The 55,854-nt window shown below is 45.4% G+C and carries 64 protein-coding genes and 3 pseudogenes (1 of these 67 cut by a window edge); 30 read left to right on the top strand and 37 right to left on the bottom strand.

Annotated elements, in window-relative coordinates; genetic code table 11:
• The first annotated feature begins 81 nt into the window (after nt 1-81).
• Entirely contained in the window at nt 82-552 is a 471-nt protein-coding gene (locus VSQ62_RS08365; RefSeq protein WP_334634268.1) for a helix-turn-helix domain-containing protein, read from the top strand.
• 529 nt (nt 553-1,081) lie between these two features.
• Here VSQ62_RS08365 and VSQ62_RS08360 read toward each other — a convergent pair.
• Nucleotides 1,082-2,362 carry a recombinase family protein gene (locus VSQ62_RS08360; RefSeq protein WP_334634266.1) on the bottom strand — a complete coding sequence of 427 codons (1,281 nt, stop codon included), beginning with the start codon at nt 2,360-2,362 and terminating at the stop codon, nt 1,082-1,084.
• A gap of 188 nt (nt 2,363-2,550) precedes the next feature.
• On the opposite strand from VSQ62_RS08360, the gene VSQ62_RS08355 reads away from it, so the two are divergent.
• The 7 genes and pseudogenes from VSQ62_RS08355 (at nt 2,551) to VSQ62_RS08325 (ending at nt 6,446) form a co-directional block, all read left to right on the top strand.
• The gene (locus VSQ62_RS08355) at nt 2,551-3,372 is read left to right on the top strand and encodes a ParA family protein (protein WP_016220475.1); all 822 of its coding nucleotides are present in this window, start codon (nt 2,551-2,553) and stop codon (nt 3,370-3,372) included.
• Nucleotides 3,329-4,264, top strand: coding sequence for a ParB/RepB/Spo0J family partition protein (locus VSQ62_RS08350; RefSeq protein WP_334634265.1), 936 nt, complete (start codon nt 3,329-3,331; stop codon nt 4,262-4,264). Before VSQ62_RS08355 ends, VSQ62_RS08350 begins: the two co-directional genes overlap by 44 nt.
• Nucleotides 4,265-4,275: 11 nt before the next feature.
• On the top strand, nt 4,276-4,551 hold the full coding sequence (locus VSQ62_RS08345; RefSeq protein WP_004054662.1) for a DUF5720 family protein: 276 nt from the start codon (nt 4,276-4,278) through the stop codon (nt 4,549-4,551).
• A 25-nt stretch (nt 4,552-4,576) separates the two neighbouring features.
• Entirely contained in the window at nt 4,577-4,762 is a 186-nt protein-coding gene (locus VSQ62_RS08340) for a hypothetical protein (protein WP_334634264.1), read from the top strand.
• Between the two features lie 67 nt (nt 4,763-4,829).
• Nucleotides 4,830-5,729 (top strand): DUF6017 domain-containing protein, encoded by a 900-nt coding sequence (locus VSQ62_RS08335; RefSeq protein ID WP_334634262.1) that lies wholly within the window; start codon nt 4,830-4,832, stop codon nt 5,727-5,729.
• Nucleotides 5,730-5,919: 190 nt separating this feature from the next.
• A pseudogene (locus tag VSQ62_RS08330) lies at nt 5,920-6,054 on the top strand (DUF3848 domain-containing protein); the annotation flags it as partial.
• A gap of 47 nt (nt 6,055-6,101) precedes the next feature.
• A complete protein-coding gene (locus tag VSQ62_RS08325; protein ID WP_004070769.1) occupies nt 6,102-6,446 on the top strand; it encodes a plasmid mobilization protein in 345 nt (114 codons plus the stop codon).
• 112 nt (nt 6,447-6,558) lie between these two features.
• Here VSQ62_RS08325 and VSQ62_RS08320 read toward each other — a convergent pair whose 3' ends face one another.
• A complete protein-coding gene (locus VSQ62_RS08320) occupies nt 6,559-7,971 on the bottom strand; it encodes an ATP-binding protein (protein ID WP_016297419.1) in 1,413 nt (470 codons plus the stop codon).
• 102 nt (nt 7,972-8,073) lie between these two features.
• Here VSQ62_RS08320 and VSQ62_RS08315 point away from each other — a divergent pair, with 102 nt between their 5' ends.
• On the top strand, nt 8,074-9,492 hold the full coding sequence (locus VSQ62_RS08315) for a relaxase/mobilization nuclease domain-containing protein (protein WP_334634260.1): 1,419 nt from the start codon (nt 8,074-8,076) through the stop codon (nt 9,490-9,492).
• 561 nt (nt 9,493-10,053) lie between these two features.
• Complete coding sequence (locus VSQ62_RS08310; protein WP_304429581.1) at nt 10,054-11,658, top strand: IS110 family RNA-guided transposase; 1,605 nt, start codon at nt 10,054-10,056, stop codon at nt 11,656-11,658.
• A gap of 72 nt (nt 11,659-11,730) precedes the next feature.
• Here VSQ62_RS08310 and VSQ62_RS08305 read toward each other — a convergent pair whose 3' ends face one another.
• Nucleotides 11,731-12,114: a helix-turn-helix domain-containing protein gene (locus VSQ62_RS08305; RefSeq protein WP_334634259.1), complete on the bottom strand. Its 384-nt coding sequence runs from the start codon at nt 12,112-12,114 to the stop codon at nt 11,731-11,733.
• Nucleotides 12,115-12,467: 353 nt separating this feature from the next.
• Between VSQ62_RS08305 and VSQ62_RS08300 the strand changes: the two genes are divergently transcribed.
• From VSQ62_RS08300 to VSQ62_RS08255, 10 genes are all read left to right on the top strand, one after another.
• Nucleotides 12,468-13,133, top strand: a complete 666-nt coding sequence (locus VSQ62_RS08300) for a response regulator transcription factor (RefSeq protein ID WP_334634258.1) — start codon at nt 12,468-12,470, stop codon at nt 13,131-13,133.
• Nucleotides 13,130-14,227, top strand: coding sequence for a sensor histidine kinase (locus VSQ62_RS08295; protein WP_334634256.1), 1,098 nt, complete (start codon nt 13,130-13,132; stop codon nt 14,225-14,227). The genes VSQ62_RS08300 and VSQ62_RS08295 overlap by 4 nt, the downstream gene beginning before the upstream one ends.
• Nucleotides 14,228-14,362: 135 nt before the next feature.
• Nucleotides 14,363-15,799, top strand: a complete 1,437-nt coding sequence (locus tag VSQ62_RS08290; protein WP_334634255.1) for an ABC transporter permease — start codon at nt 14,363-14,365, stop codon at nt 15,797-15,799.
• A gap of 13 nt (nt 15,800-15,812) precedes the next feature.
• The gene (locus VSQ62_RS08285) at nt 15,813-16,448 is read left to right on the top strand and encodes an ABC transporter ATP-binding protein (protein ID WP_334634252.1); all 636 of its coding nucleotides are present in this window, start codon (nt 15,813-15,815) and stop codon (nt 16,446-16,448) included.
• On the top strand, nt 16,448-16,711 hold the full coding sequence (locus VSQ62_RS08280; protein WP_334634251.1) for a hypothetical protein: 264 nt from the start codon (nt 16,448-16,450) through the stop codon (nt 16,709-16,711). The genes VSQ62_RS08285 and VSQ62_RS08280 overlap by 1 nt, the downstream gene beginning before the upstream one ends.
• A 398-nt stretch (nt 16,712-17,109) precedes the next feature.
• The gene (locus VSQ62_RS08275) at nt 17,110-17,580 is read left to right on the top strand and encodes a sigma factor-like helix-turn-helix DNA-binding protein (RefSeq protein WP_016284683.1); all 471 of its coding nucleotides are present in this window, start codon (nt 17,110-17,112) and stop codon (nt 17,578-17,580) included.
• Between the two features lie 150 nt (nt 17,581-17,730).
• The gene (locus VSQ62_RS08270; protein ID WP_083909971.1) at nt 17,731-17,952 is read left to right on the top strand and encodes a hypothetical protein; all 222 of its coding nucleotides are present in this window, start codon (nt 17,731-17,733) and stop codon (nt 17,950-17,952) included.
• A 129-nt stretch (nt 17,953-18,081) separates the two neighbouring features.
• The gene (locus tag VSQ62_RS08265) at nt 18,082-18,255 is read left to right on the top strand and encodes a hypothetical protein (protein ID WP_002578908.1); all 174 of its coding nucleotides are present in this window, start codon (nt 18,082-18,084) and stop codon (nt 18,253-18,255) included.
• A 135-nt stretch (nt 18,256-18,390) separates the two neighbouring features.
• Nucleotides 18,391-20,055 carry a recombinase family protein gene (locus VSQ62_RS08260; protein ID WP_334634250.1) on the top strand — a complete coding sequence of 555 codons (1,665 nt, stop codon included), beginning with the start codon at nt 18,391-18,393 and terminating at the stop codon, nt 20,053-20,055.
• Entirely contained in the window at nt 20,039-21,676 is a 1,638-nt protein-coding gene (locus VSQ62_RS08255; protein ID WP_334634248.1) for a recombinase family protein, read from the top strand. The genes VSQ62_RS08260 and VSQ62_RS08255 overlap by 17 nt, the downstream gene beginning before the upstream one ends.
• 104 nt (nt 21,677-21,780) lie before the next feature.
• On the opposite strand, the gene VSQ62_RS08250 is transcribed toward VSQ62_RS08255, so the two are convergent.
• The 15 genes from VSQ62_RS08250 to VSQ62_RS08180 form a co-directional block, all read right to left on the bottom strand.
• On the bottom strand, nt 21,781-22,242 hold the full coding sequence (locus VSQ62_RS08250; protein WP_334634246.1) for a recombinase family protein: 462 nt from the start codon (nt 22,240-22,242) through the stop codon (nt 21,781-21,783).
• Nucleotides 22,243-22,327: 85 nt separating this feature from the next.
• Entirely contained in the window at nt 22,328-22,612 is a 285-nt protein-coding gene (locus tag VSQ62_RS08245) for a hypothetical protein (RefSeq protein WP_334634245.1), read from the bottom strand.
• A 9-nt stretch (nt 22,613-22,621) separates the two neighbouring features.
• Nucleotides 22,622-23,518 carry a ParB/RepB/Spo0J family partition protein gene (locus VSQ62_RS08240; RefSeq protein ID WP_334634244.1) on the bottom strand — a complete coding sequence of 299 codons (897 nt, stop codon included), beginning with the start codon at nt 23,516-23,518 and terminating at the stop codon, nt 22,622-22,624.
• On the bottom strand, nt 23,515-24,867 hold the full coding sequence (locus VSQ62_RS08235) for a relaxase/mobilization nuclease domain-containing protein (protein ID WP_334634243.1): 1,353 nt from the start codon (nt 24,865-24,867) through the stop codon (nt 23,515-23,517). The genes VSQ62_RS08240 and VSQ62_RS08235 overlap by 4 nt, the downstream gene beginning before the upstream one ends.
• The gene (locus VSQ62_RS08230; protein ID WP_334634241.1) at nt 24,868-25,389 is read right to left on the bottom strand and encodes a plasmid mobilization protein; all 522 of its coding nucleotides are present in this window, start codon (nt 25,387-25,389) and stop codon (nt 24,868-24,870) included. It lies immediately after the preceding gene.
• A gap of 565 nt (nt 25,390-25,954) precedes the next feature.
• Entirely contained in the window at nt 25,955-26,626 is a 672-nt protein-coding gene (locus VSQ62_RS08225) for a hypothetical protein (RefSeq protein ID WP_334634240.1), read from the bottom strand.
• Between the two features lie 72 nt (nt 26,627-26,698).
• Nucleotides 26,699-27,169, bottom strand: a complete 471-nt coding sequence (locus tag VSQ62_RS08220) for a hypothetical protein (protein ID WP_160255078.1) — start codon at nt 27,167-27,169, stop codon at nt 26,699-26,701.
• Nucleotides 27,170-27,231: 62 nt separating this feature from the next.
• The gene (locus VSQ62_RS08215) at nt 27,232-28,716 is read right to left on the bottom strand and encodes a nitrilase-related carbon-nitrogen hydrolase (protein ID WP_334634238.1); all 1,485 of its coding nucleotides are present in this window, start codon (nt 28,714-28,716) and stop codon (nt 27,232-27,234) included.
• Between the two features lie 90 nt (nt 28,717-28,806).
• Nucleotides 28,807-29,592, bottom strand: coding sequence for a CPBP family intramembrane glutamic endopeptidase (locus tag VSQ62_RS08210; RefSeq protein WP_334634236.1), 786 nt, complete (start codon nt 29,590-29,592; stop codon nt 28,807-28,809).
• A gap of 106 nt (nt 29,593-29,698) precedes the next feature.
• The gene (locus VSQ62_RS08205; RefSeq protein WP_135989593.1) at nt 29,699-30,427 is read right to left on the bottom strand and encodes a DUF3239 domain-containing protein; all 729 of its coding nucleotides are present in this window, start codon (nt 30,425-30,427) and stop codon (nt 29,699-29,701) included.
• Nucleotides 30,405-30,899 (bottom strand): helix-turn-helix domain-containing protein, encoded by a 495-nt coding sequence (locus VSQ62_RS08200; protein ID WP_334634235.1) that lies wholly within the window; start codon nt 30,897-30,899, stop codon nt 30,405-30,407. The genes VSQ62_RS08205 and VSQ62_RS08200 overlap by 23 nt, the downstream gene beginning before the upstream one ends.
• Nucleotides 30,900-31,326: 427 nt before the next feature.
• Nucleotides 31,327-31,605, bottom strand: coding sequence for a hypothetical protein (locus tag VSQ62_RS08195; protein WP_135989594.1), 279 nt, complete (start codon nt 31,603-31,605; stop codon nt 31,327-31,329).
• Between the two features lie 68 nt (nt 31,606-31,673).
• On the bottom strand, nt 31,674-32,216 hold the full coding sequence (locus tag VSQ62_RS08190) for a DUF6609 family protein (protein ID WP_334634233.1): 543 nt from the start codon (nt 32,214-32,216) through the stop codon (nt 31,674-31,676).
• Nucleotides 32,217-32,375: 159 nt separating this feature from the next.
• Nucleotides 32,376-32,471, bottom strand: a complete 96-nt coding sequence (locus VSQ62_RS08185; RefSeq protein ID WP_334637603.1) for a TnpV protein — start codon at nt 32,469-32,471, stop codon at nt 32,376-32,378.
• Nucleotides 32,428-32,742, bottom strand: a complete 315-nt coding sequence (locus tag VSQ62_RS08180) for a hypothetical protein (RefSeq protein WP_334637786.1) — start codon at nt 32,740-32,742, stop codon at nt 32,428-32,430. Before VSQ62_RS08180 ends, VSQ62_RS08185 begins: the two co-directional genes overlap by 44 nt.
• A gap of 116 nt (nt 32,743-32,858) precedes the next feature.
• Between VSQ62_RS08180 and VSQ62_RS08175 the strand changes: the two genes are divergently transcribed.
• The 6 genes from VSQ62_RS08175 (at nt 32,859) to VSQ62_RS08150 (ending at nt 38,284) form a co-directional block, all read left to right on the top strand.
• Nucleotides 32,859-33,086: a hypothetical protein gene (locus VSQ62_RS08175; RefSeq protein ID WP_120397181.1), complete on the top strand. Its 228-nt coding sequence runs from the start codon at nt 32,859-32,861 to the stop codon at nt 33,084-33,086.
• 20 nt (nt 33,087-33,106) lie between these two features.
• The gene (locus VSQ62_RS08170; protein ID WP_334634231.1) at nt 33,107-34,825 is read left to right on the top strand and encodes an IS66 family transposase; all 1,719 of its coding nucleotides are present in this window, start codon (nt 33,107-33,109) and stop codon (nt 34,823-34,825) included.
• Nucleotides 34,826-35,804: 979 nt separating this feature from the next.
• Nucleotides 35,805-37,016 carry an IS110 family RNA-guided transposase gene (locus VSQ62_RS08165; RefSeq protein ID WP_334637601.1) on the top strand — a complete coding sequence of 404 codons (1,212 nt, stop codon included), beginning with the start codon at nt 35,805-35,807 and terminating at the stop codon, nt 37,014-37,016.
• Nucleotides 37,017-37,318: 302 nt separating this feature from the next.
• Nucleotides 37,319-37,546 (top strand): hypothetical protein, encoded by a 228-nt coding sequence (locus VSQ62_RS08160; protein WP_120397181.1) that lies wholly within the window; start codon nt 37,319-37,321, stop codon nt 37,544-37,546.
• Nucleotides 37,547-37,566: 20 nt separating this feature from the next.
• Nucleotides 37,567-37,719: a hypothetical protein gene (locus VSQ62_RS08155; protein WP_334634228.1), complete on the top strand. Its 153-nt coding sequence runs from the start codon at nt 37,567-37,569 to the stop codon at nt 37,717-37,719.
• A gap of 103 nt (nt 37,720-37,822) precedes the next feature.
• The gene (locus tag VSQ62_RS08150; protein WP_502957731.1) at nt 37,823-38,284 is read left to right on the top strand and encodes a hypothetical protein; all 462 of its coding nucleotides are present in this window, start codon (nt 37,823-37,825) and stop codon (nt 38,282-38,284) included.
• 515 nt (nt 38,285-38,799) lie between these two features.
• Here VSQ62_RS08150 and VSQ62_RS08145 read toward each other — a convergent pair.
• The 8 genes from VSQ62_RS08145 to VSQ62_RS08115 all read right to left on the bottom strand — a co-directional run bounded on the left by VSQ62_RS08145 (nt 38,800) and on the right by VSQ62_RS08115 (nt 43,229).
• A complete protein-coding gene (locus VSQ62_RS08145; protein WP_334634227.1) occupies nt 38,800-39,414 on the bottom strand; it encodes a GNAT family acetyltransferase in 615 nt (204 codons plus the stop codon).
• The gene (locus VSQ62_RS08140; protein ID WP_334634225.1) at nt 39,401-39,607 is read right to left on the bottom strand and encodes a hypothetical protein; all 207 of its coding nucleotides are present in this window, start codon (nt 39,605-39,607) and stop codon (nt 39,401-39,403) included. Before VSQ62_RS08140 ends, VSQ62_RS08145 begins: the two co-directional genes overlap by 14 nt.
• Before the next feature lie 355 nt (nt 39,608-39,962).
• Nucleotides 39,963-40,379 carry a hypothetical protein gene (locus VSQ62_RS08135; RefSeq protein ID WP_286154058.1) on the bottom strand — a complete coding sequence of 139 codons (417 nt, stop codon included), beginning with the start codon at nt 40,377-40,379 and terminating at the stop codon, nt 39,963-39,965.
• Nucleotides 40,380-40,459: 80 nt separating this feature from the next.
• On the bottom strand, nt 40,460-40,825 hold the full coding sequence (locus VSQ62_RS08130; RefSeq protein ID WP_334634224.1) for an aromatic acid exporter family protein: 366 nt from the start codon (nt 40,823-40,825) through the stop codon (nt 40,460-40,462).
• 48 nt (nt 40,826-40,873) lie between these two features.
• Nucleotides 40,874-41,200 carry an NAD-binding protein gene (locus VSQ62_RS32625; RefSeq protein ID WP_502957729.1) on the bottom strand — a complete coding sequence of 109 codons (327 nt, stop codon included), beginning with the start codon at nt 41,198-41,200 and terminating at the stop codon, nt 40,874-40,876.
• Between the two features lie 56 nt (nt 41,201-41,256).
• Nucleotides 41,257-41,595 (bottom strand): NAD(P)-binding domain-containing protein, encoded by a 339-nt coding sequence (locus tag VSQ62_RS32620; protein ID WP_502957728.1) that lies wholly within the window; start codon nt 41,593-41,595, stop codon nt 41,257-41,259.
• A gap of 125 nt (nt 41,596-41,720) precedes the next feature.
• Complete coding sequence (locus tag VSQ62_RS08120; protein ID WP_334634222.1) at nt 41,721-42,707, bottom strand: CPBP family intramembrane glutamic endopeptidase; 987 nt, start codon at nt 42,705-42,707, stop codon at nt 41,721-41,723.
• A 105-nt stretch (nt 42,708-42,812) separates the two neighbouring features.
• Nucleotides 42,813-43,229, bottom strand: a complete 417-nt coding sequence (locus tag VSQ62_RS08115; RefSeq protein WP_334634221.1) for a cytidine deaminase — start codon at nt 43,227-43,229, stop codon at nt 42,813-42,815.
• Between the two features lie 267 nt (nt 43,230-43,496).
• On the opposite strand from VSQ62_RS08115, the gene VSQ62_RS08110 reads away from it, so the two are divergent.
• Nucleotides 43,497-44,969: a transposase gene (locus VSQ62_RS08110; RefSeq protein WP_334634220.1), complete on the top strand. Its 1,473-nt coding sequence runs from the start codon at nt 43,497-43,499 to the stop codon at nt 44,967-44,969.
• Nucleotides 44,970-45,153: 184 nt separating this feature from the next.
• Here VSQ62_RS08110 and deoC read toward each other — a convergent pair whose 3' ends face one another.
• From deoC to VSQ62_RS08085, 5 genes are all read right to left on the bottom strand, one after another.
• A complete protein-coding gene (deoC, locus tag VSQ62_RS08105) occupies nt 45,154-45,822 on the bottom strand; it encodes a deoxyribose-phosphate aldolase (RefSeq protein WP_334634219.1) in 669 nt (222 codons plus the stop codon).
• Between the two features lie 20 nt (nt 45,823-45,842).
• The gene (locus VSQ62_RS08100) at nt 45,843-47,039 is read right to left on the bottom strand and encodes a phosphopentomutase (protein ID WP_334634218.1); all 1,197 of its coding nucleotides are present in this window, start codon (nt 47,037-47,039) and stop codon (nt 45,843-45,845) included.
• Between the two features lie 15 nt (nt 47,040-47,054).
• Nucleotides 47,055-48,251 carry a NupC/NupG family nucleoside CNT transporter gene (locus VSQ62_RS08095; protein WP_172499579.1) on the bottom strand — a complete coding sequence of 399 codons (1,197 nt, stop codon included), beginning with the start codon at nt 48,249-48,251 and terminating at the stop codon, nt 47,055-47,057.
• 21 nt (nt 48,252-48,272) lie between these two features.
• Nucleotides 48,273-49,052, bottom strand: a complete 780-nt coding sequence (gene udp, locus VSQ62_RS08090; RefSeq protein ID WP_172499578.1) for a uridine phosphorylase — start codon at nt 49,050-49,052, stop codon at nt 48,273-48,275.
• Between the two features lie 62 nt (nt 49,053-49,114).
• Entirely contained in the window at nt 49,115-49,846 is a 732-nt protein-coding gene (locus tag VSQ62_RS08085) for a Crp/Fnr family transcriptional regulator (protein WP_334634217.1), read from the bottom strand.
• Between the two features lie 327 nt (nt 49,847-50,173).
• On the opposite strand from VSQ62_RS08085, the gene pnuC reads away from it, so the two are divergent.
• Entirely contained in the window at nt 50,174-50,869 is a 696-nt protein-coding gene (gene pnuC, locus VSQ62_RS08080; protein WP_334634216.1) for a nicotinamide riboside transporter PnuC, read from the top strand.
• A 3-nt stretch (nt 50,870-50,872) separates the two neighbouring features.
• Here the strand turns inward: pnuC and VSQ62_RS08075 are convergent, their stop codons facing one another.
• The 5 genes and pseudogenes from VSQ62_RS08075 to VSQ62_RS08055 all read right to left on the bottom strand — a co-directional run.
• Nucleotides 50,873-51,085, bottom strand: coding sequence for a hypothetical protein (locus VSQ62_RS08075; protein WP_334634215.1), 213 nt, complete (start codon nt 51,083-51,085; stop codon nt 50,873-50,875).
• Nucleotides 51,075-51,808 (bottom strand): annotated as a pseudogene (locus tag VSQ62_RS08070) (putative PEP-binding protein); the annotation flags it as partial. The pseudogene VSQ62_RS08070 and the gene VSQ62_RS08075, both read right to left, overlap by 11 nt.
• A 132-nt stretch (nt 51,809-51,940) precedes the next feature.
• Nucleotides 51,941-52,777: an HAD family hydrolase gene (locus VSQ62_RS08065; RefSeq protein WP_334634213.1), complete on the bottom strand. Its 837-nt coding sequence runs from the start codon at nt 52,775-52,777 to the stop codon at nt 51,941-51,943.
• Nucleotides 52,777-54,399, bottom strand: a complete 1,623-nt coding sequence (locus VSQ62_RS08060) for a PTS sucrose transporter subunit IIABC (protein ID WP_334634212.1) — start codon at nt 54,397-54,399, stop codon at nt 52,777-52,779. Before VSQ62_RS08060 ends, VSQ62_RS08065 begins: the two co-directional genes overlap by 1 nt.
• 92 nt (nt 54,400-54,491) lie before the next feature.
• Nucleotides 54,492-54,854, bottom strand: a pseudogene (locus tag VSQ62_RS08055) (alpha-amylase family glycosyl hydrolase); the annotation flags it as partial.
• Between the two features lie 159 nt (nt 54,855-55,013).
• Between VSQ62_RS08055 and VSQ62_RS08050 the strand changes: the two are divergent.
• A complete protein-coding gene (locus VSQ62_RS08050) occupies nt 55,014-55,202 on the top strand; it encodes a hypothetical protein (RefSeq protein WP_334637784.1) in 189 nt (62 codons plus the stop codon).
• Nucleotides 55,144-55,608, top strand: a complete 465-nt coding sequence (locus VSQ62_RS08045) for a helix-turn-helix domain-containing protein (protein WP_334634210.1) — start codon at nt 55,144-55,146, stop codon at nt 55,606-55,608. The genes VSQ62_RS08050 and VSQ62_RS08045 overlap by 59 nt, the downstream gene beginning before the upstream one ends.
• A 236-nt stretch (nt 55,609-55,844) precedes the next feature.
• On the opposite strand, the gene VSQ62_RS08035 is transcribed toward VSQ62_RS08045, so the two are convergent.
• Nucleotides 55,845-55,854, bottom strand: partial view of a flavodoxin family protein gene (locus VSQ62_RS08035; protein ID WP_334634209.1) — the end only. It continues 542 nt past the right edge of the window; the window shows 10 of its 552 coding nt (coding positions 543-552); the start codon falls outside the window, past its right edge — the gene reads right to left on this strand; the stop codon is at nt 55,845-55,847.

Below are 55,854 nucleotides of genomic sequence, written 5' to 3'. Positions count from 1 at the left end.
TGGTTGAATTGGGTGCAATCAACTGTTAGTTCGTTTCACAATCTGTTTTTAGCTTGTAAAATAACTGCCAGGAGGTGGAACATGGAACAAGAAATGATAGGAAAATTTATATCAGCCTGTCGAAAAGAAAAAGGGCTTACGCAAATGCAGTTGGCTGAAAAATTAAATATTACCAATAGAGCAGTCTCTAAATGGGAAACAGGAAAAAGTATGCCAGATGTTTCTCTAATGCTTGATTTGTGCAGCATACTGGGCATAACTGTAAATGAACTGCTTAGCGGGGAAAGGATTATTATGGAGGATTATCAGAAAAGAGCGGAAGAAAACCTTATGGAATTACAGGCGAAAAAAGAAAAAGCACAAGGAGAATATAATTCTATATTGAAAATTTTGATTGTAACTTTCAGTTCATTTTTTGTGCTTAATATGGTTTTGAATTATTTCTTTCCAGAAATAAACTTTAACAATCTGTTGGGTTTGCCATCAATAGCTATTGCCGCTATTCTTTTGGTCAAGTGGTTTTTTAAAAATTATGAGATAAAACCAAGATAAGAACGAATGATTTTATCCTATTGATATGCAAACCCTATTTGTCGGGTAGAACGATATATCATTACAGAGCCAGACGCTTAAGACGCAGAGCCAATGAACAAGTGAGCACTCACAGTTTATCGGCTCTGTTTTGTTTCATAAGGTTTTAAGGCAAACGCCCACCATATAAAAAACGGTGTTATGGTGGGCGGTATTGCTATGCCCGAAAAGACTTAACAGACACTCTCCAGACCTGTTTTAGAGTTTGGAGGTTTTTTATGTCCTTTTTTCGGGCAGTTGTCCATCTGCTTATACAACGTAGGGTTTATCCATACATAGCATATCGGGGAATGGCAGGAAGCCAGTTAAAAAAATCTCTGCCCATGCAACGCTACTTCTCACCATGAAACCAGAAGTAGAATCTCCATATAACAGAATATATATCTCCTATAACCGTAAATGTCACAGAGCCTTTGCTGTCGCCAGATAAGGATGTTTTTATGTGGGATACAGTGTAACTCTATAAAAGGGATTACACTGTATTCGTTTGTTACGCCACAAATTTGAAGTCCTGCGGGTTGTTCCGTATTTCTTCCATTGTGGCAAGGATTTCTTTTTCGGTGGGAATATCAATCATACCCACCGCTGTAAAATAAATATCCACCTTCACATGGCTGTGACCGCTGGACTTGTCGCTGTTGTGGACTTCGATACGCTTAATCAGCGAATTGACAAGCGTAGGGGTAAGCTCTTTAATGTCGGTTATCTCCCGCAAAGTGCGTAAGATAAGCCTTAAATCCATTACCCGCTGTTCGGCGTTCTGCAAGGTCTGGCGGTTTTCTTCCACTTCTTGCGTCAGTGATTTCTGCTCCTTTTCATAGCTTTGAAGCATTTTAGCAAACCGCTCATCAGAGAGTATGCCGCCTGCGTTCTGCTCAAATACCTTTTCAATCAGCCTGTCGATTTCTGCTATCCGCTTTGTACCATTCTCCATCGCTTTCTGAAGCTGTTGGTATTCCTTCTGCCGCATGGCGTTGTTTTTCTTTGCCAGCAGATACAGGAATACCGGCTCATAACAGCGTACAAAATCGGATAAGTCGCTGACAGCTTCCAGCACAAGCCTTTCAAGGACAATATCACGAATATAGTGCATAGCACAATTTCCTCTGCCGGATTTATATTGGGAACAGCGGAAATGTTCTTGTTTCCGTTTCATGCTCTTGGCGGCGACAAAGTGCATTTTCGATTTGCAGTCGTAGCAGTAGAGCAGTCCTGAGAAAAGGCTTGTCCTGCCTGTTTTTGTCGGCCTGCGCTTGTGTTTCCGAAGCTCCTGCACTCTCAGCCATTGCTCCTCGGAGATGATGGCTTCCTGCATGTCGGGTATGATTTGGTAGTCTTCCTCGCTGTGCTGGATTCTCTTATGGACTTTGTAACTGACGGTAGTGCTTTTGAAATTGACGGCGCAGCCGGTGTACTGCCTGTTTTCAAGGATATAGCCAACGGTCGCCTGTTCCCACCCATAAGGGTTTTTGGGGACTTTCTGCGCATGTTTCCTGCCGATGGATTCAAAATAGACGGCGGGGGAGAGTATCTTTTCCCCCTCAAGCTGCCTTGCAATCTGCATCGGGCCTTTCCCTGCAAGGCAAAGGGCAAAAATCTTCCTTACGGTTTGTGCCGCCGGTTCGTCGATTACCCATTGTTTTGGGTTATCTTCCGATTTTCTGTACCCATAGGGCACGATAGAAGCGATACGTTCGCCGTGTTCCGCTTTGGACTGCCACACTGCACGGATTTTCTTAGAGGTCTGCGCCGCATACCATTCGTTGAACACAGGTTATTGGGGAAAGGGAAAGCAAACAGGCAAAAATCCAGTATTCATGCGGGTTTGCGGCGAGATGGCTCTCAAAAGCTAACCTCACAAAAGACAGATTATTGCACAATCACATATCGTTTCTAAGGGAGAATGTTGATTCCGGTCACATTCTCCCTTTTTTCATACCAAGAAACGAGGTGATTATCTTGAACACGCAAATCATCGCCATCGCCAACCAAAAGGGAGGTGTGGGCAAGACCACAACCTGTGCCAACTTAGGGATAGGACTGGCGCAGGCCGGAAAGAAAGTGCTTCTCATTGACGGGGACCCGCAAGGGAGCCTGACTATCAGCCTGGGTAATCCCCAGCCGGATAAGCTGCCCTTTACCCTCTCTGACGCAATGGGCCGTATCCTGACCGATCAGCCGGTTCGCCCCGGCGAGGGGATTCTGCGCCACCCGGAGGGCGTGGACCTGATGCCAGCGGATATTCAGCTGTCCGGTATGGAGGTGTCGCTGGTAAACGCTATGAGCCGGGAAACGATTCTGCGGCAATACCTGGACACCGTAAAGGGGCAGTATTCCCATATCCTCATAGACTGCCAGCCCTCCCTGGGTATGCTCACCGTCAACGCGCTGGCCGCCGCCAACCGGATCATAATCCCCGTCCAGGCGGAGTATCTGCCCGCCAAAGGGCTGGAACAGCTGCTCTCTACGGTAGCCAAAGTCAAGCGGCAGATCAACCCGAAACTGCAAATAGACGGTATCCTGCTGACGATGGTGGACAACCGCACCAACTTTGCCAAAGAGATTGCCGCCCTGCTGCGGGAAACCTACGGCAGCAAAATCAAGGTATTCGGCACAGAGATTCCCCATTCTGTCCGGGCAAAGGAAACCAGCGCGGAGGGCAGGAGCATTTTCGCCCATGACCCAGGCGGCAAAGTAGCGGAGGGCTACGCAAATCTGACCAAGGAGGTGTTGAAACTTGAAAAGCAGCGCGAAAAAAGTAGAGCTGGCATCGGTCGATGATCTGTTTTCCACCGAGGAAAGCCGCGCCGATGCGGGGCGGGAAAAGGTGGTAGAAATCCCTTTAAGCGAGCTGCACTCGTTCAAGGGCCACCCTTTCAAGGTCAAAGATGATGATGCCATGATGGAAACAGCGGACAGCATCCGGCAGTACGGTGTTCTGGTTCCTGCTATCGCCCGTCCTGACCCGGAGGGCGGCTATGAGCTGGTAGCCGGACACAGGCGGCATCGGGCCAGCGAACTGGCAGAGAAAGAAACCATGCCGGTGATTGTCCGGGATTTGGACGATGACGCCGCCACGATTATTATGGTTGACAGCAACTTGCAGCGGGAAAGCCTGCTCCCCAGCGATAGGGCCTTTGCCTACAAGATGAAATTAGAAGCCATGAAACGGCAGGCGGGTCGGCCCTCTAAAAATTCCGCCCAACTTGGGCGGAATTTTGAAGGCAAGGAATCCAGAGAAATTTTAGCAGAACAGGTTGGGCAAAGCCGCAATCAGATTTCACGCTACATTCGCCTGACCGAGTTAATTCCTGAACTGCTGAACATGGTGGACGAAAAGAAAATTGCCCTAAACCCAGCCTATGAACTGTCCTTTCTCAAAAAAGAAGAACAGGTGCAGCTTCTGGACGCGATGGACAGCGAACAGGCTACCCCCTCTCTTTCCCAGGCCCAGCGGCTCAAAAAATTCAGTCAGGAGGGGCATTTATCCATAGATGTAATGCGGGCGATTATGGGCGAGGAAAAGAAAAGCGATCTGGACAAGGTGACGTTTACCTCCGACACCCTGCGGAAGTATTTTCCCAAAAGCTACACCCCGGCCCGGATGCAGGAAACCATCATCAAACTGCTGGAACAGTGGCAGAAAAAGCGTCAGAGAGATCAGGAACGCTGAAAGGAGCGCCTATGAGAGATCACGTTGCCAGGGAGTTAAAGGGCCACAACATACTGGCTGTGGAACGGTTTCAGGATAAAACCCGCTGGATGGTGGAGTTTTCCGTCCTGCGGCCCCGCACCGCCTATGGCGCACCCGGCGATGAAACGCGCCTGTTTCTGGACGAGGACGGCTACCAGGCCGTTCTTGCCAGCCAGAAACGCCGGGACATCAAAATCAAACGGTATGCCCGCGTCATTGAGGGGCATATTTTGGACTTCAAACCCAAAAAGAAACGCCACCCGTAAACCCGACAAATTGAGAGGAATGAATATGTGTACCGTTAAGGAAATCAGAGAAGCCATCCGGGAGGGCTGCCGCTCCCAGCGAAACATGGAAACCATTGAGATTGACCGGATTTTTCAAACCCTGACGTTTCCACAGTTAGAGAGCCTGTTTGACAAACCGCCCATGCCGCCGTTTTTTCACCGGTACAGGCAGAAGTCAGCCAGCAAATGAGCGCCGCAATCTTTTTTACAGGATTGTGGCTTTTTTCATGCCCTGGGAAACGAAAGGAGTGCAGAAAATGGCCGTTTTTCGAGTAGAACGCACACAGGGATACACCGTCATGAGCAACTATCATCTGCGGGACAAGAGCCTGAGCCTGAAAGCAAAGGGCCTGCTGTCCCAGATGCTCTCACTGCCGGAGGATTGGGACTACACCCTTTCCGGCCTGGCCGTTATCAACCGGGAAAGCAAGGACGCGATCCGCTCCGCAGTCAATGAGCTGGAAAAGGCAGGGTACATCAAGCGCCGCCAGACCACCGACGCGGGCGGCAAGTTCAGCGCCAACGAGTATGTGATTTATGAGCGTCCGGTAACAGAGGAACCGCCCGCCCAACCGTTGCCCCCAAAACCGTTGCCCCCAAAACCGTTGTCGGGTTTTCCGACAACGGATAATCCGTCAACGGGAAAACCGTCAACGGAAAATCCAACGCAAATAAGTATAGAGAAATTAAATACCCAAAAATTAATTACTGACGGATCAATTACCGATTCCATTCCTTTCCGGGGAACGGCGGCAAAGCCACCGGAACCGAAGCGAAGGGAAACGATGTCACTGACAGAGATGGAAAGTTATCGGAAGCTGATTTTGGAGAATATCGAGTATGACTGCCTCAAACAGCGGTTTGGAACCTACCGGGAGGATTTGGACGAGATCGTGGAGCTGCTGGTGGAAACCGTCTGCGCGAAGCGTAAGACCACCCGGATTGCCGGGGCGGACTTCCCCCATGAGGTGGTGCGTTCCCGCTTCCTGAAGCTGGACAGCTCCCACATTGAGTTTGTCATGGACTGCCTGCAAAAGAACACCACCGAGGTACGGAACATGAAGCAGTACCTTTTGACGGTGCTGTTCAACGCGCCCACCACCATGAGCAACCATTACACCTCACAGGTCAACCACGATATGTACGGCGGCTTCTGAAAGCTGGCCGTTTTTGTCTGCCCGGAACTGCCGGGAGAAAGGGGCACGCACCATGCCTGAGCAAAAGACAATCTGCCAGCTGTACTATGACCGGAAAGGCCTGCTCCGATAGAGAAACCATGAAGAGGATCCATAGAGAGGAGGCGAAACACCCATGCAGGATGAAGTGGAAAGCAAAACCCTGACGCTCATCCAGGAGGATATTGTGATGGCGATGGAGGTATTGGAACTGACAGATGCTCAGACCCAGGTGTTTCTGGATTCCCCCTCTCCGCTGGCCGATGTGTACCGCCATTTTGAAAAGCTGGAAACCGGCTATCAGGAGCCGCCGGAACGCAGACCCGCCGCCCCTAAGAAACGGGAACCGGAACGATGAGCGCGGCAAAGCGGAAACGGGAGGTACAGGTGAATTTCCGGGTTTCCCCGGAGGAGCTGGCCCTGATTGAGCAGAAAATGTCCCAGCTTGGAACCGTCAACCGTGAAGCCTATCTGCGGAAAATGGCGCTGGACGGCTATGTGGTAAAGCTGGATTTGCCGGAGCTGAAGGAGCTGGTGTCCCTGATGCGCTATTCCAGCAACAACTTAAACCAGCTGACCCGTAAAGTGCATGAAACCGGGCGGGTTTATGACGCTGATTTGGAAGATATATCCCAGCGGCAGGAACAGCTTTGGGAGGGTGTGCAGAAGATACTGGCCCAGCTTTCCAAGCTCTCCTGACCGGATAGTTTACCCCATCTGCGGAGGGAGGAACGGCGTTCTTCGCCGCGCCTTCCTCCGCTTTTTCTTTTTGCCGGAATATCGGCTGATTCCAGCCACAACCCGGATTGGCCTATTGCTCTTTTGCTGTAATATATTTTTGGCTCCGGCTCTTAGGCTTATCAGGAATGGTCATTTTAAGTTTCCCAGATGCCAACAGCGGTTTCAAATAAGCCTTACTAAAATGAGAGCGGTTTGTAATCCCAACAAATGACTGCATCTCATCCCTGCTTCTGGCCTCGGTGCAGAAGTCCAATAAAAGAGCCTGTTTTTGCGTCAAAGCAAGGTCATGTATGGTATCATGTGTGGTTTCATGTGTGGAACTACCACTCATGATGTAATTCACATTTTTCAAAATCACCCTGAAATCCGATGGTGTTGAGAAAAACTCCGGTTTTAGATATTCTTCATACCCTGGCAGTTTTTCTGTTTCACTTACGATCTTACGCAGACCGCTTCCCCGCCGTTCCATATATTTCATACGGTGAAACAAGTCTGCAATGACTGGATTCCGGCGTACAGAGCGGATTGTATTGATGTCACATTCCTGAACAGGCGCACCCTCGAACATTCCACCTGGCGATACAATCTCTACCCGGTCATCGTACATATCAATATGAATCTCGCTGCCCAAAACGATATAATCCCGATGGATCAGGGCATTGACCACAGCCTCGGTTACTGCCCTCTCTGCGTAATCAGGTTTATCCACACGATACTGCGCTTCTTTTGCGAAACGGACTTTGGAGTTGTTTCGGATAAATTCACAGCCGCTTTGCAGGAGATAAATCAGACTGCCCTCATACTCCTTGTCATCCAGCGCATCATCAAAGATAGAGCCTTTCTCCAAACCATTCCAGCGGGTGCAGAATATCCGGGAGTTAAAAACAGTGCGCTGATCCGTCAGCAGCCTTCCGGCATTTGTGAGCATCCCATTTTTATCCGCAAGGCCAAAAGAACAGTAGTCCGGCAGTTCCATCCGCAGTCCTGTACGCTCCAGGTAGGTTGCTTCCAACAGTGTAAAGCTATAATCTTTCCTGGGGGCATCTGTCACCAGCGCGTCAAAGGACCGGTGTGTTCCTTTCAAAATCAGTTCGTTGACGATGTAATCAGGCGCAGCCACGCTTTCATTCCCAACCCGGATGTAGGCTTCCATAATACCGTCTGCCTTATAGTAATAGGGTGTAGAGGTCCCAGCTGGAATTTTTAAGGCAAGCATATCCTTTCCATCTTCCTGAAACGGGGTCAGCACAAATTGAGGGATGGGTGTAATCCGCTCCTTAATAAAGCGGCTGATGGCCTCGGCATCACCTTGAATGTCGGGCAGGCCGACCGTATTCTGATTATCGTCAATGCCAAAGAACAGCGTCCCTCCAATACCGTTAGAAAAGGCACTGACGCTTTTCAGCCAGCTTTTTGGTTTTTTAATTTCAACGGCAACTTTGAAATCACATTCCGTTGCCTCTGCTATCCATTTTTCTATCATAAAAGGCACTCCTTTGAGGTGCAGAAAAATTTTTATTTTATTATACCCGCCAAAAGGATTTATTGCAATAAAAGAAACGAGTTCAGAGAGGAGGATTCCATCATGGCAACTACACGCATCATGCCGCTGCACATCGGCAAGGGCCGCACCGAAAGCCAAGCGGTCAGTGACATTATTGACTATGTATCCAACCCGCAAAAGACAGATAACGGCAGGCTCGTCACCGGCTTTGCGTGTGACAGCCGGGTAGCCGATGCCGAGTTTCTGCTGTCAAAACGGGAGTACATTTCCACCACTGGACGGGTACGGGGCGCGGACGATGTGCTGGCCTACCATGTCCGGCAGTCCTTTGTCCCCGGCGAGATTACCCCGGAAGAAGCAAACCGGCTGGGCGTGGAGTTTGCAAAGCGGTTCACCAAGGGCAGTCACGCCTTTGTGGTCTGCACCCATATCGACAAGTCCCATATCCATAATCACATCATCTGGAACGCAGTCAATCTGAACTGTGACCGGAAATTCCGAAACTTCTGGGGCAGCACCCGCGCGGTCCGGCGGCTGAATGATACCATCTGCGTTGAGAACGGCTATTCCATTGTAGAGGACCCAAAACCGCATGGAAAAAGCTACAACAAATGGCTGGGGGATCAGGCGAAGCCCTCTCACCGGGAACAGCTCCGCGTGATGATTGACCAGGCATTAGAACAGAAACCGGCAGACTTTGACGGGCTGTTAAAGCTGCTTGCGGAAATGGGTTGTGAGGTGTCACGCCGGAGACAGGCAATCCGGCTCAAAGCCCCCGGCTGGAAAAATGTTGCCCGCATGGATGAAAAGCTGGGACAAGGGTACAGCGAAGATGAAATCCGGGCGGTACTGGCTGGGGAAAAAGAGCATACCCCAAGAAAGAAAGCGGCTGTTCAATCAGAGCCGCCCAAGGTCAATCTTCTGGTGGATATTCAGGCAAAATTGCAGGCCGGAAAAGGCGCTGGCTACGCGCGTTGGGCAAAGGTATTCAATCTGAAACAGATGGCGCAGACAATGAACTATCTCACCGAGCATGGCCTGCTGGAATACGCAGTCTTGGAAGAAAAAGCGGCTGCTGCTACCACCCGCCACAATGAGCTGTCGGCACAGATCAAGGCGGCGGAAACCCGCATGGCGGAGATAGCCGTACTGCGGACCCACATCATCAATTATGTGAAAACCCGCGAGGTCTATGCGGCCTACCGCAAGGCGGGATATTCCAAGAAATTTTTAGCGGAACATGAAGCGGATATTCTGCTCCACAAGGCGGCAAAGCAGGCATTTGACGATTTGGGTATCAAGAAGCTGCCCACCGTCAAGAGCTTGCAGGCCGAGTACGCAACATTGTTGGAAGGAAAGAAAAAAGACTATGCCGAGTACCGGCGCTCCCGCGAGGAAATGCGGGAACTGCTGGCCGCGAAAGCCAACGTGGATCGGCTGATGGGATATGGGGAGGAACGCCAGAATGACCGGGAAAAGGAACAGGGGCAGGATCGCTGACGCGCCTGTTTTTTCGCATTTTCTCACCGCCGCAGGCAGGTGAAAAGCGTTCCGAAAGAACGCGCAGCCACAGAATGAAATTCTGTGTTCAAAAGGGGCTTGGGGAATCCCCAACAAGCAGCGCCAGGAGCCGGATGGCTATCCTGGGGCATTGCTTGCCACGGTTATCCCGGAACGGGATAACCTTCTTTTTCTCGAAAAAGAACAAAGCCGGTGAGGAATTTGTTAAATTCACTCACCGGCTCAATTCGTTTCAAATTTGTTACCATACCGCCTGCGGCGGCACAAATGATGACGAAAGCCTCGATTCCATATTTCCATATAGACTAAATGGGTGTATTCTTATTTTCAGAGACGCCAGCATACTACAGAGCACGTTGTAACGCCTGGAGATCCAGAGCCCGAAAATTTATCAGTTGCCGCCATCCTTCTTGCACAAATGATAGGCGCTTTTAAAGCCCGTATACTTATGAATAAACCCGTCCTTAAAGGGTTCCCGCAGGGATAGCAGTCACTGCGGCGTCTCTTTTTCAGCCCTTCCATTTCTGAAAGGAGGCCCCTATGGCATCAAAAAAACGCAATACACAAAAGAAACACATCCGGTCTGAGGGAACCTATTCTTCCGAAGAACTCAAATGCCTTACACTTGATGACGGCACCCGCGTCATCACATCTGCTGACGGTGATATCAAACGCCCGGTCTGCGCGGGCATTGATGTCCACAAGGAAATCCTCATGGCCGCCGTCTGCCGGACGGATCCCGAAACCCTGAAAGCAGTCTTTTACGTCAGACAGTTCCAGTCGACAAACAAGGATATCCGCAATATGGCGCAATGGTTCAAAGCCCATGGTGTACGAGATGTCTGCATGGAATCTACCGGCAAATATTGGATTCCTGTTTTCAATATCCTGGAGCAGTGCGGTCTCAAGCCCGTCCTGACACATCCGAAATACGTCAAACAGGCCAAAGGGCGGAAAACGGATTTCCGGGATGCCATCCATATCGCCAGCCTGTTCCGGATGGATCTTGTCGTGGCATCCTTCATCCCACCAGCGGACATCCGGGATTTGAGGGAACTGTGCCGCTACCGTCTGAAGCTTACTTACATGCGGACTTCCGAGAAAAACCGTTTCCAAAATTCCATGACTGTATCCAAGGTGAGGCTGGACTGCGTGTTCTCCGATCCCTTTGGAAAATCTGCATCTGCCATCATGGAATATCTGATCGAGACAGATCCGGACCAGGTCAGCGATGAGGAGATACTGAACCTGGTGGACCGCCGGGTTCAGGCATCCAACGAAGATATCCTTGAAAGCATCCACGGCTATGAATTCATAGGAGTCCAGCGCGACAAACTGAACATCATCCAGCTACATCTCGGGCAGCTGAATGAATGCATCCGGTTGATTGATGAAAAACTGGAATATTACCGTCAAAAATACTTCCGTATCATCCGCCATCTGGTAACGATGGTAGGTATCACGGACATATCCGCCCTGTATATCCTGGGTGAGATTGGGACAGACATGTCCGTTTGGAAGGATGATGCCGCTCTTTCCTGCTGGGCGGGTCTCTCTCCGGCAAATAATGCAAGCGCAGGGAAGAAGAAGTCCACAAGGACGGGGGACGGCGGGCATTATCTGAAGCCCCTGCTCGTCCAATGTGCGCTTGCGGCTGCAAAAAGCACGCGGAAAGATCCCTATTTCCATTGTAAATACGAAACGCTGAAAAAGCGCCGGGGCCACAAAAAAGCGATCATCGCTATCGCAAGAAAAATGCTTGTGGCCATTTACCATATGATCCGGGATGATGCAGATTTCCTCCCGGTGGATTATGAAGATACCATACAAAACACCAAGAAAACTAAAGGGCTGAATTTAAACAATGTCATCGCTTTCTTAAAAGAACAGGGCGCTGATGAAAGCACGATCCACCTGATTGAGACACAGTGCTGTGGCAAGGAGACAGAAACGACAGATACCTGCAGCAAGTCACCTGTTGTCCAGGATGCAAAAGAAAAGCAATCCACTTCAGGAAGTGCAGATATATCCCAGCCAATACAGGAATCTGTAAATGGAAGTCCGGTACTTATCTCCGGCTCCCAACAGGGTCATGCCCTAAATTGTCATCCAAAAGATCCTGCGGTGGCAACTGCTACAGCCTAAACTGGATTGCTGTAGCTTATTGTATCATATCGTATCCCATTTAAAAAGCCCCTTTTCATGGGGAGGGGGATTTTATGCCCTTTTGCACTCTACAAGTCCTACAAAGCTTTCATACTTCTCGGATCGTTCGGTTAGTTCTTTCATGGTTTCCTGCGTATGGTGCAAGAGGGTTTCACGCATTTCTGACGGGCAGCTGCAATACAGCATCTTCATCTGACCGGCTCCCTCATCTTCCGGGGAAACATCCGGATTGATTAAAGAATCCAGAGAAATCGGCAGTACCTTTGCCAGTGCCTTCAAAATCAAAAAGGACGGATTCATCTGCCCTTTTTCAATCTTGGCAATCTGCTTTACAGATACATGGCTCAAATCAGAAAGCTCCTGCTGTGTCAGGTCTTTTCTTTTTCGGGCTTCCCGCATTTTTTGACCTAACGCGGTTAAATCATTAATCGGCATAATCATTCACCTCATCAATATTGTATCGTTCCGATTTCTTTTCCGGAATAACCTTATTGTACCGGTTGAAAGGTGTGATTATACCGATTTTTTAGCAGGAATGTGAGCGCCATTCTTGTATCACTAACCGAATTAATCTATAATAAAGTATGAGCTGTGCCAGTTGATTAAGCCAGAACACACAGATACATTGTAATCTCTCTGACTGTCAACGATCAGGAGAGTGATCGGATACGGGGCATGAAGCAGATACGGTTGACTACACGCCAAAACTATTTATAATTTTGAAAAAGTCCAAAATTTCATACCCATTCCACATTCCCATATTACACTATCCCCAAGGAGGTGCTACAATGACAACATTATTAATTGTTGAGGATAATCATAAAACTAACGATGCAATCTGTGAATATCTAAAGCCCGCAGGCCACAAGGTTATCCCAGCCTATGACGGCGGGGAGGCAATACAGCTTTTCCGTGAGAACAACATTGACCTTGTTGTACTGGACATTATGCTACCCCATGTCAGTGGGCTGTCCGTCCTACATGAGATACGGCGGACAAGCACAACGCCCATTCTGATGCTTACAGCTCTTGAGGATGAATACATCCAGGTCAGAAGTTTTGACGAACAGGCCGATGACTACATGACAAAGCCCTTTTCTATGGTATTGCTGGGGAGGCGGATTACCGCCCTTTTGCGTCGAAGCGGGCAGGCCCCGTTACCCCAAACGATAACCTTTGGCGATGTGACCGTCGATTTCTCCGGCTACACCGCCAGCGACAGCGCCGGGAAGATCGACATCATGCCCAAGGAAATTGATCTGCTCCGGCTGCTGGTGGAACATAAAGGACTGGTGCTGACCCGCTCGCAGATTTTGGACGAACTGTGGGGCGCTGACTATCCGATCATCGACCGAACTGTGGACACCTACATCAAAAATCTGCGGAAAAAACTGCGGCTTGACTGCATCGTAACAGTCAAGGGTATCGGCTATAAATATGAGGTGCAGCCATGAAACGCTTAAAATTGTTTCCGAAGATATTTCTCTATACCATGAGCATCATGTTATTTGTCGTTGTTGTCACGCATGGGCTGATCTATCTGCTTGCCCCACAGATGCAGCTTGCATTGAGTACCCAAGATGATGTTGTTGTCAGCATCCGGCAGGAGCAGTTTGTGACCGAGGCAGTAGAAAAAGCCCTGCCTATCTCGTTAAGCTGTTCCCTGCTGATTTCCGTTGTCTGTTCCCTCCTGTTTTCCAAAGCGATTGCCGACCCTATCAAGAAGATTTCTGCGTCAACCGAGCAGATGATGAAATTAGACCACGGAGCAAACTGCTCTATTCATACCAAGGATGAAATCGGTACATTGGCGCAGAATGTCAATGACCTATATTCTAATCTGCTGTCCACCATCGAACATCTGGAGCGGGAAAAGGACGCTGTGCGGGATATGGAGCGGGCCAAGGCGGACTTCCTGCGGGCGGCGTCCCATGAACTGAAAACACCTGTGACCACATTGAACGCCACCCTGGAAAATATGATTTTAGGCGTTGGGAAGTATCAGGATTACGCTGCCTATCTCCCGGAGTGCAAGGAAATGGTGGAGCAGCTTTCCGGGATGATACATGAAATTCTGGAAACCTCCAAGCTGAATTTGATCGCCGAACCGCCAAAACAGGTTGATGTGTCTGAACTGCTGGCGGAACTATGTGAACCCTACCAACTGATTGCGGCGGCACATCAAATTACATTCTCTCTTGACTTGCCGGAGCAGTTTTCCGCTGTGCTGCCTGTTGGCCCGTTCAGTAAAGCGGTGTCTAATATCCTCGCAAATGCTGTCGCTTATACAGAGGCCGGGAAAAATGTTTCCGTCTATATGGAGGGGCGCAGCCTTGTGGTCGAAAACGCGTGCAAGCCTATCCCTGACGATGAAATCCGCCGTCTGTTTGAACCGTTCTATCGTCCAGACTTCTCACGGAGCCGGGAGAGCGGGGGCAACGGCCTGGGCCTCTATATCGTGGACACGCTTTTGACCTCTATGGACGTTCCCTATTTTTTTAAGCCGATGAAGTCCCCGCCGGGGATGCGTTTCACAATTCAGCTATAAATTCGGAAAACTCCCCGGCTGGGGAGTTTTTCATTTCTACCATAATTCCATATACGTTTCATACCCATTCCACATTGGGATGCTATTCTACGGGTGCGTTCAGAAGAACAGCACAACGATATGGAGGTATCGACTATGAGTATTTTCAAAAGGGCGTTTCTATACGTCACGCGAAAACGGGGGAAAACACTTCTCCTGTTCGCCATCCTGCTGATTATGGCAACCTTTGTCCTGACGGGCCTTTCCATCTGGAAAGCGTCGGAGGCCGCACAGCTTGACCTACGGCAGAGCCTGGGCGGAAAATTTGACGTTTTTGTGGATTGGAGCAACAGCCCCTATGTGGTGAAGGAACCCGTCAAAGATGAAGTGGACGAGGAAAGCGGCAAGACATCAAGCAGCTTTCTCATGTATTCCACCGTACAGTTTACACCAGAGAACATTGCGGCCATCAAAGGTGTTTCTGGTGTGAAGTATTGTGGTGCAAGGCAGGACAATCTTTTGCCATTTGACGGGCTTTCCCTGTTCCCCGGAACGATCTCGACTGATGCGAAGTATCAGGGATATACAAAGGCCCTGGGCGTCTGCAACACGGAAGATGATGAACTTTTCACCACCGGCACACTGACGCTGGCAGAGGGACGGCATATTACCACCGACGATACCCATGTGGCAATCATCAGCCAGGACTTGGCGGAAAGAAACGAGTTGAAGATCGGGGACTATCTCACCGCCCACAGTTACAGCGTGGAAGATCAGGGCTTTACCGGGCCGGAAATCAGGGTACAAATTATTGGACTGTTTACCCCTCATGCGGTGGAGCAGTTTGGGGAAAACGTCACCACCTACGACAAAATCCAGAACCGTGTATTTGTGGATTTGCAGTCCTCAAAAGAATTTGACGGCGGAGAAATCAACTACGGCTTTTCCGCGCTCCACGTTACCATAGACGACCCGCAGGACATGGCGCGGGTGGTGGCCGAAGTCAAGGCCCTGCCGGGAATTGACTGGAAAGCCTTTACCGTGGAGGTGGACAATGAAACCTACGAAAACGCCGCCGCTCCGCTGGCTACGCTGAATGAATTGGTCGTGACCCTGCTGGTGGTGATTATCGTTGTCAGCGCCATCATTCTGGCCCTGATATTGACCCTTTGGACAAAGACCCGCATCCATGAGATCGGCGTATTCCTGTCCGTGGGTATCAGGAAATCGGCTATTATCGGGCAGTATTTGATTGAGGTGCTGCTGATTGCCGTCCTCGCCTTTGGCCTGTCCTACTTCACCAGCAACGCCATAGCGGGGCAGATCGGCAACCACCTGTTGGAGCAGAGTATGCAGACCGGGCCGGAGGACGATAACGATGTTGTTTCCGTTGCCGCCTCCGTTGAGATAGGCGCGGATAATCTCGTGCAAAAGCCCTTACCCACTGAAAACGGCATCCAGGTATCGGTTGGGCTGGATAACCTTGCCCAGCTCTACTTGATCGGATTTGCCATCATCATTGTGGCGGTCAGCGCATCGTCTATCACGGTCATGCGGCTGAAACCCCGTGAAATCCTGTCAAAAATGAGTTAAAGGAGGGACTATCATGCCTACATTGGAATTGAAAAATATTTCTTACGCCTACGAAAAGGGCAAGGCGGTTTTGCAGAACGTCAGCGCAGAACTGGAAACCGGGAAGCTGTACGCCATCCTCGGCCCGTCCGGGTCTGGCAAGACCACGCTGCTGTCCCTGCTGGGCGGGCTGGATGTGCCGACACAGGGCGGCGTCCTGTTTGACGGCGAGGACATTACGGCAAAGGGGTTGGAACACCACCGCAGGAACAATATCTCGCTGATCTTCCAGAGTTACAACCTGATCGACTACATGACGCCCGTTGAAAATGTGCGGCTTACCGCCAAGCTGGACGCCGCCCCCATTCTGGAACGGCTGGGGCTGGAGCAGGACGAGATCACCCGGAATGTGCTGAAACTGTCCGGCGGACAGCAACAGCGGGTGGCGATTGCGCGGGCGTTGGCTTCCGATGCCCCGGTCATTCTGGCGGACGAGCCGACCGGGAACTTGGACGCCGACACCGCCGAGGAAATCACGGCGATTTTGAAAGAGAGCGCCCATACGTTCGGGAAGTGCTTGGTGGTCGTAACGCACTCTGGCGAGGTGGCAAAACAGGCGGATGTGGTGCTGGAAATCAAACGAGGACATTTGAAAGAGAGGGAAATGTGATGAAGAAAATCACTGCTATTTTGGCGTGTATGCTGGTCTGCTTCTTGCTGTTCACCGGCTGTACCACTCAGAAAGATGGCACAGATCAGGACACGAATTTAGGGAACTCAGTGGAAATTGATGATACAGACATTGCAATCGACACCGAACCGGGCTTGGACACCGAGGGCAATTCCGACGATGTAACCTTACCTGACGGTTTTACTTACAGTTTCCGCGACCCGGACAATGCGGACGGTATTGTAGTCACACCGAGGGAGTAAGAAAAAATTCCCGTTTCACACAGGTTCCATATTAGCTTTATATATGTTCCATATAGCGGCGGTACTTTGGTAAAAAGTGCCGCCGCCTTTAGATTTGGCGGCTTTAGGAGGTAGTCGCTATGTGGATATTTTGCTGCATTCCTAATTTCTTCGGGAACTACCTGTCAAAAAAAGCCTAATTTCTTTTTGGGAATACTATGCTCCCCCACCGGCATTATCATGGTTGTTTTTTCAGAATAATCAATCCATATTGCCTTATTGCGTCAGCATCTTGTTTTGTGATGCTGGCGTTTTTGTTTGCTGTTTTTTAGCGAATCAGCCCGAACAGTGTCGCTGCCGGTCCCCGCCTCCATTCGATTCACCCGTCAACCACGCCTGAATCGAAATGGAGGAAAACTATGGGATTTCACTATGGATACGAAAAAAGGAAGTTTGATGCAGAATGGACCCGGCTGGAACAGGAATACCGCGCGGCCGGTATGGACGATAGGCAGATCGCGGCGATGAAGGAATATGACTGGTCCTGGTTTTGCAGCCAGCGGACCTATCAGAACCGCGTACAGGCCCTTCCCAGCGAACAGTGTGAGGACGAGAGCGAGCAGTCCTGCCTGTTCCGAAAATTTGAATCCCTGTCCTGCACCTGGGACACCGGCGATGTGGATTCCCGGCGGTTTGGCTGGCTGTCCTCCCTGGAGGATGAACTGCTGTACCGGCGGCTCTGCAAATTGCCGGAGGACGATCTGGAACTGCTGACCCTGCTCATTGTGGACGGATACCGGCAGGCCGATGTCGCAAGGCTGTGGAACTGTTCCCGGAGCGCAATCACACAGCGAATAAATAAAATCAAGATTTTTTTGAAAAAGGCTTAACAAATCGCCTTTCCCAATGCCTACACATTGAAGGGACAAGTCCTCTTGCCCCTCATTGCAGCTTGACAACTGAATATACGGCATAACAGGTACATAACCCGTATCGAAGCGGAAAAGGCGCGCCGCCAGGACGGTTGCTTGCAGGAGGTGATGACAGACAGGCAATCCGAGCGATCTACGTCCAGCCTTAAACCCGGAGATGGCGTTCCGGGCGCGATGATGGTGCGGGGGCTTAAAGATACTTCCTCACGGCCCGCCAAAGACTTGGGGGGAACCCTGCGGCGCACGAGTAAAACGGCGCTGCGGAGTTATGACAGCTCTGCCGGGAGCGGCCTGTTATGTCCCTATCGTCAGGGGGCGTGGCAAATATGACGAACCATCCAAACAGAATTGCAACAGCCGTACCGGACGGTATCCAGCGGCAACCGCCGCCCTTATCTTTCGATACGGCTGCTTTTTAACCATAGAGCAAAAACAATTTTTGAACGGAGGTGCGTCTTTATGACCAAACAGACAACCCCGACAAGCTCCTACAAAGAGGTGCGGATCGGGAAAACAATTTATCGCGTCACCAGCTTTTTTTCGGGAGAAAAGGACCTGGGAAAGACGCTGGAACAGCTGGCAGTCAGACGCGCCATGTCGGAAGCCATTCCAGCTGCCAGCGGTTCCAAATAACAGAAAGCCTCGCGGCCTGCCGTATCATTGCGCGGCGGTGGATTCTCCGGTAAGATATTCATGCAGGGTAAAACCTGCGGAGCCATTTTGCCGCACGAGGTATGGATTCTGAGATGGTCGGGAGGTAAAAGAAAGATGATGGATACAACATACAACGTGGGCATCTACTGCCGGTTAAGTAACGACGATGAACGTGACGGGGAATCGGTCAGCATTGAGAACCGGAAGCTGCTGCTTCAAAACTATGTCAGGCAGCGCGGCTGGAATGAGGTCGATGTCTATATCGACGACGGATACTCCGGCACGAACTTCAACCGCCCAGGCGTCAGGCGGTTAATCGAGGACGCAAAGGCAAAGCGGATCAATGTGATTCTGGTGAAGGACCTTTCCCGTTTTGGCCGCAACTACATCGAATTTGGACAATATACGGATTACCTGTTCCCTTCCCTTGGCTGCCGGTTCATCGCGCTGAACAACGGAATTGACACCATGAGCGACAACGGAAGCACCGATGTCATGTGCTTTTTGAACTTATTTAATGAATTTTACAGCCGGGACACCAGCAAGAAGGTCAAGGCGGTCAAGAGAGCCTGTGCCGAAAACGGAAAATTCATGGGAACCTACCCCGCCTATGGCTACCGGCGCGACCCGCTGGATAAGCATCATCTGGTGATTGACGAGGAAACCGCGCCGGTTGTTCGCCGTATCTTTGAAATGCGGGCATCAGGCATGGGATTTCACGCCATCGCGGTGGCGCTCAATGAAGAAGGGATTCAGCCGCCCGGTGTGCTGTACTACCAGCGCAAGGGCCAGAGCGACCCCCGCAGGGTCAACCACAAATGGGCCGACCAGACGGTTAAAAACATGGTCCGCAACGAGGTCTACATCGGGAACATGGTACAGGGCAAAAGCGGCACACTCTCCTATAAATCCCGCAAGCTCGTCAATAAATCGGAGGACGAGTGGATTCGGGTGGAGGGGACCCACGAAGCTATTATTTCGCGGGAACTGTGGGATACCGTAGCCAGCATCGGCAAAAAGAAGGTGCGGAAAAGCGCCCCGTCCGATGGCTGCAAGAGCATCTTCACCGGACTTGTGTACTGTGCCGACTGCGGTTTCAAAATGCGGAACCACATCGAAAAGTTCACCTATAAGGATGGCAGGCCGGGACGGTACAGCTCTTTCATCTGCGGCAACTACTCCCGCAGCGGAAGGGGCGCGTGTACCATCCACACCATCTATGAAACGGTGCTGACCCAGCTGGTATTGGAGGACATCCGGGAAAAGGCCCGCTTTGCGGAATATGACCCGGACCGGCTGATGGGCGAGATTCTCCGGCTGAAGGAGAAGGAATCCCACACCCGGCTTTTCTCCTATGAGCAGGAATTAAAATCCTCCTTAGCCCGTATTTCCGATTTGGAGCGCCTGATGCAGAATCTCTACGAGGACAAATGCACCGGCTCCATCCCGCAGACGGTATTTCAGACCCTGATGCAGAAATATGAAGCGGAACGGGCAGAAAAGGCGGAGGCAGTCCCGGAACTGGAAAGGAAAGTCCGGGCGCACCTGGAAAACCAGGTGGATACCGACCGCTGGCTGGAAATTATCCGGCGCTATACCGAAATCTCGGAACTGGACGAAACCATTCTCTTTGAACTGGTAGACCGGATCGAGGTTGGCGATACCCAGAAGGTCAACGGGCAGCGGATTTGTGAGGTCAAGGTGTACTACCGCTATGTCGGGAATGTGGATGGGGCGCTGGCACAGGAAAGGGGGCAGGATTATGGCGAAGCAATATAAAGTCGGTATCTACTGCCGCCTGAGTGTGGATGACGCCTCCAATTCCGCAAAAGCGAAGGGCTATATCCCCAGCGATGAATCGGTGAGCATTGAGAACCAATATGAAATCCTCTCCAAATTCGTCATGCTCAACGGCTGGATCGAGGTCAAGACCTATCAGGACGATGGGTACAGCGGTGGCAATTTTCAGCGGCCCGGATTTTTGGAAATGCTGGAGGACGCAAGGCATGGCCTGATTAACCTGATTCTGGTAAAGGACCTTTCCCGCCTGGGCAGGGATTTTGTGGAGGTGGGCCGTTATACGGACGTCATTTTCCCTTCCCTCGGATGCCGGTTCGTATCGGTTCTGGACTGCCTGGACAGCGAGGGGGACAACACCGATATGCTGCACTTCCGCAGTCTGATGAATGACTACCATCTCAAGGACCTGTCCAGCAAGGTCAAGTCAGTGCTTCATGCCAAGAAGAAAAGCGGCCAGTATCTTGCCGCCTACGCTCCCTACGGATACCGCAAGAGCGAGGAGGACAGACACAAGCTGGTGATTGACGGGGAATCCGCCGCTGTTGTGCGGCAGATATTCCAGATGCGTCAGTCCGGCATGGCCTATGGGAAAATCGCCGCCGCCCTGAATGAGAAAGGGATTCTCCCTCCCCGCTGGTACTGGGCGGTCCATTACGGAAATGGCAGCTGCAAGTATTCGCGGCTGTGGGCTTACGCAACCGTCCGAAGCCTTCTGAACGATGATATTTATGTCGGTACGCTCACACAGAACTGCACCGGCTCCCGTTCCTATAAAGACAAGACTATGATAAGGAAACCGGAATCGGAATGGATTTCCCATGAGGGCGCGCACGAGGCGATTATCGGGCCGGAGCTGTGGGAGGCTGTCCAGAAAATCAATCAGGCGGCGAAACAGATTTCCGCTAACAATACGCCGCCCCAAGCATCTCTGTTTACCGGAAAGTTGGTCTGTGCGGACTGTGGGCATCCTCTGGTTGCCGCCCGCGAAACACAGCGCCGGAAAAATGGCACTGTCAAGCACTATACTTCTTATTTCTGCTCCCGGTTTGCCACTACCGGACATAGCGTTTGCTCATGGCACCGGATTTTTGAGATCAGCTTGAAAAACTTGGTGCTGAGTGAAATCCGGGCGCATGGAAAAGCGGTTGCAGCCGATGAAGCCGCTGTACTGGATAAGCTGAAGCAGCACATACAATCCGCAAGCGCCGCTCAACAAGAGGACTGCCGACAGGAAATCAGCCGTTTACGGTGGCGTTTGGAGGAGCTGGAACAGATCACTGCAAAACTTTATGAAGATAAGGTAAGCGGGGCAATCAGCGGCGATTCCTTCTCGGTTCTGATTCAAAAGAACGAGCAGGAACGCATCCAGAAATCGGAACGCCTGGACAGTCTGTTAGCCGGGGAACGAAAAGCCCAGCAGGACATCGCCAATATCCACCAGTGGGCCGGAACCATCCGGCAGTATCTGGACTTGCAGGAACTGAACCGGGAAATCATTGAGGAACTGATTGACCGCATTGAAGTTGGAGAACGAACCGTCATAGACGGTCAAAGACACCAGGACATTAAAATTTACTACCGCTTTGTTGGGCTGGTGTGATCGGGCAAAAAAAGCGCCTGACCGCATCAGCAGCCAGACGGAAACATTCTGTAACAGCAGCGATATTTGATTGTTGCACACTGATTTGTCGAATTGGAGAGAAATTAGCAGTTTACCCCTCCCAAATGCCTCGTGTTCTTGAAAATATTGTGGAAGGGCATCATCTCCACGCCGTCGCCGGTCAGAGTGTCCACACGCTCCTGTATGGCGATAAAGCGGATGCCGAGGGAAGGGTACACCACCTGCGTAAGCCTGCCCATTTCCACCTGCTCACGCCCGAAGCGGGAAAGGTCTTTTACGATAATCGTGCTGATTTCACCGTTTTCCGCCATACGTTCCATACGCATAAAATTTGGTCTTTGGAAGGTCGTCCCCGACACGCCGTCGTCCACAAAGAACATGGTGTTGTTGTATCCCTCTTTGCGGGCGTAATCCTGTAAAATCTGCTTTTGGTTCGTTATGGAATTGGATTCCTCGTCTTTATTATCATCGTCAACCGACAGCCTGCAATACAAAGCTGTGATTTTTTCTTCGGTCTGCCCATTTATTTTCGTTGCTGTTGTCATGATTTTTTGCTCCTTTCCGACAACTGGGCATAGCAAGGGCAAGATTATCTTACTATACCCAGTTATCTTTTTCCAATGTGCAATATTAAACTAGCTTTTCGGACAATATCAGTTCCTTAAACTGCTCCAATACGCTTTGTTTTCCTTTCTTGCTGAAATGGGTATTGACCTCGTAGGTTGTGCCGCCAATTATTAATGAAAACTCGTTTTCCCCGCTGAAACGTACTAATTTCCCACTTTCAATGCGGATATCGGGACAGCGGGGCAGTATTTCCTGCGATAAATTGATTTTCTCATTTTCATCTATCGGCTCAGGCGGCAGCATATAGACTGCATTTGGATTGACTGTAAAGGTTTCTAATTTTTTCATAATGCTACCTTACCTTTCCTCACGGCTTCTGTGGCTTCGTTCCAGTTTTCTGTTGTACTCATAAAGCAGTTTCAGAATCGTGTCCGTCATCTGTTTTTGCGTAAAGTTTTTCGGGAAAAATCCCTTTAAATCCTGTACTTTAAAGCTGATACGTTCGGTCTGGTTGCCTTTTTCCTCTGACATAATTTCATAAATACTGTCCGAAGAAAGAGTATTCTGCTGCGCCTGTTTCTTCATGCGGATACTCTGTGTGTGGGAGGGTGTGCAGTCGTTCAGGCTCATTGCGTCAAGCAATATTTTCTGCTGTTCTTTGGAGAGGTAGGACAGTTCTACGGCGGGGCTGAGTGCGACAATGCCCTCGTCAGCCTTGTCAAGCAGTTTGGGGATAAGGTAAGTCAGACGGATATAGCGGAATACTTGGTCACGGCTTTCATTCTGTGATTTTCCTATTTCGGCGGCGGTATCTGGCTTTGTCGCAGCTTGCGACAAAGTTAAATCCGTTCTCCTGCCCTGTGCTTTCATTGCATCCATTTTCATTTTGTAGGCAAAGGCTTTTTCACTTGGGAGCAGCCTTTCACGGTGCAGGTTGCTGTCTACAACCGCAATCATCGCTTCGCTGCGGTCAAGGGGATAAATTAAGGCTGGAACTTCGGAAAGTCCTGCTTTGACAGCGGCGTGTAAACGCCTGTGTCCGCTTATCACTTCATATTCATCTGTGCTTTCAATCGCTCTTACAATCAGCGGGGAGATAATGCCTTGCTGCCTGATGCTTTCGATAAGATTGCCCATATCTTCATCATCCAGTACCTTAAAGGGATGTCCCTCAAAAGTACGGAGTTTATCTACTTGGATATTCGCTGCCTTTTTCTTCGGCGGGTTCTTGGTTTTAATTTCTGTATTTGTCATCGTGCATGCCTTCTTTCCTTATTTTCAATTATAACGGCGGTTTCCGCCTGCCGTTCGGCTTCAATTACCGCTTGCAGCTTCGGTATTTTTTCAAGGACAGCCTTTGCAAGGGATAATTCCGCCCGCAGAGGTTTTATCCTGGCGGAGATTTCTCTTGCCTGTGCATTTAATTCCTCACTTTTCTTATGGCGGTTGCGGTTGTAAACTGACTGACTTTCTTTTTCCAAATCGGAAATCTGCCCACGCTTTTTACTGATAAAAGAAACAAGCTCCTGCGGGGAATCAATGTTGTTCTCACATAAGAGCTTGTATTCTTTCAGCGTTTTATCTAATTTTACAATTTCCTGCCGCATAGCGGGGGAGAGCGGATGGGGAGTTTCAGGAGTAATATTGTTTCCCGTAATCAGCCTGCAAAGTTCAATCACAAGGGCGAAAAGTATCTGTATGCCGTCCATGCGCTGTATTTTACGGTACTCAATTTCGAGCGTAAGGAGCGGCGTATATTTGGGTTTGTGGAATGGGACATAGCCGACGTGCCGCTGGTTGTCAAGCAGCCTTGCCCTGATTGCTTCGGACGTGTATTCTTTCCCAAGCCGGTCTAAGCGGACTGCCCTCTGCCAGCCTGTCCCTTTTACGGAATAATGGGCGAAGTTTTCATCTCGGCAGATTTCATAGCCCATATCCTTTAAGCGGATTTCAAATGCCTTGAAGTTGGCGGACTGGGCAAGGGCGGCGTCAATATCTGCTTTCAAAATCTCCCGATGCGACAGCCCGCCGTTTTGTTTCAGCCGGTATTCTTTTCTGCTCCCGCCGTAAAACTCTGTGTCTTTCAATATACTTTTCCCATGTTCCAGACATACGGCGTCGGAGATTTCACGCAGGCGGTAGTGGTCGGAGATATGGTTTTCAAACTTCCTGCCCGTCTTAAAAGATACAGAGTTTACAACAAAATGATTATGGACATTGTCTGTATTAAGGTGTGTGGTAACAACAATTTCGTACTCGCTTCCCCACATCCGCCTTGCGGTTTCCATGCCGATTTTGTGCGCTTCTTCGGGCGTGGCTTCGCCGGTCTGAAAGCTCTGGTAGCCGTGGTACGCCACATTGCCGCCTGTTTTCCCAAAGCGTTTTTTCGTTGCCGTCATACGCTCATACGCCCGCTTTGCGTTGCAGTTGATGCCGCTGACATACATACGCTCGTCGGTCTTTTTGCCATTGGAAACATACCGCAGGGCGGCGTATAAATCGCTGTCCACATACTTTTTATCAATGGTTTTGTTGGGATTTTCCGCATAGTCAATCACTTCCTTCAGCCTGTCTTTGACAGGCCAGAAGCCGGTAGTCGCCATTTATACCACCGCCTTTTCCTTTTGAGGGAGAATTAACTCGGCTGTGATTCCATCAATCAAGGCAATTATTTTTTCTTCCGTATCCGCTGTAATTTTGCCTTCGACAGAGACGCGGAGTTCATCCAGCTTATCATTAAAAGAGAAAAATGCTTCGGGCAGGACGGCTCTCGGCATATACCCCAAAGCACGCTGGCGGAGATACTCTGACACGGAAAGCCCGCACTTTTTGGCGTTCTGCTCAATAATATTTTTCTCTTTTTCGCTCACACGGATAAATAAATTCTTGTTCTTGGATTCGTTCATAACATCAGTCCTTTCTTGATTTTTTAAGGGACTTGGGGTATTCCCCAAAGGCAATCGGCTCTTAAAGCCGGTTGGGGTGGAAACTGTCAATACAGTTTCCCTGCTTGCTGCGGTATGCGACACTCTTTCTGCCGCATACCATCTGTTGTTTTCCGCCGGTTTGTCTGAATGTCGTTTTTCTGTCCCTGCCCCCATCTCAGGCGGCGTTGTTCCGCTCACTCTCCGAAAAAAGAGGTTGCCGCAAAATCATATCCCATTCAGCCAGTCATTCAGTTGTAACCGGCATTTGGGCAGCAAAAAAGCCGGCACACAAATGCGTACCAACTCACCGACAAAAGGATAGACTTATCCCTTTGTGATGTTGGTTTCACATTCATGTAACCGGCTTTGAGATTCAAAGTCGAAACTGTCTGTTACGCTTATCTGTTGCCGACAGTTCAAAGCAGTTTCAAAAGCGGCGGTATTTCCTTTTCGCATACCGCAGGCGTGTACGGTGCAAAGCCGTACTTCCAAATTCTGTGAGGATATGTAATTGGTTGTGGTTCTCATAAAAGAGTGTTTTATTATACTGAATGAAATAAGTGTTTGTCAATACTTTCCGAAAAGGTTTTGAATATTTTTTCGGAAGGTGGGAATACTATTTAATTTCAAATAAAAATCATGTTCGTTTATCTTTGGATAAAAGAGCAGAGCCGACAGGCTGTGATTGCTCACAAGCCTGCCGACTCTGCGCATTATGTGTCTGGCTTTTTGGTGAAATGTTGTTTGCCCGATAAATAGGAAATTATAGCAAATAACCTATAGCGATGAAAAGATAGCTATATAGGTATTTCCTGTTTAATCTTAGATACATTACACCGCTAAGAACAGAAAACATCATAGTAGAAATTCCGTTCCATATTTCAAGACCTACCCCCCTTGACACAAAATGAATCGCTCCCCATGTCATAGCCAATATAATACCGCCAAAAGGAATTGGGCTTTCTTTTTTCAACAGAGTTTCAATCGCTTTTTGCCCGTATATTATGATTAGAATAACAAGCAGTACTTCAAATATATAGTATAAATATTGCGCGCAAAATTGGAATACAGTTTTACCCTGTGCTTCTCCGACAATCTTTAATGTATGCCAATCAATGAAAGTCATAATTTTGCAGCCAATGAAACAAGCAAGCGTTACGATCCAACTTTTCGAGGAAATCTTATCCCTTTTGCTTCCCTTTTCTGGAAAATGATAATGCTTCCTTGAAAAAAGCAGGAGAACACCAATGAAAAACGCCCACATAAAAACCATTATGATACAATGAATACTTCTTTGCTGCATTGTATAATTCTGTATGTCTACATGCAGAAATATAACTTCAATTGCAAATATTGACAGCAATTCAAGCATAAATGCTCCAAATGAGAGCAGGCTCAGCCATAAATATTTTGTCCATTTTACTTCTTTAACCATTATCCTCTCCTTATGAAATTCCGATTTCTTTTTATTCTTGACTTCTCGACAAACAGGAATTTTAATAATTCATCAATCCCAATATAATATTATCATATGGTCTATTTTCTTATGGTCAGTCATCTCAATAATACAAGGATTATTCTCTTTATGAGCTATAAGCCATACTTTACAGTTCCCACATTCATCACTATCGCTAACAAAAGAAATATCACTTGGTTCAGCAACACCACTTTCTTCAATAAGTGCCTCTATTTTGGAAATAGGCAGAACTGTGTCAATCCAAAGAGCATCGGCGTATGTTGATTTTTCTCCTTTACTATTTGTAATTTCATAGCCATAAGTAGATACATAAATTGCACTATCTGAGTCAGCAACCTTAATCTGTGCTACAAGGTTTCGTAGGGAAGTAATATCTTCTTCATCTAAACAGAAGCTGTTATAATCCCTACTTTTTTCATCAAAATAATTATTAAATTCCATCAGAACATCATCATTCAAATCAAATTTTCTTGAATTAAAAACTGTTTCTAACACTCCCATATTTTATCCCTCAAATTCTGAATTTTTCGTTCTCCACAAATTTTCAGCAAACTGGAATTTAACTACCTCTTAATTAATCGTTTAATTTTGGAAAGTATGAAACTTCCTAACAAATATAAATTACACAGATATACAAATAGATTTCCAATATACGAATAAAGAGTAAAGCGTCCTTTCATAGCAACCTGTGCTGATAATGTCTTTGTATCAGACTGAAAGTAATCGGTCTGTGCCAACACACAGCCCTTAACATTTGAAACAATCGACATTCCGCTATTTGTATGTCTGATTATATTACTTCCATTTTCAACTCCACGCACAATCGCTGTCTTTGCAGCTAATAATGTCATTTCTTTCCAATCCGAAGCCGGAACAATTAGTATATCTACATTATTTCTACCTGCCTGCTGTATTTTAGACAAAAATGCCATATCAGAACATATAAACGGCGCAATTCTACCATATTCTGTATCAAAACTTTTTAGCATTCCATCTCCTTTTTGGCACAATTCTCCGATTGAACATCCATGCTTAAAATATTCTGATATTAGTTCTCCTTGTGGATTAAATACTACCGTTTTATTTTCCTTTAAGTCCTCGTAAGGGGTTTTCACCAGCAATGAAACAATCAAATAAATTTCTTCCTGTTTTGCCATATCCGACGCCCATTGCAAAAGCATATCTTCATCTTGTTTTAAAACCGCTCCATTCAGTTCAGACCAAAAAACAATCTTTGCACCTGCTTGTGCTTCCAGCTCTGTTTTTAGGAAAAGTTCATCAGCTACTGATGATAGTTTATTCCTTGTATCGGTAATGTTTTCATCAGTAAATGTATTGGTATAAAATGTAGAATATACATCTTTATCATTATTTAACAACTCTGAAATCGGAACGGTTACTCCAGCGATCCTAACACTTTTATCTGAATTTCCTACAAAATGAAACATAACAACTCCATAGACAAGTACCAGGCCAATTACAGAACCATATACGATTATGTATTTTCTGATGTATTCTTTTTTGCTTTTATTGTTCCAAATCCATATAACCATTGCCGCCGTCCAATACATTAAAAAGGTGATTCCGTAAATCCCTGTTACCGTTACTATTTGTAGTAGGTATAGATTTTGGTATTGTGTATAAGCGTCAGACAACCCTCCCAATGCAGGGTATATCAGATAAATGATATACTCTATTGATACCATTATACTTGCAAAAATAACAGTATCTTGAAATCTCATTTTTGATTTCGACCAGTAGATATATGGTAAAACTTTCAGAAAAGACAGCAGGATTGCTACTATTATACATATCTTTATATCCATTCCAATGGCTCTCCAAAACTGGACAATAAAACCAATGGCATATATTGAACTAATTATAAGGTAGACTTTTCGAGTACGATTAAGATAAATCATACATAGAAACAAAATTGGATAAATCCATGCCAAAATCGGGATACACCATTCTCCATTGGACATTACATAAATTAAAAAAGTTAAGATTATGAAAACTGCAAATCGGTTACTTTTCAAAAGATTTTTCATTGCCAAATTCCTTACTTACATTCTCTATAAACTTCAATTTTGATTTGTCTGCGTTGTTAAAAGCCCTGTCATAAGTTCTGGATACACTGTTTATGTCGAAAATACAGTGCCGAGAGCCATAATAGCCGCATTAGTGAAAGCATGTAAAATGATACAGCTCCAGAGGTTTTTATTGGATTTATAGTAGATAAATCCAAAAGCGCAGCCAGTAAGGACATGTTCCGTCATAACCATTCTGAGTGAATACATTATGTTTCCTGCAGTATCGTCCCACAGATAATATGCAAACGGGAAATGGTACAGTCCAAACAGAATACCGGTGAGCAGTATGGCAAGGTACGGCTTTTTCAGTGAATCCATCATAGTTCTTTGCAGAATGCCCCTGAAGAAAACTTCTTCCGTAAACGCTGCTGTAAGTATCATCAGGCAAAAAAATACTGGAAGTTTTATTAATATTTGGAGAATATTCGTTATATTAAAATAAAATCCCCCTAAACCAAAGACAAGGATAATAACACCTTGGTATACAGCACAAATCAACAGTATCCTTAGTACAGTTTTTCTGTCAAAATGTTTTAAGCCTGTTTCTTTCAGGGTTTGTATCACTTTCTCTTTTCTGAAAACAGCAATAATCAGGAGTGGAAAGAAAACCAGAAACAGCCAGTTTGATAATTCGCTTATTATATCGACCTGATAGGCACAGCTTATGTAAGACAGCATAAAATAGAATATATACCATGATAAGCCGAGGATGAGTTCTTTTTTATTTTTAGACAAATGTTCTATTTCATCAGATTTCTGTTGTCCTGTTTCGGCCATTTTCTGTTTTCTGAATACAATGGCAATCAACAAGATTAATATTACTGAAAAAAACATAAAAATTACCTCCCAAAATTCGTATCAGGAACTCTTTTCTCACTTATAAATCCCGCATTTGTGACGAGGAAAACGCTTTCATCAGCGTTTCCCTAAATGGAACATATTACTTGGGGGCAGCTTCCTCGTTGAGGGGCTTATAGTTGCTGTCCATGTAGTTCTTTTTCCCGAAGGGAACGTAATTTTCATCCAGTAAAATCAAGTTCCCGTTTCCCAAATCAGGGAACTGCCGCGCAACCTCCTTGAGCACTTCCCATTCATCTTTTGTATTTTCTTTGTTGTCCTCCTCCACCTGTCTTAACGCTTCTTGTACAGACTGCTGATCAGCCGTTCCCCAATAGAGGGGATGGGGCTGGAAGGAAGAATGGTAATCGCCACCCTCATAGCAGAAAAAACAGGAGCAGGGGATTTTTTCAAATAGAATCTTTTGCGCCCCGTCAAGCTCTTTCACCTCCAGACAGTAGCACCCATTTACGGTTGCCGCGCCATCCCGCGCGGTCATGTTTGCGATTGCCATGATAGTAAGGGGTTCCGTTTTCACGATCATGCCGGGAACCAAAAGCCCCTCCTCGTACATTTCCCGTAAATACTCGTCAGAAAATTTTCCGACAGCCCGCCATAGGAAAAACAATGCAAGAAGGAAACAGATAACGGCGGGAATCCAGCTTTTAAACAAAGAAATTCCTGACATACATAGGAAGCACACGCAGATTATCGCGGAGCTTCGCCGCTTTTTGACGACGGCTTTTATTATTTCATCCTTTTGTCGTATCCGGCTCACATCTGCATGGATGCCGGATTTTACACTTGCCTCAAATTGTGAATAATCGACCATTTTTTCCTCCGTTTCTTACGTTTCTGTAGATTACTAATATTATATATATATATTCAGTAAAAATCCGATAAAAACAATATACAATCCAGACCACCCAGATTATTTCCCACTTGTGTGATATTACAGAAAACATCAAATAAAGAACAGCAACAGTAATGGCAATCATCCAATTCGTTATTTTTTTCTTCTTGGTTATTTCATTTGCTGATACTTTTACAACATCTGACAACAGACTTTCATATTCGTTATCAACGTTGTTTTCTGTTCTTTCGCCCTTGAATAATTCTGCTATGGAAATCCGCAGGGATGCAGCTAATGGTTCCATAAGAGATACATCTGGAAATCCGATACCTCGTTCCCATTTTGAAACAGCTGCGCTTGATACTCCCAATTCATTCGCTAAATCCTGCTGCGTGCGATTTTGTTCTTTCCTGATAGTGGCAATCAGACTGCCTGTTTTTTGAACGTTCAATATTTTCACCTTCTTTCCGATTTCATAATATCACAAGAAACACCATATTCAAGAAACGCTCCGTTGAAATGTGAAACGCTGCATTGGATTTATGCAAAAATAACTTCCCCTTTTACAATCCCCCTTGCACAAGCACGTATGTTATTTATTCTTCCTGTTCGTTCTGTATTCAAACAAAACAAACTTGAAAGAAACTAAACGCGACAGCAATAAATTTTCTGTTTTTTTGAATCATAATTATCTTAAATATTAAATATTTTACCCATTATTATCTATTGGCCAAATAATTTTATTTTACCCAGTACAACTTCCCATTTGTCGCTCGCCATAACCTCCCGATAACTGTGATTTTTCACGAGCCTTTCGTCTCTGCGTCTTATGCGCCTGGCTCTGTGATGATGTGTTGTTCTGCTCGACAAATGGGAAGTTATCGCTTTCTGATAATCCAATCGTCATCTTGAGTTTTCCTTTCTGCAAAGTAACCGCAAGGCATATCCTTTAAGGTACTAACAGAGTTATCTAAATCAAAAACCCATTTTAAAGATACTAACTTTGCTTCATCTGTTTCGTGTGTTTCTCCGCATAGAAATTGCCACATTCCGTCATCTTCATCATGTGATACATATAGAATAGGTGCCTGACGCTTCAATATATGACAACAGATAATCGTAGCAGTATCGGGTGAATCATAAAAAGGAAATTCCATGTCTGTTACTCCTTTCAAATCTTGATTTTCCAGTATGTCAAACTGGAAGTTGTTTCTTTGTACATTCGCTATTTTATCATATTAGGAATGCATTTTGATGGTTTTGCAATAAATAACAAATATATTCCGCATATCAGTTTAACCATCGCATCTGCAATGCAAATAACTGAAACTGGTATGCCCGGAAAAATATAGCCCATTGTTACGATAACCATACATACAATCCCCAACACTACCATACTCCAACCATGTACAAAAAACCACAAGAAGAAATGTATTGATGTTGCCATCAGTACACCAAGCCATATCTGCCTCCAATGCCATCCGGGGATAAACGGGCCAGCAATACAAAACATTAATATGAACAACGTAGCAATCGAAAAATAAATTATCTTTATCTGCTTTTTAGAAATATCTCCTTGAGAAAGTTTTTCTCTCACTTTTTTGTTTACATTGACTCCAAAAAAGCAGGCATAATAACCTATCAGAAACACAAACGGATTAACAAAAAATTCACCGCCACAAATGACAGCTGCTATTAGTACTATTCCAATAAGAATCAACCATAAACCACATTGCTTTTTGTGGTTAAATTCCAATATTTCTTTCATTTCGTTCCTCCTGTAAATTTCAATTTTCCAGTCTAACTTCTTTTTCCAATTATACATGAAAACATGGGATTTTTCAATTCTCAAACTGTCTTTCCATCTTACTGTCTTTGCTTAGGTTTGAATGGGACTGCCGCTTATTACGGAAACGCTGTCATTCACCTATGAATAAATGATATCATTTTCAACAACTTCCCTTACACACGCCAAAATGTTATTCATCTTTTGAATCCATAAGAATTGATTTTTTGATTTCAACTGTTCTGTCACGCCTTGCCTGTCGGAATATTCCGTTGCCAGCCGAAAAAACGTTACTTTTCACACCCACGCCAGTAATAGGCTTTTTAGAAAGTGTTGGTAAATGTGCTGAAATTGAAAAAATTTTTATCCACAGTAAATGATACGTTTGAGGACAAAATGTTAATAATATTTTGTCCTCAGGTATTTCTTGTGGATAACATTTTCTCCTTTCTGTTTTTCGTCTTAAAATCCCCTTCTCACATCTTTTTCTGCGTGGTTTGATATCCATTTGTCTTGAAAAATCAACGATTTATCCCTGGCAAAATGACGAATACCAGATTTCCTTCATTCGCTTTTTTTCCAGATTTCTGCTATACTTTTTTTATTACAAGTGCGGAGGCAGCAATGAGTAAAGAAACATCACTTATAAAAAAATATGAATTACAGATCTCTAAATTGGAGAATGCTCTTAAAGAAGCAGAAAATGTAATCCGAATCCAGGAAAAATGCATTCGGACTTCGGAAGAGCTTCTTGAACAGAAAGAAGAATATATTTCCATGCTGACATTACAACTGGAAGAGACAATAGAATTAAGCAGAACGATGGCACAGGTATTAGATTCCCGCCCCTAATTCATCAAAGGAGAGTACAGATGAATCCATTTGAATATACAAGTGCATTACAGTACAAAGTGAAATCACTGGCACAGCAGATCGCCGAATTTAAATCCGGCGAGAGATACCGGAAATTAGAAGAAGAATATAAGAGCATTATTCGGAAACTTGAAAAAAATATCCGGGAATTAAAACAAGAATTAGCACAGGCACGTAAGGAGATCCGGTCTGTCCGGAATCAATGGATGGAAGCAAATGATGATCTTTACCACGAATGCCAGAAAGAACTTGACAGGAAGGACCGTCTCATTGCAAAGCTCAAAAAAGAGAATCTGGAAGTTGTTCGCCAGAGAGATGAAGCATTAGATAAATGCCGTGATATAAGACAGGAATTCTACAGGGTAGGGGCTGAACTGGAGGAAGAAAAAGGCCTGAACCAAAAACTGACTGCGCAGGTCAATATGGATTTTGAGAATTCATCCATCCCCTCTTCCCAGCAGAAACCCGGCAGGAAAAAAATCCCGAACAGCCGGGTAAAAACTGACCGGAAACCAGGCGGACAGCCAGGCCATGCCGGACACCGCAGGAAGCTCCATGCCGTAACAGAGACACATGAAATCCCTGCGCCTGCAAAATACCTGGATAAAGAGAATTATTATGAGACAGGAAAAATCATTCGGAAACAGAAAGTGGTCATCCAGATGTCTGTAGCGGTCATGGAATATACGACAAAGGAATACCGTGACAAAAGAACCGGAGCCCGTGTACATGCTCCATTTCCAGAAGGATATATCAATGAAGTGAACTATGACGGGACGGTGAAAGCACTTGCCTTTCTCCTGAGCAATGAATGCAACGTATCCCATGGAAAAATAAGAAAGCTAATCTCAGAATTGACAAAAGGCGAGATCGAACTGTCCGACGGCATGATCAATGGTCTTACCAGGGAATTTTCAGAGAAAACAGCGGAAGAGAAAAAAGAGATTATAAAGAAACTAATGCAGTCTCCGGTCATGAATGCAGATTTTACAAACGCATCTGTAAATGGGCACAGTGCGCAGGTCCTTATACTTGCATCCCCGATCGCAGATGTGGCACTTTATATAGGCAGGGAGAAAAAAGGGCATAAAGGAATAGAAGGAACGCCGCTTGAGAATTATGTTGGGATTGTCTTGCATGACCATGACAAGACATTTTACCGTTATGGAACAAAACATCAGGAGTGTACCCAGCATGACTGCCGCTATCTGATCGGCAGCGAGCAGAATGAGCCGCAGCTGGAATGGAACAAGGAGATGCACGGATTGTTCCAGGAGATGCTGCATTACCGAAATGGGTTGGGGGAGAAAGAACTTGATCCGATAATTGTTGAGGGATTCGAGAAAAGGTATGATGAAATCCTGAACAAGGCGGAGAAAGAATATCAGGATGAGCCGCCAACTGAGTATTATAGGGAAGGGTATAATCTATTTCTCCGGTTAAGGGAATATAAAGAAAGTGAATTATTGTTCCTGCATGACAAACGGGTTCCAGCCAATAATTCCCTATGTGAAAGATTGGCAAGAGTCTACAAACGAAAACAGAAGCAGGCAATTACTCTGCGGAGCCAAGAAAGTTTAAACGATATTTGTAATGGCTTAAGCATAGTCTATTTGTTACGCTCACAAAATGTAGATGTATATCAGAAGATATCAGAAATATATGAACGGAAACGCCCGCCCAAAATAAAACAGGAAAAGGTTGTTGCTAAAGCTTAACGCCAAAGCAGCAACCTTTTCTTTATTTTGCAGATGGCGTGGGTGTGAAAAGTAACCCCAATTTTTCGATTCGACAAATCGACAAATTAACCCCTTGCTTTTATGCGGAATCAAGTATAGAATGATTTCAACGGAACGCTCCGCAGCGTTTGACAGATGCGGGGGAATCTGTTACAATGAAAATACAAAAGGGAATACTGCCGATAGACGGTCAGCCCTTAGAAATTGGTTTCTAAAAAAGTAACCGCATCCTTTGGCCGAGGGCGGTTACTTTTTTGTGTGGTTTATGTACGCTATCAAAATCGAAACGATGATTCCAAGAATCATCAGAACAACCGTCAGCAGTTCATAGTCACTCATAAGCAATCCCTCCTTTCCCGGTTTTACCCGTTGTCAGAGGGATAGTCCCTCTGCGAAGAAGGACTGACCGCCTATCCCGTTATGGCAGTACCCCGTATGGATATTTTATCAGAAAATGTCGGACGCTACAAGATGGTTTTCCGGCTTTTTTATTTTTCCACTTGCTATCGTTACTTTTCACACCCACGCCAGTAATATGCTTTTTAGAAAGTGTTGGTAAATGTGCTGAAATTGAAAAAATTTTTATCCACAGTAAATGATACGTTTGAGGACAAAATGTTAATAATATTTTGTCCTCAGGTATTTCTTGTGGATAACATTTTCTCCTTTCTACTACAATATATTTATGGTTAATCTCCCTTACAGCCAGTAAGGAATTACCCATCTTGTTGCTTAAGCTGTTAGAATGTAGAGAGCAATCGGTATATCGGATCCTTTCTTGGACTTCGCGTCCGTAAAACAGTCTGATAACCAGCTCCTCATTCGCAGCATTCGTTTTATGCAGGTTGAACCACCCACAAAGGTGCGTCCGCGTCACACCACAGTAGATTGAATAGGCAATGAGTAAAACTGGTCCTTACCATTGCTTACAAAAGAAGGAGTGACATAACATATGAATATGAACGCTATCGGTATTGATGTTTCCAAACGTAAAAGCATGGTTGCCATCCTCCGCCCAGGCGGTGAAGTCGTGGCCAAACCTTTTGAAGTATCTCATTTATCCAAGGATCTCCGATCATTGATTCATCGGATCAGATCCCTTGATGGAGAATCACGTATCGTCATGGAGTGTACCGGACATTACTATGAGACCATTGCCCATGAGCTTGTCTCTGCCGGTCTGTTTGTTAGCGCTGTAAATCCACAGCTTATACGTCATTATCAGGACGAAGACAACTCCCTGCGGAAAGTAAAGTCCGACAAAGCAGATTCCCTTAAAATCGCACGCTATACACTTGACAGATGGTCAAAATTGAAACAATATGGTCTTATGGATGAATTACGCAATCAATTAAAGACCATGAACCGCCAGTTTGGCTTCTACATGAAGCACAAGACTGCCATGAAAAACAATCTGATCGGCCTTCTTGACCAAACTTATCCCGGTGTAAACACCTATTTTGACAGCCCTGCCCGCGAAGACGGAAGCCAGAAATGGGTTGACTTTGCGGACTGCTACTGGCATGCAGACTGTGTCCGTAAGATATCTGTGGACGCTTTTGTTGACCACTATCAGAAGTGGTGTCACCGCAAGAAGTACAACTTCAGCAAAACAAAAGCTGAAGAAATCTATGAAACAGCCAAGGAACTGGTTTCTGTACTTCCAAAAGATGTCTTTACCAAACGTATCATCAAACAGGCGGTTGAGCAGTTAAATACTGCATCCCGAACTGTTGAACAGCTCCGTTCCCTAATGAACGAAACTGCAGCCCAACTTCCAGAATACTCTGTCGTTATGGCGATGAAAGGCGTAGGCCCCTCCCTGGGTCCACAGCTAATAGCGGAAATCGGAGATGTGTCACGCTTTACCCATCGGAACGCTATTACCGCATTTGCCGGTGTTGACCCAGGTGTAAATGAATCCGGGGATTACTCTCAAAAAAGTGTCCATGCATCAAAACATGGTTCTCCCGCGCTCCGTAAGACCCTATTTCAGGTCATGGACGTTCTAATTAAGACCAAGCCACAAGATGACCCCGTGTATTTGTTCATGGATAAGAAACGTGCGCAAGGCAAAGCTTACTATGTCTACATGACAGCCGGGGCAAATAAATTTCTCCGGATTTATTACGGAAGAGTCAAAGAATATTTGGCTTCCCTTCCACAATAGCAGAAATTACATAACTCTAGCAATTCACAAAACCAGCGTTCTACGGTGGTCTGGTTGTTGTACGCATTTTTCCTACATAAAATTTTTTCAAAAAATATTCAATTTTCTATTGACTTTTTATTTGCAGGCTGTTTTTCGTCTTAAAATCCCCTTCTCACATCTTTTTCTGCGTGGTTTGATATCCATTTGTCTTGAAAAATCAACGATTTATCCCTGGCAAAATGACGAATACCAGATTTCCTTCATTCGCTTTTTTTCCAGATTTCTGCTATACTTTTTTTATTACAAGTGCGGAGGCAGCAATGAGTAAAGAAACATCACTTATAAAAAAATATGAATTACAGATCTCTAAATTGGAGAATGCTCTTAAAGAAGCAGAAAATGTAATCCGAATCCAGGAAAAATGCATTCGGACTTCGGAAGAGCTTCTTGAACAGAAAGAAGAATATATTTCCATGCTGACATTACAACTGGAAGAGACAATAGAATTAAGCAGAACGATGGCACAGGTATTAGATTCCCGCCCCTAATTCATCAAAGGAGAGTACAGATGAATCCATTTGAATATACAAGTGCATTACAGTACAAAGTGAAATCACTGGCACAGCAGATCGCCGAATTTAAATCCGGCGAGAGATACCGGAAATTAGAAGAAGAATATAAGAGCATTATAGAATCTGGAAGTTGTTCGCCAGAGAGATGAAGCATTAGATAAATGCCGTGATATAAGACAGGAATTCTACAGGGTAGGGGCTGAACTGGAGGAAGAAAAAGGCCTGAACCAAAAACTGACTGCGCAGGTCAATATGGATTTTGAGAATTCATCCATCCCCTCTTCCCAGCAGAAACCCGGCAGGAAAAAAATCCCGAACAGCCGGGTAAAAACTGACCGGAAACCAGGCGGACAGCCAGGCCATGCCGGACACCGCAGGAAGCTCCATGCCGTAACAGAGACACATGAAATCCCTGCGCCTGCAAAATACCTGGATAAAGAGAATTATTATGAGACAGGAAAAATCATTCGGAAACAGAAAGTGGTCATCCAGATGTCTGTAGCGGTCATGGAATATACGACAAAGGAATACCGTGACAAAAGAACCGGAGCCCGTGTACATGCTCCATTTCCAGAAGGATATATCAATGAAGTGAACTATGACGGGACGGTGAAGGCACTTGCCTTTCTCCTGAGCAATGAATGCGAATATTTTTTAATCCTTATCTGTTTCATGGAAAAATATGATAGAAAATATCAGATATTTTTCCTGTAATTTAATATGAATATCTGTATTATCACGCAAAACTCATATACAAACACGGAAACTCCGAGCAGTTTCCGTGTTTGTATCATATCCCCCGTTTTTCAACAGCATTTTCCGTCAAGCCAATACCCTTTTCCGCAAAAACCGCCAATATCCTACTCCGTTTTACCCTTCCGTTTTATATTATCACGGAAACCCCCGACTTTTGCGTGAAAGTATACTTTTGCCTGATAGTACGATTTTATCCCCTATCGCCATCCTATCAGCGGCATCTAAAAACACGAAAAAGCGGGGCCCACCACCCACCGTGATGAACCCCACCAAGCCTAAAACCTTGATTTTAAGCCATATTTCAATACTTTTGCCTGCGAGTACCCCAAAATCCTATGGCATTAATTGAGAATAGCCACCTGTACCGCTGTTAGATTTTGATGACTTTTACCCCTTTACCCCACCCAATTTTCGCTTCGACAAATTGTACTTTTGTAAATAAAATCCATAATATTCAATGTTGCACAGCCGCATTAGAGCAGCCTTAAAAGCTGTACCAGCTCATGAGGCTCGTCCGTATCTGATGCGGTCTGCCTGGTATCAAACTGCGAAAAACGGTTATCGCGATAAAATGATAACAGCCTTTCCTCATTTTCTGCCTCTAAGAAGGTCACTACGCCTCCGCCCAAATACTGTATCTCTTTAATTTTATCCCATGCAAGTTTAAGCAGTTCTGCTCCCGTGATTTCTGTCCCGCCACTCTCCGAGAAGTTTTTCCCAAGTTGTGCAACCAGATATGCCGACATGGTATAGGTATCCGATTTTTCATCCAACTCACTGATTCGCAACAGTTTTCTTTTCATAGTATTACTCACTGTTTCACCCCTTACCGTCAACGGCTTTAATGCAAGGGTAAAATATCCAAGCAGCCTGACATCCTCTGCTGAAACTACAAGATATGTAACAGACTGGTTCTTTTTGGTAAACTCTATGGCACTCTTTTTCAAAAACTGTTCAACATCTGGATTCTTCGGACAGTAAAAACCGGAAAGCAGTTCAGCAAGTGCAGGCTCTCCGGCTTCTTCATCATTCCCCAATGCCAAATACTCACGGATATTGACCGAAAAGAATTTATCATTTTCCGGCATTTTCTTTCTCCTTTATTTTCATCTTCCGCAGCCGCATCATTTCCCTCAATTCGGGTTCCCCCTTTATCTCTCTCGCAGACACAGGTATATGAACAGGACGGTTTTTGGCAGATTCTTCAATCGCGTTGATGAACATCTCCACCTGTTCCTTGCCGGAAATGACAAAATTCTTTGTGATACTTGAAGTTGCCATAATAAACACCTCCTTTGTTAGTATGGTTCTTCCGTTTCAATTCATACTTTTCTATCTCTATTTTATTATTTTATATCGGTTAACGCAACAAATCTTTTATGAATTTTTTATAACTTATTTCCCCGCTTGCCATCCCGCCAAAACAGAGGTAAGCTACGACACCACGGAGGGATTGGATTGGAAAAAGATCCTGCCCAAAATCAAAAAAATTCGTTATAATATGCATTGATTAGCATAGTTCCATTATAACATGGAACAGAGAAAAGATGATTGTTGTCAGCCATCTTTTCTCTGCTTTGGACCGGCCATTTCCCGTCAACCTCGTTTTTATAATCTGTCGTGTCCAACAGAACATCTATCTGTCCCAGTACTCCCTTTTTTGCCGTTCATTGAGCCCTTTTACGAACCTCTGTTTAAATACAAGGAATTCCTCAAGATCCATCAAGATGTGATACAATACAGCTCTGCTTTCGAATTCTTCCCTGTTCACAGGCAAGTCTTCCTTCTTCATCTGCCGGAATATCTCCTCGAGTTTTTCCATCTGCTGATCCGGTGCATTAATCTCTATCACAAAATCTACCAGATACATCATATAATCGGCAATAATCTTTGCCTGCTTTGGCATCGACCGGATCCTTTTCATCTCGTAATGCAAATTATGTAAGATATGGCACTGATTCTGCCGCATTTCAAAATAATCAATATAATATCCAGGATGAGAATAGAACGTGTTGGATTGATATTCATACGCATCCTTGATAAATCCCTGCAAACATTTTCCAGGCCGCAGATCTTATCCCAGACATTGTACTGCATCTCTGTCAGACAGATAAGCCGCCAGACCTCCCACGATCATCTGGAGCTGGTTCTCCGATAACACATATTGGCAATGATTGATTTCTTACTGCCGCTGTAATCATAGAACAGATTCAAAAGTAACGCTGCCGTAATCCCGATCAACACCAGAATCAACTCATTACAGACAGAATAAAAACTAAAATCTCTGCTGACCAAAAAATGCGCCCCGACCACGGAATTTACGGATATGGCCGCCCTCCAACCTGCCAGTTCCGAGAAAAAACGATGATAAATGTGAACAATCCATAGGCAATCCAAATCTTCTCGATATGCAAGAAGATGACCCAGGATACAGCAATCGAAACCAGAAACGTAAGAAGACGGAATAATGGATACCTTCACAGTTTCCCACTTCGTCATCAAGAGTGTAATTTCGTTTTATCCATCCCAATCTCCACTCACACATCCTTATAGATCCATCCTAAGTTCCGGCACAGACATTCTGTTTCTTAATGTAATAAATTCCTGCATAGTAGCTTCTATGATCTGCATAACCTGTGAGGTAAACGGTACCGGAGCGCTGACAACATGCGCGGCATTCAACGCATTATTCAGATCCTTGATATGCAGTTCGATGCGGAAACCCGGCTTGAAATTGTGTGCCATCATCAGGGCTTTTGCATCCATAACCGTGGCCCCTGCCAGACCGCCTCGGATTGCCTGATATACCAGTTCCGGATCGGCGCCGCTTTTTACCGCCAGTGTCAGTGCCTCGGAAACTGCCGCGATATTCACCGCACAATGACCTGATTCGTAAGCTTCGCCACATTCCCGGAGCCCAGAGGCCCTACCTATACGACAGAGCCTGCTATTGCCATCAACAGATCATAATATTTGTCAAAATCCTCTTTTTCACCGCCTGCCATAACAGAGAGGGTTCCGTCGATCGCTTTCGATTCTATCAGGTCGATGGAACTCATATCGATTACCACCGCGCCGGCTCCCGCCATCTCAAGGATTCCGTTTTCACCCAGACAGACCTCGCGTACCTGCGGCAAATTCGGCAGCATGGTAATGATCACCTGACATTTCGACGCCACGTCCGCTAGACTGTCTGCCTCCTGTGCTCCAAGCGCCTCCAGTTCCTCCACACTGAAACGGCTACTGTTGCAAACCACCAGCTGTGTCATCTCCGTTCCTCTAATCTTGCTATATTTTGGTACACAATTGTTCCGCAGACACCCGGCACTGATTTCAATCCAAATATCTCCAGAAAGATGGAGAGCTACAGGCACATCATCGGGTAAGTTTACTTTTATTCGGAATAACTGCTTTTATCTTTTTTATAATATTTTGTACATAGAAATAAAGAAAAAACAACAAATAGAAATAAAACTTCTACAACTCCATAACTAGTTATATGTTCTACATTCAAATTATAGCTATTTATATTCCCTGGAAAAACAGTTGAAAATAAATTAATTGAATAATGCATAAAGGCACACACCCATATATTATTGGACTTCATATAAACAAATCCTATTATTATAGCAAAGCTCATTGTAGAAAGAAATCTTAATGCTAATCCCACACCATCCACGTGATAGACGCTAAACCAGATTGGCATATGCCATATTTCCCATATAATTCCTAAAAAAATAACTCCTATTCTCTTACCACATTTTCTCTGCATTTTTTCCTGCAGGAACCCCCTCCACCCATACTCCTCTCCCAAAAACGCCGCTCCTTGCAAGAAGAAAAATAAAAAATTAATTGGAAATGTTACTATAAAGCTAAAATCTATAAATTCCATACCCACATTAGATATTATTCCTCCTGCAATTAACGTAATTATAAATATAATCAAATCCCACTTTACATTCTTCCAATTTCTTCCGAAATTAAATTCCCCTTCATTTAATAATGCAAATATTAGTATTAATACAGATTCAATTGGTAATAAGATATAACATATAAACATCTCTAAAAAATTCTCATCTATAATGCCTCTTATTCTGAATAGTATTAGAACAATAAAACAAACGAAACATCCTACAAACGTAAAGTGTATCTTTCTATTTTCATCTTTATTTATATTTCTATATAATTTGGCAATGGAAACACCCGTAGCTGGAAGCGTCATCATAAATATAGCCATCAAATCTCCACTCATAAATTTCTTACAATAATTAAGTATACCGACGCTCCAGCAAACACCATACGCCACAATAAAAAACAAAATATATTCTTTAATATTTCTACTTCTATTATCTATATTATTGAGCATATTCTTTTTACTCACCGCCTTCTGGTCTTTTCATAAAGATTCCGTCTTCCGTTCCTGGCAGAACATCGTTCCACGAATCCTAAATGTACTACCAAATGACAGCATCCTAATAAGAACCAACTATTTGTCAAGATTATCCGGCCCAAAACCAAGCGGGAGCAGTTCTTCCAATGTATACTCCACTTGCCTGTCCTCTCCGTCTGCCAAAACGATCTTGAATGTCTTTGGATTACAGAATTCCATCATTACCTGACGGCAGACCCCGCACGGAGCACACAGTGCATTCCCGTCTGTTCCTTCCATTCCGCCTACGACGGCAATCTTGGTAAATTCTCTTTCTCCTTCATACACGGCACGGAAGAATGCGGTTCTCTCCGCACAGTTTGTCGGTCCATACGCGGCGTTTTCAATGTTGCATCCATGATAGATTTTTCCGCTTTTTGTTACAAGGGCTGCTCCCACGCTATGATGTGAATAGGGTACATATGCGCGTTCTCTGGCTTTTTTTGCTTCTGTAATTAATTCTGCGTTCGTCATCTTATAATCCTCCAATCAAATCTAAGAGCGGTCTCGGAAACTCTTTGAGCCCGAATTTCCGCTCTTTTTTCATGTTCTTCTTTTTTGCTTTCCTCCATATCCCGGAAAACATTTTTGTTAAATTTTCAAAAAAGTATTGACATATAAGTCAAAATGTGCGGCGCGTTTGGTGACCATATACGCCAGTCACCAAACGCGCCCCTTGTAGTTAAGAAGCGTCTGTGCCACACGCACAGCATTAAACTAAACTACTAGGAGGTGCACTTTATGATCAAGTACTGGCAGTCCATGCAAGATTACAAGTACTTTCTCAACGAATCCAAAGTCCATTTCGATTCCTCTGAAAGAGTCCGGCTCCATACGGAGCTTTGGAAACCTTGGCAGAAACTCCGCCTTTTCGATACCGATAAGGCCATGGAGTTCCTTCTGCCCTTTTACTCCAACACTGGCAGGCCCGCTAAGAACCAGCCACAAATCTTAAGGTCTTTTATCCTTTTCTTTCTTCTATTTTCAGAAGGTTTGGCCAAGCTATCCCTTACCCTTTGGGTCGACAGGCTCAAACATGACCGCCTCCTTGCCGCTCTCATCGGCTGCACTACGGATTCCCTGCCGCCCCTCGGTTCTTATTTTGACTTCATGGACAGGCTCTGGACTGCACCGCCAACGGACTTATATGCGCGGGACAAACTGCTTCCGGCTTCCTGGAACACCAAAAAGCCGGATAAGCCCAAAGGCAAAAAACAGAAAGCACAGGAGGCAAAGCCCAAAATCACAGAATCTATCGAAAAACGGCTCATGAGCGGGAAGGATATCCCTTTTAACTTTGAAGGGCGGCTGCAGCGCTTCTTCTATCACGTGGCTGTCCTGCCTTCCATGGAATCCGGTCTCATACCAAGGGAACACCTTACGGTTTCCGGAGACGGCACCGCCGTGCATACCCATGCCTGCCCACGCGGGCACCACAGGGTTGGCGCACCGGAAAACCTGCGGCATTTCCCCGACCCCGATGCTTCCTGGGGCTGGGACAGCGACCTGGAAAAATATTACTTCGGCTACACTTTGTTCCAATTATCCTGCTATAACAGTGAACTCAGGACAGATCTCCCCCTGCTTCTGCGTTTTACCAGCGCAAAGCGTCATGATTCGGTCAATTTCCTTGTCGCTTTCCATGAACTGGAAAAACATATGCCGGCTGTTTCCACCTCGAATATGTGCCTGGATTCTGCAATGGACAATTACCCCACCTACCGGATCCTTAAAAGCAGGGGAATACGGGCCTTCATCGACCTGAACGACAAATGCGGCCGGCCAAAAACAATTCCTGATACCATCACCATTGACAAAGATGGAACGCCCTTATGTCAGGAAAAACTGCGCATGAAGCCTAACGGTTATGACAGATCCAGCGGTTACCTCATGTGGCGCTGCCCCTATGGGAAAGATCACTGTTCCAAATGTAAAAACTCCTGCACCGATTCCAAATATGGGAGAGTCGTCAAAACCCGGCCCGAATGGGATATCCGGCTTTACACCGACGTCCCCCGCGGCACAGATGCTTATAAGAAGATTTATAATCAACGCACCGCCACGGAACGTATCAACAACCGCATCCTCAATGATTACGGACTGCACCGTATGTTCATACACACAAAGGAGCATTATTCTTTCATGACAACCATGATTGGAATCTGCATCCATCTGGATGCCCGCTATAAACAGCAGGTGCAGGCAGCGGCATAAACCAAGTTTCCTGCTTCTGGATTCTTTCAGGCCTGTTTTCCGACAGGTTTTAAAGTCATGCACATTTTTATTCTTTATGCTCTCTGGACTGCTCAAGCCCCATAATCATCCATCCCTTATCCCTCTCATTTCTGAAACTCAACCCTTTCCTGCTTATTCTCTATTGAGTTTCCGAGAGTGCTCTCTAATAACCCAAACCGTCGTCCGTATTTTGTATCATTTTAATTAATCTGCTTGTTCCAAGCCTTTCTGCTCCAAGGCTTATAAATTTCTCTGCATCATCAAGCGTCGCGATTCCGCCTGCCGCTTTTACTTTCACATCTTTGCCGATATGAGATTTCATAAGCTCCACATCGGCAAATGTCGCTCCCGCTGTGGAAAATCCTGTAGAAGTTTTGATGTATTCGGCTCCTGCCGCCGTAACGATCTCACACATTTTGATCTTTTCTTCTTCTGTAAGAAGACATGTCTCAATAATAACTTTTAAGATTTTCCCGCCGCACGCTTCATGAACCTGACGAATCTCGTCTTCTACTTCCTGATATCTTTTATCTTTTAAGAGACCGATATTAATGACCATATCAATCTCCCTGGCGCCGTTCTCAATCGCGTCTTTTGCTTCAAAGACTTTTACCGCCGTTGTACTGTATCCGTTAGGAAATCCGATCACTGTACAGATCGGTAATTTCCCGTCTACATATTCTGACGCCTGTTTTACATACGACGCCGGAATACATGCAGACGCCGTCTTATATTCCATTCCCTCGTCCAAGATCCTGCGAATATCTTCCCACGTAGCCGTCTGTCCGAGTAATGTATGGTCCAGACGCTTTAATATCTCCTTCTTATCCATCGTCCAACTCCTCCTTTTATTTATACCAACTGATCAAGAAGAGAACTTCCTATTGTATTCTCCGGCATTTCTACACCGAAGTTGTCTGCAACCGTAGCTCCGATCACAGCGAAAGTCTGAGCCTCTTCTAATTCACCATTATCTCTCATAGCGGGAGAATATGCAAGGAAAGGAACTTTTTCCCTTGTATGGTCTGTTCCCGTATGAGTAGGATCATTACCATGGTCGGCGGTTATGATCAATAAATCGTCTTCTTTTAGAAGATTCAGCAATTCTCCCAGCTTCTCGTCGAATCTTTCCAGTTCATCAGCATACCCCTGCACATTGCGCCTATGTCCCCACAATGCGTCGAAATCCACCAGGTTCACAAAGCAGAGTCCCTCAAAATCTCTTTTTGCAATTTCAATTGTCTGCTCCATCCCATGCACGGAGCTCTTCGATTTATTTGATTCTGTAATTCCTTCTCCATCAAAAATATCAAAAATCTTCCCTACGGAGATCACGTCAAATCCGGCGTCTTTTAACGCATTGAGCGCCGTTCTTCCGTATGGTTTCAACGCATAGTCATGACGGTTGCTCGTTCTCTTAAACTCGCCTCTTCTCCTGCCGACATAAGGCCTGGCAATAACACGTCCGACTTTCCATTCATCTTTCATAGTGATCTCTCTTGCAATTTCACAGCAGCGATACAGTTCTTCAAGCCCAAACGTCTCCTCATTCCCACAGATCTGAAGTACAGAATCCGCAGATGTGTAGACAATCATATGCCCCTCAGCAATCTCTTCCTCTGCAAGCTCATCTAAGATCTCCGTTCCGCTGGCGCTTTTATTGCCGATGATTACACGGCCTGTTCTTCTTGACAGTTCCTCCAATAGTTCCTCTGGAAAGCCTGTTTCTGTAAATGTTCGGAACGGCTTTGTAATATGGAGTCCCATCATCTCCCAGTGGCCTGTCATGGTATCTTTTCCAGTACTTGCCTCATTTAATTTCGTATAATATCCCATGGGCCTGGAAACCGGCGCCACCTGTTTTAATCCGTGCAAATTCGCTATTCCAAGCTTCTGAAGATTTGGAATCTTAAATTCGCCGACATTCTGGGAAATATGCCCCAGCGTATCTGTATTGGCGTCTCCATAATCCGGCGCGTCATTTAATGCGCCTACCCCAAGGGAATCTACTACGATAATAAAAATTCTGTTATATTTTTGTTTACCCATGCTATCTGTCCCTCCTTAGAACAGCGCGACAATACCGCAGATCATTGCGCTCAGGATGCTCACCAACATTCCGCCAAGCATCGCTCTTAATACTAATCTAGAAAGCGTTCCTCTTTTCTCAGGACAGAGAACTCCGATACCTCCTACACAGATACCCATACTTGATACATTTGCAAAACCTGCAATAGAGATAGACGCGATCATCGCAAATCTTGGATCCAGGCTTTCGATAAACGTCCCCAGATTGCCAAATGCAACGAATTCGTTCAACGCTAATTTCTGTCCCAATAACATGCCTTCCTGTAGGATATTCTCTGCATCAAGCCCCATCAAGAATCCAAACGGCGCAAATACATAAGAGAATATCGTTTCGAGATCCAGACGGACAACTCCTAAAATAAGGTTGATAAGCGCAACAAGGCCAAGTACGGCAATCAATGACGATGCGATTCCGACAATCATTGACATACCCGTAGAAGCTCCGCCCACTACAGCGTCAATGACATTCGAATTCGAGCCTTTATTATCCATTTTCACATCATCAATGGATAACGCCTCCTGTGTCTCCGGCAGGATCATTTTCGCTACCAGGATACTTCCAACCGGTACAAGTACGCTTGCGATCAAGAGATATTCCATAGGAATACCGCAGGCGGCATAGCCTGCCAGGATAGACACCTCCATGCTCCCCATGCCTGATACAAGAATTACCATGATTTCACTATCTGTCATTTTACCGATATATTTGCTCACCAGCACAGGACTGCTTGTCTGTCCAAGAAACATATTGGCGACAGCCACAAAACTTTCTACCGCCGTTGTTCCCATCAATCTTCCAACCGCTTTACCAAGCCATTTTACAACAAATCCAAGCGCCCCGACATAGTATAACAATTCAACTAACGCGGAAACAAATACAACGCCGCCTAATGACTGAACAAAGAACACGCTCATCTTAGAACTGTCTGCAAGATCGCCGAACACGAACGACAGACCGTCTCTGCCGCAGCCGACAACTGCCGTAACACCGTCTGATAAAACAGAAACCACCTTCTGTCCCAGCGGTATTTTAATAATGATAATTGCAAGAACAAACTGAACAATAACTGCTTTTAAAACGATCTTCCAGTTAATGGCTTTGCGGTTCCACGATAACAGCCAGAGGAGACCTAAAACTACTGCAATACCGAGTAAACTTAATACGAGCCGCATATCGCTCTTTCCTCCTATGTATTATTTCTCTTTATCCTCTTTTATTAAGTTTCTGATGCCCTCCACTGCAACTTTGATCGCAATCTCCGTATCATGGACGATCGGGTTATCCATACCCAACGCATTTCTTTCCTGATTGCCGACTACCAGGAAATTAGAACCGCAGCGTACTCTTAGATGACTTGCCGCGATAAATAACGCTGCCGATTCCATCTCTGATGCCTTACAGCCCATCCGTTTCCAAGCTTCCCATTTGTTTAAAAGTTCATAGCTTACAGGCATTCTTTCCGGTTCATGCTGTCCGTAAAATGCATCCTTACACTGAACAACGCCTGTATGGAACGGCACATCTAAGGCTTTGCACGCCTTTACCAGTGCATTCGCAACTTCAAAATCCGCGACCGCCGGATATTCGATCGGCGCATATTCACGGCTTGTACCTTCCATTCTGACCGCGCCTGTCGAAACTACGACGTCTCCGCCTTTCACTTCAAGGTCAATCCCTCCGCATGTCCCCACACGGATAAATGTATCCGCGCCGCAAAGTACTAATTCTTCCAATGCGATAGATGCGGATGGGCCGCCGATACCGGTAGATGTGACGCTTACCTTCTCTCCGTCTAAGTATCCCGTATAAGTGATATACTCCCTGCTGTCGGCTACTAACTGTGCATTTTCAAAATGCTTTGCGATCTTGGCGCATCTTTTTGGATCTCCTGGTAAAATCACATACCGCCCCACATCGCCGGGCCTGATCTGTAAATGATACTGTAATCCCACTTCTCCTGAATAATTTTGCATGACTGCTCCTCCTTGTAAATATAATTTTTATGCAAAGCAACGTATAACAAATTGCTATACTTCTAATCGTCTTCCGAAAGAATCTGCGATAGATTTTCTTTCATTCGGTCGTACTGTTCTTTATGAATCACAATCCGGCTGCCTTGTTTTGTAATGAATCCGTCCTTTTCAAGTTTTTGTATGGATCTGGTAATGGTCTTCACGCTCAACCCCGAATAATCAGACAATTCCTGCCTGTCATTATCCAGTCTTAATACTCCGTTCACTGCAAATTTTTTATACCTGTTGGTAAACAACATAACCAGTCTGTCCGAGCCCTGCAAAAACAAAAATGCCCTGATACTGCGCGCCTGCTCTAAAAGATATTCGCCCATCAGCTTCGATTCATGCCTTAATGCAAGAATATCTGTTTTCATCCACTTGGCGAACTGTGCCTTGGGAATCTTTAATACGGTACAGTCTGTCACCGTCTGCAGGGACGTCTGGTATTTATCTAAGTCCATAATCACTTCCATGCCTCCGTAAGCGTAGACGTTTGTAAACAGTATAAAATCAAATTTGATACCATAAATCCTGTAATCCGTTGCTTTGATCAGTCCATCGCCTATAAAATAAATAGCCTCAACCAAAGTTCCCTCTCTGATAAATATTCTCCCTTTTTCCATCTTTTCAATTGAAAAGCTGTCGAGAAGCCAAAGCGGCGCGTTTTTAAAATAAGTATAGAACTGCTCTCGCCTCTTTTTGTCGATTTTTTTTAGAAACGGTAATACTCTGTCTAAATGATTGTCGCCCATACTCTTTTCCTCGCATTTCCTTATGCTTTATACGATTCACTTTGCGGCATGACTGCTTGTTGAATTACCTTTACTGTATGTTATAAGTGGATTCTAAACTATGTCTTTATCTATTGAAAGGACATATGTCCCTTTTAGAAATTTTTTCTTTATTTGTTATATTTTACAAGAAAAAATTTATTCCGCTAAAATCTTTACTTTTCTAACCCAGTATGCTAGAATAAATGTAAAGTTGCCACCGGGTAATGAAATGCGAAAGCATTCGGTACACATCGATAGGTCTTAGGAGATGTGTATACGGATGCTTATTTTTTTAGGAGGATACTTATGAAAAAATGCAAATCTCTACTTTTTTATTTTTCAAAGGGGGAAATTATGTTATGGTGCTTATCCATAATGCTGATCATTATTTCCTTTTTGGTTTTTGACAGGGAGAACTATCTGACACTCACAGCATCAGTGGTTGGAGCTACCGCTTTGATCTTTAATGCCAAAGGGAATCCCGCCGGCCAGTTATTGATTGTTGTTTTCAGTATTTTATACGGCATCATATCCTTCACGTTTGCATACTACGGAGAAATGATAACTTATCTTGGTATGACGGCGCCTATGGCTGTCTTTGCTTTCTTATCATGGCTTCGCAATCCCTATGGAGGAAACAGGGCAGAGGTCAAAGTCAACCGCCTGAAAGAAAGAGAACCCGTTTTCATGCTTGCACTCACCGCCGTCATCACCTTTATTTTCTATTTTATTTTGAAATTTTTTGATACAGCAAATCTGATACCAAGCACGCTGTCTGTTACAACAAGCTTCCTTGCCGTTTATCTGACTTTTCGGCGGAGCGCCTATTTTGCGCTCGCCTACGCTGCCAATGATATTGTATTGATTGTTTTATGGACACTGGCTGTCTTGTCGGATATTTCTTATTTATCGGTTATCGTTTGCTTCATTATGTTCTTAGTGAATGATGTGTATGGATATATCAGCTGGACTAAAATGCAAAAAAGGCAAGCTTCCGGATAAATCCTAAAACGCAAAAAAGACACCAAAAATCCTTTTTGAATCTTTGATGTCTTTCCGTCCTGCAATACCCTGATCTTCACAGAACGGTATCATCTCCCGTTCCTCCTCACGGGCGATCAGATTGTAATGTCCCTGCTTTCTTCCTCCGAAAAACCCATACATGCTTCTACACAAACTCCAGAACATATCCTCCCGGTTTTGATTCTTATATGCCACAAACCTCATTTCTCACCGGAAGGATAAAGGAAGGCGATACTGACAATTCGTCCACCCCCATCTCCAAAAACGTTCTGGTAAGTGTAAGATCTGCTCCAAGCTCTCCGCAGATGCCAACCCATGCGCCATGCTTATGCCTGCCAGCGAAATAATCATGGGAAACATGATAGAAATATTCCCAAATGCGCTCGCGCGGAGAATTGCCCGAAGTTGTGTCCTGAATATTTCAGGCCGATCCAGACAGATCCGAATCGCACGGTATCCCATTGCAGGATTTTCTTCTCTTTCCAGATTGAAATAGTCTACCTGCTTGTCTGCCCCAATATCCAGGGTACGGATGACTACCTTCTTCCCTGCCATACTTTCCGCTACGGTCTTGTATGCCTGAAATTGTTCCTCTTCTGTGGGAAAATCTTTGGATTCCAGATATAAAAATTCGCTGCGGAACAGCCCGATTCCCTCCGCATCATTCTGCAATGCGCTCATGGTATCGTCCACATTACCGATATTTGCATAAAGGTGTATTTTCCTGCCGTCCCTCGTTATGGTCTCCTTACCTTTCAGTTCCTGCATTAGGCGCTTTTTTGTTTCATCCTCTTCCATGCGCTGATTCATCCTGGCCAGACATTCTTCATCAGGCTCCACATAGACTGTTCCAGTATATCCGTCAACCGCCGCCGTTTTCCCATTCCATCCCTTATCGATTTCAATACCGATCACAGCCTTCCCCTTAGCAGATAATGTGATCTTAGAATCAAACTTTTTCACTTCCTTCACAAGCATTCCTGCCGGACGTGCATGGATTCCCAGTTCATCAATAATTGCATATTCAAATGTTCTCATTTTATTTTCCTCCTATATCAGATTCATTCTCTTAAATTCAAAATAAACCCCATCCTCATCAACACTCTCACAGACAACGTCTGCACAATCTTTTAATTCCTGACAGGAATTCCCCATTGCAACGGCAACCCCCGCATATTCCAGCATCTGCTGATCATTCATACTGTCGCCAAAAGCAACCGTATCAGCCATATCCGCACCATAGTATTCACAGACACGTTCTATGGCCTCGCCCTTATCCATATCCTTCCGTATAATCTCGCCATTATAGCAGTCTGCATCTTCTGCATAGGGATGCACTACATAATGAAACTCCCGCTCTAGGTACGGTTTTGTTTTCTCAAGATCGGCCAGATCCGTACAGATAAATCCCAGCTTATATGCCCCCTTGTGTGGATATTTTGTATACGGTTTTACCCCCACATCCGAATCCAGTTCCTTCTTCATTCGGATTAACTCCGAATTTGACAGATCTGCCGTTGCACTTGTAAGGATTGCCTGAAGGCTGTCGTCAATATAAATCCCCTCCGGACTTTCTATGCGGCAATAGATCCCAAATCGATGAAAAATTTCCAGGCACTTCTTAATGGTTTCTTCCGGAAGTACACTGTCACGGATTACTTTCCCGTCAATTTCTATATGCCTTCCCGCACTGGCAACCACACCGTCAAATCCCACTTCCAGAACATCCTCGCTTACGATCGGCATATTACGCCCTGTGCTGATCAGAATCCTGTGCCCATTTTTTCTTGCCTTCCGTACTGCCCTTGATGCAAGCTTTGTCGGTTTTTCCAACGGGACAGTAAATGTCCCGTCGATATCTAAAAATACGATTTTTTTATCTGCCATCATGCTTCCTCCAGTTTAATAAGCGGCTCCATGCAGTGAATCTCACCATTCTTCAGCCCCTCCACATTTTTATAATCATCTGTATTGGCAATAATTACCGGAGTCGCCACTGGATAACCTGCTTCCTGGATTTTCTGGATATCAAACGTAAGAAGCACCTGTCCGGGCTTTACCTGATCGCCCTGTGCCACATGGGCCTCATAATACTTTCCGTTAAGTTCTACCGTATTGACACCCACATGAATCAGCAATTCTACTCCGTCTTTCGTTGTAATGCCAATGGCATGTTTCGTATCAAACAGTGTAGAAACCTCACCATGGCAAGGCGCTACCACCTTTCCCTCCGAAGGAACGACTGCCATTCCCTTCCCCAATACTTCCGCGGCAAATGTATCGTCCGGCACCTCGCTCATCGGAATCGCTTTTCCTGTAAGCGGACTGCAGATCACACCTTTCTCTGCCTCCGGGAAAATGTCTGCAGACGTATCCGCTGTTTCTTCTGTTACCGTTTCTTTTTTCTCCAATTCTTTATTAAACTTTTTCATATTTGACATGATATATGTAAAAATAAATCCTGTCGCAATAGAAATAACTGTACCAATCAAAAAGTTCAGCATACTGGACGCAGGAACACAGACAAACCCAACAATTCCCGCAGTTCCCGGAGCCGTGTTCAAAACATTTGTCAGAGTTACATACCCGCCGCCAAGAGCAGCGCCGATCATAGCGCCATAGAACGGATATTTTAGTTTCAAGTTTACACCAAACATAGCAGGCTCTGTGATATCCAGCATAGCAGACACACCCGAAGTCGCCGCAACACTCTTTAACTTCTTATCCTTTGTCCGAAGCATGGCACAAAGAGTTGCGCCACCCTGCGCCACGTTATTACAGGACGCAATCGCAAGCAGAAAAGAACCTCCCGCCGCCACCATCTGGATATCCACCGGAAGCAGGCTGTGGTGCATACCGGTCATGGTAAGAGGCGAATATAAAAAGCCCAGAACCATACCGCCCACAATCCCTAATGTATCATGCATCCACACAAAGCTGTTTGTCAGCACATCACCAGCAGTCCTCATAATCCCGCCTACCACCGTAAAAGTAACAAAACCGGTGATCATAACGGTAAGCAGCGGAGTCAGAAGATTGTCCAGAATCTCCGGAATATACTTATGCAGTTTCTTCTCCACGAACGAAAGGATATATGAAGCAGCCAGCACCGGGAGAACCGTTCCCTGATATCCTACTTTTTCAATCGTAAGCCCCAAAATGTTCCATACCGGAATTGTCCCTTCTGTTACGGCAGTACCGTAGGCATAGGCATTCAGCAGATCACCCGAAACCATAATCATACCGATAACTGCTCCCAGATACGGATTGCCCCCAAACATTTTTGTAGCGGAAAATCCAATCAGGATAGGCAGAAAGGCATATGCGGCACTGGCAAATGTATTGATCATAGCAGCAATGTCAGAAAGAGCCGGATAGGCTTCTACTAAAGACTGCCCCGGAATAAACAGCCCGTTTGCCGTAAGCACGTTATTTAACCCCATCATCAGACCGCTGGCAACCAATGCCGGAATCAATGGTACAAATACGTCAGACCTCCTTTTGATCATACGATTTCATAGATAGCAGCTTCATAGGGACGCAATTTCATCTGTTCAAGCCGGGTTTCGGAATCCTGTTCATAATCAGACAGGCGCGGACTGCCTTTTTCCCCTTCTCTCCAAATATAATAGTCCCTGTACGGGCTGTCCTTCGATTTTTTCGCCTCCACAAACCACGAATGCTCGTCAGAAGTATGGTTCACAACAAGATCCATGATAATTCTAATACCACAATTTTCACATTCTCGGATTAGAGCCTTCATATCTTCCATTGAGCCGTATTCCGGTGATATTCCATAATAATCGGATATATCATAGCCATTATCCGCATTGGGAGAGGCATAGGCCGGACTCAGCCATATCACGTCGATCCCCAGTTCCTCCAGATACCACAATTTGGAGCGGATACCGTTAATATCGCCGATTCCATCGCCATTACTGTCACAGAAGCTTTGTGGATATATCTGGTATACAACACTGCTTTTTCACCACTTTTCTTCCACCATTTTTTTCACCTCGCTTGTTTTTCTTCGGTGATTTTAGTATACTGGAAAAGAATCCCTGATTGCTTGCATAATTTTACCCGATAATAACACAAATTTACGATATAGGAGTTGATAGCTATGTCAAGAGCTTATCATGAAGATAAAACCCATGGTACTTCTGTTTTTCCTTTACAGGTATATTCTCACCATGACAAAGACGGATTTTATTTTGTATCACAGCACTGGCACGAAGAACTGGAATGGGTATATGCAGGAGATTATAAAACTTTACCACACATTGCCCACCTGTGCCCTTTTAAGTATTAAGCTCCACATATTACACATGATCGAATTATTTTTTCAGTCAGATTATTTTTATAAGAATACGTTATCTCCCAAAGGAAAGGACTCCTTAAACAAATTAAAACAAGTGATTGAATATGTTCACATCAATTACCCGGAATCAATCTCTTTGCAGACATTGTCTGAAATATGTTTTATGAGTCCTAATTATTTCTGCCACTATTTTAAACAAGAAATTGGAAAGACACCGATCAGTTTTATCAATGAATATAGAATAGAAAAAGCCTGCGAAATGCTGTCAGAATCAAAAGTGCCGATTTCTGATATCGCACTTTCTGTTGGATTTGATAATTTTAGTTACTTTATACGAAAATTCCGGGAATATAAGGGAGTGGCACCGAATAAGTACCGTTCTCTCTGCTTGAAATAGTATGAAATCTGGCTGTGCCGTTTCTAATTTCTAAATCATACACAGCCAGATTCTATTTAAATAATTGTACTTCAGGTTTGCGTGTCGCTCAAATATCATCAGTGAGCTTTTCCCTTGTGACACAAAAAAGTCCGCAGTCTCCTTGGAAGGAACTGCGGTATGTACAGAAAAATATGATGTACTAGACCCCTGCTCAGCTTCATTTCCATAGACCTGGTTTATTTCCTGTCATTGATTTATTGAATA

This window comes from Sporofaciens sp. JLR.KK001, assembly GCF_036941055.1.
GTDB lineage: Bacteria > Bacillota > Clostridia > Lachnospirales > Lachnospiraceae > Sporofaciens.
This window is presented reverse-complemented; position numbering and strand designations above follow the sequence as displayed.

What these genes read in the sequence shown, in the direction of transcription:
- VSQ62_RS08365 (WP_334634268.1), top strand. Translation starts at nt 82, where the DNA reads ATGGAACAAGAAATGATAGGAAAATTTATATCAGCCTGTCGAAAAGAA.
- VSQ62_RS08345 (WP_004054662.1), top strand. Translation starts at nt 4,276, where the DNA reads ATGAGAGATCACGTTGCCAGGGAGTTAAAGGGCCACAACATACTGGCT.
- VSQ62_RS08340 (WP_334634264.1), top strand. Translation starts at nt 4,577, where the DNA reads ATGTGTACCGTTAAGGAAATCAGAGAAGCCATCCGGGAGGGCTGCCGC.
- VSQ62_RS08335 (WP_334634262.1), top strand. Translation starts at nt 4,830, where the DNA reads ATGGCCGTTTTTCGAGTAGAACGCACACAGGGATACACCGTCATGAGC.
- VSQ62_RS08325 (WP_004070769.1), top strand. Translation starts at nt 6,102, where the DNA reads ATGAGCGCGGCAAAGCGGAAACGGGAGGTACAGGTGAATTTCCGGGTT.
- VSQ62_RS08320 (WP_016297419.1), bottom strand. Translation starts at nt 7,971, where the DNA reads ATGATAGAAAAATGGATAGCAGAGGCAACGGAATGTGATTTCAAAGTT.
- VSQ62_RS08315 (WP_334634260.1), top strand. Translation starts at nt 8,074, where the DNA reads ATGGCAACTACACGCATCATGCCGCTGCACATCGGCAAGGGCCGCACC.
- VSQ62_RS08310 (WP_304429581.1), top strand. Translation starts at nt 10,054, where the DNA reads ATGGCATCAAAAAAACGCAATACACAAAAGAAACACATCCGGTCTGAG.
- VSQ62_RS08305 (WP_334634259.1), bottom strand. Translation starts at nt 12,114, where the DNA reads ATGCCGATTAATGATTTAACCGCGTTAGGTCAAAAAATGCGGGAAGCC.
- VSQ62_RS08300 (WP_334634258.1), top strand. Translation starts at nt 12,468, where the DNA reads ATGACAACATTATTAATTGTTGAGGATAATCATAAAACTAACGATGCA.
- VSQ62_RS08295 (WP_334634256.1), top strand. Translation starts at nt 13,130, where the DNA reads ATGAAACGCTTAAAATTGTTTCCGAAGATATTTCTCTATACCATGAGC.
- VSQ62_RS08290 (WP_334634255.1), top strand. Translation starts at nt 14,363, where the DNA reads ATGAGTATTTTCAAAAGGGCGTTTCTATACGTCACGCGAAAACGGGGG.
- VSQ62_RS08285 (WP_334634252.1), top strand. Translation starts at nt 15,813, where the DNA reads ATGCCTACATTGGAATTGAAAAATATTTCTTACGCCTACGAAAAGGGC.
- VSQ62_RS08280 (WP_334634251.1), top strand. Translation starts at nt 16,448, where the DNA reads ATGAAGAAAATCACTGCTATTTTGGCGTGTATGCTGGTCTGCTTCTTG.
- VSQ62_RS08275 (WP_016284683.1), top strand. Translation starts at nt 17,110, where the DNA reads ATGGGATTTCACTATGGATACGAAAAAAGGAAGTTTGATGCAGAATGG.
- VSQ62_RS08270 (WP_083909971.1), top strand. Translation starts at nt 17,731, where the DNA reads ATGACAGACAGGCAATCCGAGCGATCTACGTCCAGCCTTAAACCCGGA.
- VSQ62_RS08265 (WP_002578908.1), top strand. Translation starts at nt 18,082, where the DNA reads ATGACCAAACAGACAACCCCGACAAGCTCCTACAAAGAGGTGCGGATC.
- VSQ62_RS08260 (WP_334634250.1), top strand. Translation starts at nt 18,391, where the DNA reads ATGATGGATACAACATACAACGTGGGCATCTACTGCCGGTTAAGTAAC.
- VSQ62_RS08255 (WP_334634248.1), top strand. Translation starts at nt 20,039, where the DNA reads ATGGCGAAGCAATATAAAGTCGGTATCTACTGCCGCCTGAGTGTGGAT.
- VSQ62_RS08250 (WP_334634246.1), bottom strand. Translation starts at nt 22,242, where the DNA reads ATGACAACAGCAACGAAAATAAATGGGCAGACCGAAGAAAAAATCACA.
- VSQ62_RS08245 (WP_334634245.1), bottom strand. Translation starts at nt 22,612, where the DNA reads ATGAAAAAATTAGAAACCTTTACAGTCAATCCAAATGCAGTCTATATG.
- VSQ62_RS08240 (WP_334634244.1), bottom strand. Translation starts at nt 23,518, where the DNA reads ATGACAAATACAGAAATTAAAACCAAGAACCCGCCGAAGAAAAAGGCA.
- VSQ62_RS08235 (WP_334634243.1), bottom strand. Translation starts at nt 24,867, where the DNA reads ATGGCGACTACCGGCTTCTGGCCTGTCAAAGACAGGCTGAAGGAAGTG.
- VSQ62_RS08225 (WP_334634240.1), bottom strand. Translation starts at nt 26,626, where the DNA reads ATGGTTAAAGAAGTAAAATGGACAAAATATTTATGGCTGAGCCTGCTC.
- VSQ62_RS08220 (WP_160255078.1), bottom strand. Translation starts at nt 27,169, where the DNA reads ATGGGAGTGTTAGAAACAGTTTTTAATTCAAGAAAATTTGATTTGAAT.
- VSQ62_RS08215 (WP_334634238.1), bottom strand. Translation starts at nt 28,716, where the DNA reads ATGAAAAATCTTTTGAAAAGTAACCGATTTGCAGTTTTCATAATCTTA.
- VSQ62_RS08210 (WP_334634236.1), bottom strand. Translation starts at nt 29,592, where the DNA reads ATGTTTTTTTCAGTAATATTAATCTTGTTGATTGCCATTGTATTCAGA.
- VSQ62_RS08205 (WP_135989593.1), bottom strand. Translation starts at nt 30,427, where the DNA reads ATGGTCGATTATTCACAATTTGAGGCAAGTGTAAAATCCGGCATCCAT.
- VSQ62_RS08195 (WP_135989594.1), bottom strand. Translation starts at nt 31,605, where the DNA reads ATGGAATTTCCTTTTTATGATTCACCCGATACTGCTACGATTATCTGT.
- VSQ62_RS08190 (WP_334634233.1), bottom strand. Translation starts at nt 32,216, where the DNA reads ATGAAAGAAATATTGGAATTTAACCACAAAAAGCAATGTGGTTTATGG.
- VSQ62_RS08180 (WP_334637786.1), bottom strand. Translation starts at nt 32,742, where the DNA reads ATGGATATCAAACCACGCAGAAAAAGATGTGAGAAGGGGATTTTAAGA.
- VSQ62_RS08175 (WP_120397181.1), top strand. Translation starts at nt 32,859, where the DNA reads ATGAGTAAAGAAACATCACTTATAAAAAAATATGAATTACAGATCTCT.
- VSQ62_RS08170 (WP_334634231.1), top strand. Translation starts at nt 33,107, where the DNA reads ATGAATCCATTTGAATATACAAGTGCATTACAGTACAAAGTGAAATCA.
- VSQ62_RS08165 (WP_334637601.1), top strand. Translation starts at nt 35,805, where the DNA reads ATGAACGCTATCGGTATTGATGTTTCCAAACGTAAAAGCATGGTTGCC.
- VSQ62_RS08160 (WP_120397181.1), top strand. Translation starts at nt 37,319, where the DNA reads ATGAGTAAAGAAACATCACTTATAAAAAAATATGAATTACAGATCTCT.
- VSQ62_RS08155 (WP_334634228.1), top strand. Translation starts at nt 37,567, where the DNA reads ATGAATCCATTTGAATATACAAGTGCATTACAGTACAAAGTGAAATCA.
- VSQ62_RS08150 (WP_502957731.1), top strand. Translation starts at nt 37,823, where the DNA reads ATGGATTTTGAGAATTCATCCATCCCCTCTTCCCAGCAGAAACCCGGC.
- VSQ62_RS08145 (WP_334634227.1), bottom strand. Translation starts at nt 39,414, where the DNA reads ATGCCGGAAAATGATAAATTCTTTTCGGTCAATATCCGTGAGTATTTG.
- VSQ62_RS08140 (WP_334634225.1), bottom strand. Translation starts at nt 39,607, where the DNA reads ATGGCAACTTCAAGTATCACAAAGAATTTTGTCATTTCCGGCAAGGAA.
- VSQ62_RS08130 (WP_334634224.1), bottom strand. Translation starts at nt 40,825, where the DNA reads ATGACGAAGTGGGAAACTGTGAAGGTATCCATTATTCCGTCTTCTTAC.
- VSQ62_RS32620 (WP_502957728.1), bottom strand. Translation starts at nt 41,595, where the DNA reads ATGACACAGCTGGTGGTTTGCAACAGTAGCCGTTTCAGTGTGGAGGAA.
- VSQ62_RS08115 (WP_334634221.1), bottom strand. Translation starts at nt 43,229, where the DNA reads ATGACGAACGCAGAATTAATTACAGAAGCAAAAAAAGCCAGAGAACGC.
- VSQ62_RS08110 (WP_334634220.1), top strand. Translation starts at nt 43,497, where the DNA reads ATGATCAAGTACTGGCAGTCCATGCAAGATTACAAGTACTTTCTCAAC.
- deoC (WP_334634219.1), bottom strand. Translation starts at nt 45,822, where the DNA reads ATGGATAAGAAGGAGATATTAAAGCGTCTGGACCATACATTACTCGGA.
- VSQ62_RS08100 (WP_334634218.1), bottom strand. Translation starts at nt 47,039, where the DNA reads ATGGGTAAACAAAAATATAACAGAATTTTTATTATCGTAGTAGATTCC.
- VSQ62_RS08095 (WP_172499579.1), bottom strand. Translation starts at nt 48,251, where the DNA reads ATGCGGCTCGTATTAAGTTTACTCGGTATTGCAGTAGTTTTAGGTCTC.
- udp (WP_172499578.1), bottom strand. Translation starts at nt 49,052, where the DNA reads ATGCAAAATTATTCAGGAGAAGTGGGATTACAGTATCATTTACAGATC.
- VSQ62_RS08085 (WP_334634217.1), bottom strand. Translation starts at nt 49,846, where the DNA reads ATGGGCGACAATCATTTAGACAGAGTATTACCGTTTCTAAAAAAAATC.
- pnuC (WP_334634216.1), top strand. Translation starts at nt 50,174, where the DNA reads ATGAAAAAATGCAAATCTCTACTTTTTTATTTTTCAAAGGGGGAAATT.
- VSQ62_RS08065 (WP_334634213.1), bottom strand. Translation starts at nt 52,777, where the DNA reads ATGGCAGATAAAAAAATCGTATTTTTAGATATCGACGGGACATTTACT.
- VSQ62_RS08060 (WP_334634212.1), bottom strand. Translation starts at nt 54,399, where the DNA reads ATGATCAAAAGGAGGTCTGACGTATTTGTACCATTGATTCCGGCATTG.
- VSQ62_RS08050 (WP_334637784.1), top strand. Translation starts at nt 55,014, where the DNA reads ATGTCAAGAGCTTATCATGAAGATAAAACCCATGGTACTTCTGTTTTT.
- VSQ62_RS08045 (WP_334634210.1), top strand. Translation starts at nt 55,144, where the DNA reads ATGCAGGAGATTATAAAACTTTACCACACATTGCCCACCTGTGCCCTT.